Here is a 57092-nt window from a genome sequence, read left to right as displayed (position 1 = left end):
GGACAGCTGCGGCCGCGGCCGCCCCGTCTGCAGGGCCACGACCTCCCGCAGCACCCCCGTCAGCTGCTCCGCCATCTCCTGCGCCGAGGCGAACCGCCGCGCCGGGTCCGGGTCCGTGGCCCGCACCAGCAGCCGGTAGAAGGATTCGTACCGCCGGAACACCTCGATGTGGTCCGGGTCCGGCAGGCTGTCCGCAAAGACGTTGGTGTAGCCCTGGAAGTCGAAGGTCAGCACGGCCAGCGTGCGCGCGACCGTGTACAGGTCGGAGGCCACCGAAGGACCCACCTCGGCCACTTCGGGGGCCTGGTAGCCCACCGTGCCGTAGATGGCCGACTCCTCGTCGCCCATCCTGCGGACCGCGCCCATGTCGATCAGCTTCAGCTGGTCCCGCGTCTGGATAGCGTTGTCGACCTTGAAGTCGCAGTAGAGCAGGTTCCTGCTGTGCAGGTGGCCCAGGGCCTCCAGGGCCTCGATGCCGTACGCGCAGGCCTGCTCCACCGGCAGCGGGTCGCGCCGCCCGTCCGGCCGGCGGCGTTCGTTGGCTATCTCCTTGAGGGACTTGCCGCCGACGTACTCCATGACGATGTAGCCGTCGAGCGAGCCGGTGCGGTGGTCGAGGTGCTCGACGAAGTTGTAGATCCGGACGATGTTGGAATGCTCGATCTCCGCGAGGAAGCGCCGCTCCGAGATGGCCGCGGCCATCGCGTCCTGGTCCCCGGTGTCCAGCAGGCCCTTGAGGACCACCCAGCGGTCCGAGACCGCCCGGTCCACCGCCAGGTACACCCAGCCCAGACCGCCGTGCGCGAGGCAGCCGGCGACCTTGTACTGCCCGTGCACCACGTCGCCCGCCTGGAGCTTGGGCACGAAGGAGTACGGGTGCCCGCACTTGGTGCAGAAGCCCTCGGTCCGTCCCGGCCGGTCGCCGCGCGAGCGGCCCACCGGGGCGCCGCAGTCCGAGCGCGAGCAGAAGCGCTTGCGCTCCGGCACTTCCGGGTTCTCCAGCACCGCCGTCGAAGGATCCGGACGCGGTACTTCCGGTACGGTCACCAGGCCGGCGCCGAGCCGGTTGCGCCCCGACGTCTTGGACGCCGTACCCGTACTGCGCACCGAGACGGAGCGCGTGGAGGCCGAGCCGGACAGCGAGCGCGACAGCCGCCCGGAGACGGAGCGGTGCGAACTCGACGACCGGGACGACTGCGAGGACCGCGCCGAGGCCGAGCCGCGCGAGGACCCGTGCGAGCCGCGGGACTGCTGAGAGCCCTGAGAACCTTGGGACCCCTGTGAGCCGCGTGCCCCGCGGGCCGCGCTGGTCATCCCCGTGGGCGGCGAGACCAGCTCTTCGGCACCGCCGTCCATGCCGCCCGGGCGCGCCCCGGTGAGCGGCGCGAGCCCGCAGGTGTCGCAGTACAGCTCGCCGCCGCCCACGTCTTCGTACGTGCCCGGGCACCCCGGGCGCCGGCACGCGATCCCCGCGCCGGCCGCCGGCATCTCGCTCATGCCCTCTCCTCCGGTTCGCTCACCCGGTCCTGCGGGCCCGCACCGTCCGCACGGGGCCGCGGGACCAGCATCTCGGCGGCCGCGTGCTGGTAGCGCAGCACGGCCTGCTCCGCCGCCCGGAGGTCGCACGGAGCGCTCCACAGCATCCGGCGCGCGGTGTCGTACCGCTCCGCCAGCAGCAGGTCCTCCGCCAGCCCGTGCCGGGCCACCTTCGCCTTGTACGCGTCCAGCCTGCCGCGCAGCTCCGCGCGGACCGCCAGCGGTGCGGTGACCGCCGTCAACGACTCGCGGGCCCGGAGCAGTTCGTCCTCCGCGCGCTCCTCCAGCGACTCCAGCAGCGGCGAAAGCCGGTGCCACTGGGCGTTCCTGCGGTACTCCGCCGCCGCGACCAGCTGCTCCTGGAGGGCCGTGGGCGGCCCGCTCACCGCGGGCACCTCGGACGCGGCGATCTTCGCCAGCACCTCGCCGCGCGCGGTCCGCGCCTCCGCCAGCGTCCGGTCCGCCCGCGACAGCACGTCCCGCAGGCTGACGAGCCGCCGCTCCGCGTCCTGCCGGACCGCGAGCACCGCCTCGATCTCCCGGCGCACGTCCTCCAGGGCGCGGGCCGCGCGGTCGTAGCGGCCGGTGTCGGGGCGGCCGCCGCCCGGCGCCGAACTGCCCGCCGCGGACTGCCAGAACGACAGCGGGTCCGAGATCACCTCGGCGCGCAGCCCGGTCAGTTCCTGCGTGATCGACTCCAGGTCGTCGCCGGAGGGGTGCTCGCCCGGCCGGACGCCGACGGAGTGCGCCAGCGAGCGCGTGCGGTGCAGTTCGGCGGCGAGCAGGTCGATCCGCGCCGGCAGCGCCGACCACACCGCGTCCGCCGCCACCACCATGTCCAGCGAGCTCGCGTACAGCTCGTTCATCCGCGCCACCAGCTCGGCGAGGGTGAACCGCTCGGCCAGGGCCGAGCCCTCCGCCCCGGCGCCCGCGACCGTCACGCTCGCGCCGCGCAGCCGTTCGGTCAGCTCCACCAGGTCGTCGCGGCTGGCCCAGCGGCGCCGCTCGCGGACCTCGCGGACGGCCTTGAGCGCCCCGCTGTACGCGTCGAAGTACGTCCACAGGCGGGTGACGGCCGCCTCCGTGACCGTCCAGCGCTCGCGGGTCCGCCCGGTCAGGGCGGCACCCTCCAGGAGCCGCCGTCCCGCATGGTCCTGGAGCGCGAGCAGCGAAGTCTCGACGGCCTCGTGCTCGGCGTCGAGCCGGGCCAGTGCACGGTCCACTTCGTCCCGGTCCATCACCGGGCCCGCGGGCCCGTCCGCGGAGGCGGGAAAAGGTCCCGTGCCGGCCATCGATGCCCTCTCTGCCGTTCCGAACTTCTGTCTGTGCCCCGGGCGGCGCCGCCGGCGTCAGCTGCGGTACTTCGGCGCCGGCGGCCCCGCTATGCCCGGGAGGTCCTCGGCCAGCCACTTACGGTAGGCCTTCATCCAGGGGCTGCCGTCCCCGCCCTGCCGGTACCCGTCGAGGACCTTGTTGACCCGGCGGACCAGGTCCGTGGCGTGCAGGTTCATGGCGACGCCGTAGAACTCCCTGGTGAACGGCCGCCCGACCACCCGGACCGTGGGGTCCTGCGCGGCCAGGCCCGCCGCGAGGGCGTTGTCCGTGACCATGCCGTCCACCTCGCCCAGTTGCAGGCGCACCAGGCAGTCGAGCTGGTTGGGGACGGTCGGGGAGATGTCCGCCCCGAAGGAGTTGGCCTTCAGCGCCGTCTCGGCGGTCGAGCCCTTGGCCGAGCAGATCCGGCGGCCCTTGAGGGAGCTGTCGTACCCGGTGATCGGCGATCCCTTGGGCACCAGCACCTGGGGCCCGGTCTCGAAGTACGCGGTGGAGAAGGCGACGTCCTCCAGCCGCTTGCAGTTGATCGTCATGGTCCGTACGACCACGTCGACCCGGCCCTCCTGCAGCGCGGGGATCCGCTGACTGGTCGGGATGGCGCGGTAGATGACGGCGTTCTCGTCGCCCAGGATGTCCTTGGCGATGGCCTTGACCAGGTCGATGTCGAAGCCTTCGAGCTGGCCGGTGGCCGGGTTGCGGTAGCCCCACCGGTAGCTGTTCTGGTCGATGCCGGCGATGAGCTTGCCGGCCGCCTTGATCCGGGCGATGGTCGCCCCGCCCGCCCCTGACGGTCGCAGGCTGGCCTCGGGGTCCTTGCAGGTGTCCGCCGGCGCGTGCACCACCGCGGAACCGCCCGGAGCCGCGGCCGCTGCCGTACCGGCCCCGCGCCCCGTCTCCCGCTGCAGCGGCACCAGCACCGCGGCGGCCGTCAGCGCGCACGCCACGGCCATCCCCGTCACACCGCCCCAGCCGCGCAGCCTGCTGGTCCTGGACACCGAGTCCGGTTCACCCCGCCTCATGCGCATGCGCATCTCACCTGTACTCCGAAAGTCGGCGGCCGATGCCGAGCAGTGCGGCCACCGCGCCCAGCACCGCCAGCACGGCGGCGCCCGCCACCAGACCGCCGAAGGCGCCCACACCGCTCCGGGCGGCCCGCGAGAACTCCTGCTGCTCGTGGGCGAGCGCCTGCTGGAGCGCCGCATCCACCTGGTCGAAGGAGGCGCCGGTGCTGTCCTTGCCGCCGATCACCTGGACGAGCGCGCCCTCGTAGTCGCCCTGGACGTCGGTCGCGCGGGCCGCCTGGTGCCGGGCCTGCCACTGCCGTACGGCCGTCATCGCACGCGCCACAGGCTCGGCGCCCGCCGCGTCGTCGGCCAGCCGGCTCGCCTCGGCCAGGCCCGCGTCGAGGGCCGCCATGTCGCTCAGGTAGTCCACGTCGTACTTGTCGGACTTCTTGTCCGGCGCGAGGACGGCACCGCGCGAGACCAGGGTGAGGTTTTCGTTCGCCCGCGCCTGGAGCGAGCTGATCCGGGCGTCGTTGAGGACCTTCAGGGACGCCTGGCCGTCCGAGCGGGACTCCCCGAGGCCGGTGCGGGCGACCGTGTGCCCGACGGCCAGCCACAGCAGTACCACCACCGATGCGGCGGTCGCGGCCAGCAGGCCGTGGTTGAACACCCGGTTCGTCCGGCGGAAGTTGCGCCGCTGCGCCCACACCAGCACGCCGATGGCCAGCAGGCCTGCGCCCAGCGCGGCCGCCGGCCAGCGGTCCGCGTTCTCGTAGTCCCGGTACAGGCGGCCGGTCTCGGCCTCGTACAGCCGCTGGGCCGCGGGCAGCAGCTGCGTGCTCATCTGTTCGTTCGCATACCGGAGGTACGCGCCGCCCAGCGGGAGGCCCTGGCGGTTGTTGGCCCGCGCCTGCTCGATCAGGCCGGTGTAGCGCGGCAGCTGCTCGCCCAGCAGGGCGATCTCGCGCCGCGACTCCTCCGAACCCTCGGTGTTCGCCGCGGCCTTCACCAGCAGCCGCGAGGCGTTGGTGATGTCCTTCAGATACCGGTCCCGCACCTCGCGGGACTCCTGCCCGCCGGCCAGGAAACCGCTGGACGAGGCCGTGTCCGCATCCGCGAGCGAACGGTAGATGCTCGCGGCGTCCGCGCTGAGCGGCTGGCTCCGGTTGACCACGTCGTCGGCCGCGGCCGCGCGGCCCGCGATCTGCCAGGCCGTCACCGCGCCGAACAGCATCACCAGCGCGGCCAGGACCGCGCCGATGATCCGCAGCCGCCCCGGCTCGGTGGTGGCCGCCTTCCGCAGCCGCTCCGAGCCCTCGGACCACGCGGTGCTCCGCCGGGGCGGCGGTGGTGCGCCGGTCCCGGGCGCTGCCGCGGGCGCACTCGATGCGTATGTCACCTGACCTCCCCCTGGGTCGCGGACGGCGGATGTCTGCCCGGCGCGCTCCCGCCGGCGCGGGCGACGGCCGCCCGGCCAGCAGTATGGCCGCACCGGCCGACATCCACAGCATCAATGACTCGATCTTGTTCGAATCGACGGTCCCTGCCCCTCGTCTGCTCACCGGTCTAAACGCGCGGTGCACCGCCCGCGGTTCCAGACCTGCCCACCCGGGCACCGCTTCACCCGAAGTGGGCCCGCAGCTTTCCGTAGGCGTCCCGGTGGGCAGCCGTGGCGTCCAGTCCCAGCAGCGCGGCGCCGAGCACGGGAGGGGCCGTGACCACGGACACCGCGGCCCGCGGGGCCCGTTCGGCCAGGGAGGCGGTGATACGGCCGTTGAGCTGCGGGTGCCGGGCGGCCAGGACGCTGCCCCCGAGCAGCACCGGAATCTCCGCGTCCAGCGAGTCGAGGCGCCCCAGCGCCACCGTCACCATCGCCGTCACCTCGTCCGCCTGCCGGTGCACCAGCGACGCCGCCACCGGATCCCCGGCTTCGGCCACCGCGAAGAGCACCGGCACCAGTTCGTGCGTGCGGTGCTGCCCGAGGGCGCCCAGGTGGAGCGCCTCGATCAGCGCGCCCGTGTCACCGAGGCCGAAGTGGGCCGGCAGGGCCCGCGCGAGCTCCGTCGGCTCGCCCCGGCCGTCCCAGGCGCGCGCCGCGTGCCACAGGGCCTCCGCGGCCAGCCCGCCCCCGCCGCCCCAGTCGCCCGAGAGCCTCCCGAGCGCCGGGAAGCGCGCCGTGCGGCCGTCCGGCAGCATGCCGACGCAGTTGATCCCCGCTCCGCAGACCACGGCCACCCCGCGCGGCTCGTCCACACCGGCCCGCAGGATCGCGAAGGTGTCGTTGCGCACCCCGGTCGCCGCGCCCCAGCCGCGGGCGGCGACCGCCCGGGTCAGCTCGGCCTCCTCGACGGGCAGGTCGGCGTTGGCCAGACACGCGCTGACGTGCGCGGCGTACGGGATCCCGGCGAGCCCCGCCGAGGCGGCCGCCGCCGCGGCCGCCCGCCCCAGCACGTCCACGGCCGCCTCGATCCCGTCCCGGGAGGGCTGGAAGCCGGCGGCCCGGCCGGTGCCCAGCACTTCGCCGTCCGCGCCGATCAGGGCCGCGTCGGTCTTGCTGTTGCCCGCGTCGAGCGCGAGCACGGCGGGCCGCCGCACGGCGCTCACGCCCACGGCAGGTGCTCCTTGTTGTGCGCCAGCAGCCGGTCGGTCAGCGCCTCCGCCTGTTCGAACTGCCCGATCAGAGGATGCGCCAGCAGCGCCCGGAACACCCGGTCCCGGCCGCCGCGCAGGGCCGCGTCCAGTGCCAGGTCCTCGTACGCCGTGACGTTCGCGATCAGTCCGGCGTACAGCGGGTCCAGCCGGGGCACGGCCAGCGGCACCGCGCCCGTGCGGATGCTGCCGTCGATCCGCGCCTGCACCTCGATCACCGCGTCGTCCGGGAGGAACGGCAGGGTGCCGCGGTTGTACGTGTTGACCACCTGCACGGCCGGTCCGCCCGCCCCCAGCAGCGAGGCGGCCAGGTCCACGGCCGCCTCCGAGTAGAACGCCCCGCCCCGCTTCGCCAGCAGCGCCGGCTTCTCGTCCAGGGCCGGGTCCGCGTACATGCGCAGCAGTTCGTGCTCCATCGCGGCGACCTCGGCGGCCCGCGAGGGCTTGGCGCGCAGCTCCCGCACGGCCTCGTCGTGCCCGTAGAAGTAGCGCAGGTAGTACGACGGCACGACGCCGAGCCGGTCCAGCAGGGGCCGCGGCAGGTGCAGGTCGGCGGCGATCGTGTCGCCGTGGGCGGCCAGCAGCCCGGGCAGCAGGTCCTTGCCGCCGGGGCCGCCCGCACGCACGCCCAGCTCCCAGGTGAGGTGGTTGAGCCCCACGTGCTCCAGGTGCACCTCGGAGGGCGCGAGGCCCAGCAGCGCCGCGAACTTCCGCTGGAAGCCGATGGCGACGTTGCACAGCCCGACGGCCTTGTGGCCGGCCTCCAGCAGCGCCCGGGTCACGATGCCCACCGGATTGGTGAAGTCGATGATCCAGGCGTCCGGGTTGGCGCGCCGCACCCGCTCCGCGATGTCGAGGATCACGGGCACGGTGCGCAGGGCCTTGGCCAGCCCGCCGGCGCCGGTGGTCTCCTGCCCGATGCAGCCGCAGTCCAGCGGCCACGTCTCGTCCTTCTCCCGGGCCGCCTGGCCGCCCACGCGCAGCTGGAGCAGGACGGCGTCGGCGTCCGCGACCCCCGCGTCGAGGTCGGCGGTGGTGGTGACCGTCCCCGGGTGCCCCAGCCGGGCGAAGATCCGCCGGGCCAACCCGCCGATCAGTTCCAGCCGTCCGGCGGCCGGGTCGATCAGCACGAGCTCCTCGACGGGCAGCGTGTCCCGCAGCCGTGCGAAGCCGTCGATCAGCTCGGGTGTGTAGGTGGAACCGCCGCCCACCACTGCGAGTTTCATGTCGTCAGCCTTTCACTCCGGTCAGGGTGACGCCCTCGACGAACGCTTTCTGCGCGAAGAAGAAGAGGACGATCACCGGGGCCATGACCAGTACGGTCGCGGCCATCGTGAGGTTCCAGTCGGTGTGGTGCGCGCCCTTGAAGGACTCCAGGCCGTAACTGAGCGTCCAGGCTGCCGGGTTGTCGGAGGCGTAGATCTGCGGGCCGAAGTAGTCGTTCCAGAGGCAGAAGAACTGGAACAGCGCGACCGCGGCGATCGCCGGCCTGGCCATGGGCAGCACCACGCGCAGCAGGGTCCGCAGTTCCCCGCAGCCGTCGACGCGCGCCGCGTCGAGGTACTCGCCGGGGATGGTCAGCAGGAACTGCCGCAGCAGGAAGACCGAGAAGGCGTCGCCGAAGGCCAGCGGGACGATCAGCGGCCACAGCGTCCCGGACAGGTCGAGCTGCTTGGCCCAGAAGAGGTACATCGGGATGACCACCACCTGCGGCGGCAGCATCATCGCGGCGATCACCAGCAGCAGCGAGAGCCTGCGCCCGCGGAAGCGGAAGGTGGCCAGGGCGTACGCCACCGGCAGCGAGGACACCACGGTCAGCAGCGTGCCCAGGCCCGCGTACAGCAGGGTGTTGCGCCACCAGGTCAGGAAGCCCGGGGTGTCCCACACCCGGGCGTAGTTGTCCCACTGCCAGGTGTCCGGCACGAGGTCGCGGGTGAGCGCCTGCTGATCGGACATCAGCGAGGTGAGGAGGACGAAGACGAAGGGGAGTACGAAGAACAGCGCGGCGGCCACGCCCAGGGAGTGGACCCCGATCCAGTGCAGCAGCGCGGTGTGCCGGTTCCGGTGTCTCACCGCTCAGTCACCCGCCCCGACGAGTCCGCCGCGCCGGCGCATCAGCAACGCGGTGAAGGCCATGGAGAGGGCGAACAGCACCAGGGCGAGCACGCACGCGGTGCCGTAGTCGAAGCGCTGGAAGCCGGCGTTGTAGACGACCTGCGGGAGAGTCAGCGTCGACTTGTCGGGGTAGCCCGGCTCGAACTGCTGCCCGGAGCCGCCGATCACCCCCGCCGCCACCTTCCCCGCGACCAGCGGCTGCGTGTAGTACTGCATGGCCTGGATCACCCCGGTGACCACGGCGAACAGCACGATCGGCGAGATGTTCGGCAGGGTGATGTGGCGGAACCGCTGCCACGCTCCGGCGCCGTCCAGCTCCGCGGCCTCGTACTGCTCCCGCGGCACGTCGAGCAGCGCGGCCATGAAGATGACCATCAGGTCGCCGACCCCCCACACCGCGAGCAGCGTGAGCGCGGGCTTGGACCAGTCGGCGTCCGTGAACCACCCGGGGGCGGGCAGGCCCACGGCGTCCAGCACGGTGTTCGCGGGCCCGGTGCCCGGGTTGAGCAGGAAGACGAAGGCAAGCGTCGCGGCGACCGGCGGGGCCAGGTACGGCAGGTAGAACAGCGTCCGGAACACCCCCGCGCCCGTCTTGATCTTCGTGACGAGCAGGCCGACGCCGAGGCCGAACAGCACGCGGCAGCCGACCATCACCACCACCAGCCACAGCGTGTTGCGCATCGCCGGCCAGAACATCGGGGACTGCGTGAAGACGTACGTCCAGTTGTCCAGGCCGTTGAAGACGGGCTGCCGGAACCCGTCGTACTTGGTGAAGGAGAAGTACACGGTGGACAGCAGCGGGTAGGCGAAGAAGACGCCGGAGCCGATCAGCCAGGGCGAGAGGAAGGCCGCGGTCCGCAGGGCCGCTCTGCGGCGCTTGGCCGGCAGGGTGCGGGTGGTCATCGCGGGTCACTCCGCCTTCGCGATGTCCGTGTCGATCTGGGCGTCGGTCCGGGCGAGCGCGGCCCCGAGGTCGCCGACGGCGCCCTTCTCGTGCGCGTAGGCCAGGTCGGTGAAGGTCAGCTGGTACGTGCCGCCGTCGGCCTGCGGGGGAGTGGTCGACGACTTCGGGTGCCGGGCGATGTCGATGAACGTCTTGAACTCCGGCGTGACCCGGAGCTTCGGCGACTCCAGGGCCGCGTGGGTGGAGGGGACGTTGTGGATGGCGTTGGCGAAGGCGACGACCGCGTCGGTGTCGGTGGTCATGTACTTCACCAGCTCCCAGGCGGCGTTCTGCTTCGCGCTGACCGCCGAGATCCCCATGATCGTGCCGGATACGTAGCCCTTGCCGTAGTCGGCGGCCTGCTCGTCGGGGACCGGCAGCGGGGCGGTGCCGATCTCGAAGCCGACACCGGCCTCTTCCGCCATGTTCAGCCGCCACTCGCCGTCGATCTGCATGGCGACCTTGCCCTGGTGGAAGGGGTGCTCGGCGCCCCACTCGTCACCGAAGGTGCTGCGGAAGCGCTCCAGCTTCGCGTACCCGCCGAGCGAGCCGACGAGTTCCTTCTGCACGGTCAGCATGCTCGCGAAGGCCGGGTCCCCGGCCAGGTTCGACTTCCCGTCCGGGCCGAAGTACGCCGGGCTCCACTGGGCCGCCAGCCGCATCGGCGTGGTCTCGTAGCCGTGGAAGGTGGGCATCAGGCCCACCCGCTCGTAGGAGTCGCCCTTCTCCTTGGTCAGCTTCTTCGCCACCGCGGCGAACTCGCTCCAGGTCTTCGGCGGGGCGGTGATGCCGGCGGCCTTGAAGGCGTCCTTGTTGTAGAGGAGGCCGTAGGCGTCGTTCAGCAGGGGCAGGGTGCACTGGTTGCCCTTGAACTGCGTGTAGTCCAGCAGGGGCTGCGGGAACACCTTGGCCTTGTCGATCCCCGACTTCGCGAGGAAGGGGTTCAGGTCGGCGAAGGCGCCCGAGTTGCAGAACTTGCCCACGCTGTCCGTGGTGAAGGAGGAGACCACGTCCGGGGCCTTGGAACCGCCCGCCCGCAGGGCCTGGTTGATCTTGTCGTCGGTCATGTTGCCGGTGACCTTGACCTTGATGTTCGGGTGGGCCTGCGTGAACCGCGCGATGTTCTCCTCGATGGCCTTGACCTCGCCCGGCGCGGACCAGCCGTGCCAGAAGGAGAGGGTGACGTTCTCGGTGGGGTCGTCCGCGGCCTGCGGATCGCTCCGGCCGGTACACGCGGTGGCGAGCACGGATATCGCGGCGACGGTCACGACGGCAGCTCGGCGGTTCCTGGGCATGGCGGTGTCTCTCTCTGCGCGGAGGGGACGGGACGTGCGGAACGGAACGGACGTGCGGAACGGAAGGACTCGCGGGGGACGTGCGGCGCGGGCGGGGCGCTGCGGGTGCTGCGGGCGGTACGGGGCCTCAGCGCGAGGTGTCGAAGACCTCGTCCCGGGTCGCTGCCAGCGCGCTCTCCAGCGCCCCCCGCAGAACCGGCCGCTCCCGCACCTCCCCGGCCACCAGCCGGGGCCGGGAGGGCGCCAGGTCGGCGAGCTCGGACTCGACCAGCGTGCGCAGGGCCTCCCCGCCCGCGGTGATCACGGCGCCGGAGAGCACGACGACCTCGGGGTCGAGGACGGCGACCATCGAGGCCAGACCGGTGGCGAGGCCGGTCGCGAAGGTCTCCAGCAGCTGCCGGTACGGGCCCTCGGGCTGCTCCGCAGCCTGCTCCAGCAGCGCGATCGCGACCGCGACCTGGGATTCGTACGGACCGCCCGGCGCGGCCTCGGGGGGCTCGATCCCCAGTTCGCGGGCGAGCCGCGGCACCACCTGGACGCCGGCGAGCTCCTGGTAGCCGCCGGTATTGGCGCGGGTGACCCCGCGGACCAGCGGGGTGCCGGGTACGGGCATGAAGCCGACCTCGCCCGCGCCGCCGGTCCAGCCGCGGTGCAGCCGGCCGCCGAGCACGAGGGCGGCGCCGATGCCGTCCTCGTTCCACAGCAGGACGAAGTCCTCGTGGCCGCGGGCGGCCCCGAGGCGCTGCTCGGCGATCGCGGCGAGGTTGACGTCGTTCTCGTACTCGACGGGCATCGGCAGCACGGCCGCGAGGTCGTCGAGCAGCGTGGGGGAGTGCCAGCCCGGCAGGTGGCTGGCGTAGCGCAGCCGGCCGGTGTGCGGGTCGAAGGCACCCGGGGTGCCGATGACCACGCGGTGCAGGTCGGCGCGGCGCAGGCCGGCGTCCTTCGCGGCCTCGTCCAGGGCGCCGGTGACCAGGGCCACGGTCCCGGGCCGCCCGGTGGCGGGGACGGCGACCTCGCAGCTGCCGGTCACGGTGCCCGTGATGTCGGCGACGGCCGCGCGGATCCGCTCGGGGGTGACGTCCAGTCCGGCGACGTACGCGGCCGAGGCGTTGAGCGCGTACAGCTGGGCGCTGGGGCCGGGCCGGCCGCCCGACGTGCCGGTGGCCACGACCAGTCCGGCGGCTTCCAGACGGGCCAGCAGCTGCGAGGCGGTGGGCTTGGACAGGCCGGTCAGCCGGCCGATCCGGGTCCGGGACAGCGGTCCGTGGGCCAGCAGCAGGTCCAGGGCAGCGCGGTCGTTCATCGCGCGCAGCACGCGCGGGGTACCCGGGGTGGTTCCGGCCATCTCCGACCTCACTGGCTCGTACTATTAGGAAAGTTTCCTATCGCGCTGCGCAAGCTACGACGCAGGTCAGAGCCGTGTCAATGGGCTGCGCCCCCGCCGTGACCGAAACGGGTCGCGACGGGGGCGCAGAAGGAGCCCGGAGCAGGGGGCGTGCGGCTACTTGGTCATCCGCACGGTGCCGGAGGGCGGCGGGATGGGCGCGGTCGCCAGGGACTGCGGCGAGGCCGGGTTGGCCAGCGCCGACGGCGGCGCGACGGCCGCCGCCGGGTCCGGCGCGGCCGGGCCGTCCTCGTCGTCGCCGGGGACGCCGCCGACGATCCGGATCCCCGCCGCGTCGAAGGCCTCCTTGATCCGCCAGCGCAGCTCGCGCTCCACGGAGAACTGCTGGCCGGGCATGGTCTTCGCGGAGACCTTCACCGTCATCGAGGCGAGCAGCACCTCGGACAGGCCCAGCACCTCCACCGGGCCCCACAGCCGCTCGTCCCACGGGGACTCCTTGGCCATGGACCCGGCGACCTCCTCGATGACCGCCCGCACCTTCGCGAGGTCCTCGGACGGCTTGACCTGTACGTCCACGCCCGCGGTGGCCCAGCCCTGGCTGAGGTTCCCGATCCGCTTGACCTCGCCGTTGCGCACGTACCAGATCTCGCCGTTCTCGCCGCGCAGCTTCGTCACGCGCAGCCCGACCTCGATGACCTCGCCGGACGCCACGCCCGCGTCGACCTTGTCCCCGACGCCGTACTGGTCCTCGAGGATCATGAACACGCCCGACAGGAAGTCCGTTACGAGGTTGCGGGCACCGAAACCGATGGCGACACCGGCGACACCGGCACTCGCGAGCAGCGGGCCCAGATTGATCTGCAGGGCGCCCAGCACCATCAGCCCGGCCGTGCCGAGGATCACGAAGGACGCCACCGAACGGAGCACGGAGCCGATCGCCTCGGAGCGCTGGCGCCGCCGCTCGGCGTTGACCAGCAGCCCGCCGAGCGCGGTGCCCTCGACGGCCTCCGCACTGCGGTTCATCCGGTTTATGAGCTTGGTGATGGCCTTGCGGACCACCGAGCGCAGGACCCCGGCTATCACCAGGATCAGCAGGATCTTCAGGCCGACGTTCAGCCAGCTGGCCCAGTTCTCCTCGACGAAGCTCGCGGCGTTCGTGGCGCTTTCGTGAGCCTCCTGGAGAGTGTTGGGAGCCTCGGGGGTGATGGCAGCCAGGGCCGGCAGTGGGGCGGGCCAGGACACGACGGGAACCTCCAGGTGCAACGGTCTGCCCGCCGGAAGGGGTGTGCGGGACAGGCCAACCACACTAACGGGGCATTCCCCTTGACCCGGTGGCCGTGTTCGAGGGAGAGACCAGACTCACCTGGATAGGAATCACGTGTGGTTGAAAACACCCCCGACCCGTTACGGGCGCGTGGTGGCGCTTCGACCAGCGCTAAGGAGAGACTGAGAGCAGATCGTCCCGGCGCGAGCCACGCGCCGCCGGCGTACAAGGAGGCACCCGTGCCGCACGTCCTGGTCCTCAATGCGTCGTACGAGCCCCTCGGCGTCGTACCGCTCCGCCGCGCGCTCGTCCTCGTCCTGGAGAACAAGGCGATCTCCCTGGAGGAATCCGGCGCCTACATGCACAGCGCGACCAGAGCCGTCCCCGCGCCCAGCGTGGTACGGCTCAAGCGTTTCGTGCGGGTCCCCTACCGGGGGCCCGTTCCTCTCACCCGCCGCGCCCTCTTCGCCCGCGACGGCGGTCGCTGCATGTACTGCGGCGGGGTCGCCACCAGCGTCGACCACGTCATCCCGCGCAGCCGCGGAGGACAGCACGTCTGGGACAACGTGGTCGCGGCCTGCCGCCGCTGCAACCACGTCAAGGCCGACCGCCACCTGGTCGACCTCGGCTGGCGGCTGCGCCACCCGCCCGCGCCGCCCTCCGGCCTGGCCTGGCGGATCATCGGCACGGGTCATCGCGACCCGCGCTGGATGCCGTACCTGCAACCGTACGGCGCCGAGGACGCGATGGCCCGGATCGACGGCGTTTCCGCCTGAGACCGGGCCCTTCTCGTACCCGGGCCCCCGCGCCGCGCCCGCCCCGCCCGCCCGTCACGGTCGCGGCCGTCCGCCAGGACACCCCGTCCGCCGAGGTCTCGATCCGGTACCCCGAGGCGTACGCGTCCTGCCAGGTCAGCACCACCTGGCCGAGCCGCACCGGCGCCGCCAGCTCCAGCTGCCACCAGGCGCCGTCCTGGGCCGGGGAGGACCAGCGGGTGGCCGGATCTCCGTCCACCGCCGCCGCGGCCGGGAAGTCCGCCGTCTCGTCGCCCGAGGACGACGCGCGGGCGCCCCGCGCCAGATCCGGGCCGCCCGTACGAGGGAAGGCCCGCACCGTGAGCGTGCGGGACTCGCCGCCGAAGGAGACCGGCACCTCGTACACGCCGGCCGGAGTGCCCGCCGGCACCGTGACCTCGACCGGTACGGACACCTGGGTGCCGCGCGGCACCGTGGTCCGCGGCGGCACCTTCACCTTGATCCCGTGCGGCGCCTTCGCCGTCAGCGCCCCCTCGATCCGGCCCGGCCGCACCGACGACAGCTCCGCGGCCACCTGCTGCGCCCCGCCGCCGATCTCCGCGTCCGTGCGGCCGCCGCCGCCCAGCTCGAAACGGGCCGACGGTTCGTCCGCGAACCACGGCACCACCCGGTGCACCGAAGGAGCCCGGCCGCCCCACAGCAGCCGCACGGCATCCGCCCGCAGCCCGCGGGCCGCCGTCTGCGTCCATCCGCTGGGCGAGATCTCGCCCAGCTTGCGCCAGCCCTCGCCCGGCACGTGCGCCTCGACGACGGTGCCGCGCCCGGCCGCCCCGGCCGGGACCTGCTCCTGCGGCGGGCCCACCGGGTCGGTCATCACCGTGACCGCTTCCACCGGCCGGGGCCGGTCCAGGCGCACGGTGTACGAACCCGAGTCCTGCGCCACCGACCCGGCGACCGCGCGGCTCGCGCCGGTCCAGGCGTCCGCCTCCGCGGCGGCCTTCGCCAGGAACGGCCCGAGCACGCCCTTGCCGACCGTCACGGCAGCGGGGCCCGCGCCGTCCGGGCCGCTCTCCAGGGCGGTGCGTGCGGTGCGCAGCGCCAGCGAGGCCCGCCAGGCCGCCGCGCCGTCCCCGCGCGCCTGGGCGTGCAGCAGGTCCACGGCCAGCTCGCCGGCGGCGCCGTAGCGGGCCAGCCGGTCGATCCACGGCCCGGCCTCCACCGGCAGGGTGCCCGCCGCGGGCCCGGAGAGCCGCAGCCGCGCCTCCCGCATCACGGTGAACGCCCCGCGCAGCCGCCCCGCGGCGCGGTCCTGCGCCGCCCGGTCCGTGCCGCCGCGGGTCTGCCAGAACTCCGCGAGCAGCGGCCGCAGGTACGCGGACTCGTCACCGCCCAGGACCGAGGAGGACGTGTTCCCGGCGAGCGCGCCGAGCGCCTCGCGGGCCCGTGCGTCCCCGCCCGCCAGGTCGTCCAGCGCGGCCTGCCAGGACGCCCCGGCCCGGTACGCGCGGGCGTTCCAGGCGTAGTCGGCCGCCGTGAAGAGCGGGATGCGGGAGACCGCGGCCTGCGGCATGGCGTTGGCCAGCAGGGCCGCCGAGCCGTTCGCGACGGCCGGTTCGCGGCCGGTGTACGGGCCGAGGAAGAGCCGGTCCTGCGCGTAGTCGTTGACGGGGTAGTTGTCCATGGTGACCAGCGGGTGCCGGAACACGTCCCGGGTCCCGGCCAGTTCCCGGCCCGTGATGGTCCGCGGCACGACCCCGATGCCCGTCCAGGCCACCTGCACCCGCGGGTCCAGGGCATCGGCGAGTGCGGTGCGGTACGGCGTCGCGCCGTCCTGGTAGTACTCCGTCGGCACCAGCGACAGCGCGGCCGCGCCCGGATGACGGCGGGCCAGGTGGCCGGCCAGCTCGCCCGCGAGCTCCGCGTGCGCCCGTGCTGCGGCCCCGGGTCCGCGGCCGAACCGCTCGCGGTCCGCCCGGCAGCCCCACTCCGTGTAGCTGACGTCCTGGAACTGCAGCTGGAACGCCCGGAACCCGAGCTCCGCCATGGCGTCCACCTTGCGCAGCAGCGCCGCCCGGTCCCCGGCCGACGACAGGCACATGGTCTGCGCGGGTGCCACGGCCCAGCCGAGCGTGACGTGCGCGGCACGGGCCCGCTCCGCCAGCGCCCGGAACTCCTGCTGCTGGTCCTGCGGGTACTCCTCGCGCCAGCGGGAGGTGCGGTACGGGTCGTCGCCGGGGGCGTACAGATAGCGGTTCTGCTTCGTGCCGGCCATGAAGCCGAGGTGCGCGAGCCGCTGTTCGTGGGTCCAGGGCTGCCCGTAGAACCCCTCGGTGGTGCCGCGCACCGCGGCCGACGGCCAGTCGCGGACCACGACGCCGGGCACGTGGGGGGCGAGGATCAGCTGGCGGAGCGTCTGGGCGGCGTGGAACAGGCCGTCTTCGCCGGTGCCGACGAGCGCGACGGTGTCCCGGCCCGCGTGCCGGCCGACCGCCATCCGGTACCCGCCCGCGGGCAGGTCCCCGGCCTCGGACCCGCCGAGCGCGCGCAACGCCGCCTCGGCGTCGGGCCCCTGGGCCCGTACGACCGTGCCGCGGCCGGGCAGCGGGGCCAGCGGGGACCGCTCGTGGAGGGTGCGGACCCCGGCCGCGCGCAGGATCCCGCGCAGGGCGTCCACGGCGTACGGGTCGGCGTCCGCCGGTACGACGAGCACGGCCTCGGCGCCGAGCCGGACGGCCGCGCCGCGGGCGGTCAGCGACTGGGGGCGGGGCCACACCGCGGGCAGCGCCGCGGACTGCTTCGCCGGGGGCGGGGTCTGACCGGCCGTCGGGGCCGGAGGGGGAGGCGCCGCCAGGGCGCCGGGTGCACCGGCCAGGCCGCCGGCGAGCAGTCCGCCGATGACGGCGACTGCGCTGGCCGTGGCCCGCTTCCTGCCCCTGAACTGCACGAAGCCTCCTCGCTCGGTCGTCCCCCGCCCGTTCGAATCAGCCCTGAGCCCACCACTCGTACGGCTGAAGTGTCAATGCGCGTGGCCTTTGTGACCGCTATGCCCTGAGTTTCGGACGGCTCGAGGTGAGGAATGCTGCAAGACCGGACGGGTAGGCCTGCGCCGTCCGCATGCGGGCGGGCCGGGCCCGCCCCCTCCCGAGGAGACCTCCGTGACCGCACCCGACCCTTCCCGGCCGGCCCCGGCCGCCGTGCCGCCCGCGCGCCGGCCCGTCGCCGCGGTCCGGCTGCCGCGCCCGATACGGCTGACCAGCGAGCCCCCGCTCGCCGCCGTACCGCTGATCAGCGAGCCGCCGCCGTGGGACGCCCCCGCCCTCACCAGCGAACCGGCCACCCTCGCCTCGTCCGAGGCGCCCGCCCTCCTGGGACGTCCGTAAGGTCCCGCCCCGCACTCCAGACGGACAGAGGTGCCGATGAGCCTCGAACGGCTCGCCGCGATGCACGGGGTGGCCACCTCGTACTCGCCCTCGCAGGACGTGACCGTCCAGGTCTCCGACCGGACCGTCCTCGCGGTGCTCGCAGCCCTCGGGGTCGACGCGTCGACCCCGGCTGCGCTGCAGGCCGCGCTCGCGGCCGCCGGGGCCCCGCGGCTGCTCCCGCCCGCGCTGGTGCACTGGGCGGGCTCCGCGCCGCCCCCGGCCCTCGCCGGACTCCCCCCGGACACCCGGCTCCGCGTCCGGCTGGAGGAGGGCGGCGACACGCCCTGGCAGCCGTGGGGACCGGACCCCGCACTGCCCCACGGCGTCCACCGGATCACCGCCGAGACCCCCGACGGACGGCGCGCCGAGTCCACCCTCGTCGTGGCCCCGCAGCGGGCCCCCGCGCCGCCCGGACGGGCCCACGGCCTCCTCGTCCAGCTCTACTCGCTGCTCACGGACCGCTCCTGGGGCATGGGCGACCTCGGGGACCTCGCGGAGCTCGCCGTCTGGGCCGCGGAGACCCACGGCGCCGGTTTCGTCCAGGTCAACCCGCTGCACGCGGCCCTGCCCGGCAGCCCCACCGACCCTTCGCCGTACCGGCCCTCCTCGCGCCGCTTCCCCGACCCGGTCCACCTGCGCATCGAGGACCTGCCGGAGTACGCCGGCTGCGCCGACCGCGCGGTCCGCGACCGGCTGGCCCGGCTGGCCGCCCGCGGCGCGGAACTGCGCCGCGCGGTGCTGGAGAAGGGCGCGCTGATCGACCGCGACGCCGTCTGGGACCTGAAGCGGGCCGCCCTGGAGCTGCTCTACGAGGCCCCGAGCACCACGGAACGCGCAAGCGCCTACCGGGAGTTCCGCGAGGCCCAGGGACCCGCCCTCGACGCCCACGCCGACTGGTGCGCGCGGGCCGCCGGGGAGCCGGAGCGGGCCGACTTCCACCGCTGGCTGGTCTGGCTGACGGACACCCAGCTCGCCGCCGCCCAGCAGGCCGCCCGCAGCGCCGGGATGACCGTCGGCGTCGTCCACGACCTCGCCGTCGGCGTGCACCCCGAGGGCGCGGACGTCCGGGTCCACCCCGAGGCCTACGCCGCGCACATGTCGGTCGGCGCCCCACCGGACGCCTTCAACGCCCGCGGGCAGGACTGGGGGCTGCCGCCCTGGCGGCCCGACACGCTGGCCGCCTCCGGCTACGGGCCGTACCGCGCCCTGCTCCGCGGGCTGCTGCGGCACGCGGGCGCGCTGCGCATCGACCACGTCATGGGCCTGTTCCGGCTCTGGTGGATCCCGCCGGGCGCCGAGCCCACCGAGGGCACGTACGTCGCGTACGACGCCGAGGCGATGCTCGCGATCCTGGTCCTGGAGGCGGACCGGGCCGGTGCCGTGGTGATCGGGGAGGATCTGGGCACGGTCGCGCCGGGCGTGCGGGAGGCCCTGGCCCGGCGCGGGGTGCTCGGCACGTCCGTGCTGTGGTTCGAGCGGGACTGGGAGGGCGGGGGCCGCCCGCTCGCCCCCGCGGAATGGCGGGCTGACTGCCTGGCCACGGTCACCACGCACGACCTGCCGCCCACCGCCGCCAAGCTGACCGGGGAGCACCTCGACCTGCGCGAGCGGCTGGGCCTGCTGGCCCGCCCGCTCGCCGAGGAGAAGGCCGCGGACGCCGCCGAGACGACCGAGTGGCTGCGGACCCTGGCCGGGCTGGGCTTCGACGTCCACGGCGAGGAGGCGGCCGTGCGCGCGCTGTACGGCTTCCTGCTGCGCACCCCGGCCCGGCTGGTCGGGGTGTGGCTCCCGGACGCCGTCGGCGACCGGCGCCCGCAGAACCTGCCCGGCACCTGGGACCAGTACCCCAACTGGCGGCTGCCGGTGGCCGATGCCGCCGGGCGGCCGCTGACCCTGGCGGAGCTGGCCGCGTCGGACCGGCTGAACGCGCTGATGGCGGCCGTACGGGCGGGCCGGGATCCGGCCCCGGACCCCCGTACGGCACCCCCGGGCGCGCGGTCCGATTAGGTGTTCGCTACGTTTGCACCGTGGACAAGAAGAACGCCCTGCGCGCCGGCGCTGTCACGGCCGGATCGACGCTGATGATGATGCTGATGACGTCTCCCGCCCTCGCGCTCACGCGCGACGACGGTGACGACCCGGGCCCGGGCCTGAGCGTGGGCGAGACCCTCGGTCTGTTCGTCGCCGCGCCGATCGTGCTGTTCCTGGTGATCGCGGGCCTCGTGATGGTCGGCGACAAGTCCCGCAAGCAGCCCGGCCAGGGCTGATCCGGGGCCGGCCTTTCCCTTTTCTCCGTCAGGGCGCCGGGGACCGTACCGCGCGTACGGCCCCCGGCGCCCTGACGCATGCTGTGCTCAGACCCCGGCCAGCAGCTTGCGCAGCAGCCCGGTGAGCGCCTCGATCTCGGCCCCGCTGAGGTCCTTCATGGCCGCGTGCTGCACCTCCAGGCCCGCCCCGACGGCCTCGTCTACGACGGCCAGCCCCTGCTCGGTCAGCGTGACCTGGAGCGCCCGCCGGTCGTGCGGATCGGGCGTACGGCGCAGCAGTCCGGCCCGCTCCAGCTTGTCCAGCCGCCCGGTCATGCCGCCCGTCGTGAGCATCAGCGTCGCCGACAGCTGCCGCGGCGAGAGCGTGTACGGCTCGCCGGACCTGCGCAGCGTGGCGACGACGTCGAACTCCCCGCGCGAGATGCCGAAGCGCGCATAGGTCCGCTCCATTTCGTCCCCCATGGTCCGGGTGATCCGGTAGATACGACCGAAGACGCCCATGGGGGCGACGTCCAGATCCGGCCGCACCGCGTTCCACTGCGCCGTGATCGCGTCCACGGCGTCCTCCTGCTCGCTCATGGCCGCAGTATCGGCCAGCAACCCGATCGATGCCAAGAAAGTTACTTGACGGAAAGTAGCTTAGCGCTAAGCTACTTATCGGCAATCTACTTTGGGGGGAGCAGCGATGACGGGGGCAGACGGACGACCGGACGCCGTGCAGGGCGGCCGGCGGATCGCGGGAGAGCGGGCCCTGCTGGCCGGGGTCGGGATCAGCGCCGTCGGCATCGGCATGTACATACCGTTCACGCTGGTCTTCTTCCACCACGTCACCGGGCTCTCCTTCGCCGCCGTCGGCGTGGTGCTCACCGTCACCGGCCTGGCCGGACTGGCCTTCATGCCGCTCGCCGGCTCGGCCGTCGACCGGTTCGGCGCCCGGCGGGTCAACGTGGCCCTCTACGGCGTCCGCGTCCTCGGCTTCGCCCTCTTCCCACTGGCCGGGTCGCTGCCGGCGTTCGCAGCCGTCGCCCTGGTCACCGCCCTCGCCGACCGGTCCTTCCCGGTCGTGCAGCAGGCGCTGATCGGGGAGGTGGCCCGGGGCTCCGCCCGGGACAGGCTCCAGGCCTCCGTCCGCGCCCTCCAGAACGCCGGAATGGGCGCGGGCGCCCTCCTGGTGTCCGCGGTGCTGGCCCTCGCGGGCAGCGGCGGCTACACGTACACGGCCTGGGGCAACTCCCTGGCCTTCGCGGCCGCCGGACTGCTCGTCAGCCGGGTCCGCCCGGTGCGGGGCGGGGAGGCGGCCGCCGCCCGGCGGCCCGCGGCCGGCTACCGGACGGTGCTGCGCGACCGCCCCTTCCTGGGGCTGACCGCAGCCAACTTCCTCACCGCGCTCGGCTACGCCGCCCTGTCCGTCCTCTTCCCCCTCTACATCGCCACCTGGCTGCGCGGCCCCGCCTCGCTGACCGGCGCCGCCTTCACCCTCAACACCGTGCTGTGCGCCGGGGCCGGCGTGCTGGTCGCCGGCCGGGTCCGCCGGTCCGGTGCCCGCCGCACCCGCTCCGCGGCCCTCGGCTCCCTGCTCTTCGCCGCCGCCTTCGCCGGCCAGATCGTGCTCGGCACCCTGCTCCCGGGGCCGGCCGTTCTGATGGCCGCACTGCTGGTCATCGTGGTCGTCTACACCCTGGGCGAGCTCGTCCACAGCCCCTCGGGCGGCGCCCTGTCGGTCTCCGCCGCCCCGGAGGCCGTGCGCGGCCGCTACCTGGCCACCTACCAGCTGTCCTACTCGCTGGCCACCGCGCTGGCCCCGTCCCTGTTCACCGCCCTGCTGGCCGTCGACGGCCGGCTCCCCTGGGCGCTGCTCACCGTGGCCGCACTCGGCGCCGCCCTGGCGCTGGTCCGGCTGGAGCGGCACCTGCCCCCCGAGGCCGTGCACCCCGAGCCGCCGGTCCGTGCTGCCGCCCCGAGCAGCCCGGCCCCGGCGGCCGCCTGAGCCCGTACCGCCGCCCGGCCTTCCTCACCCGTCGGAGGAACCACGCCATGAAGCGCCTCGCCGTCGTCGCCGTCACCGCGCTCGCGCCCGTCTCCTGGGGCTCGACGTACGCCGTCACCACCGAACTGCTCCCGCCCGACCGGCCGTTGTTCACCGGGGTCATGAGGGCCCTGCCCGCCGGGCTGTTACTGATCGCCGCCGGCCGCACCCTGCCCAGGGGGGAGTGGTGGTGGAAGTCCGCCGTCCTGGGCGCACTGAACATCGGCGCCTTCTTCCCCCTGCTGTTCCTCTCCGCATACCGGCTGCCCGGCGGTCTCGCGGCCGTGCTCGGCGCGTTCGGCCCGCTGGCCGTCATCGGACTCGCCGCGATGCTGCTCGGCGAGAAGGCGAGCGCCCGCGCGCTGCTCGCCGCGATCGCCGGGGCGTTCGGCGTGTCCATGGTGGTGCTCAAGGCCGGGGCCGCCCTCGACCTGATCGGCGTCCTGGCCGGTGCCACCGCCGCCGCGTCGATGGCCGCGGGCACCGTGATGACCAAGCGCTGGGGCCGCCCCGAGGGCGTCGGCCCGCTGGTACTGACCGGCTGGCAGCTCGCCGCCGGCGGCCTGCTGATCCTCCCGGTCGCCGCGGTGGCCGAGGGGGCGCCGCCCGCGCTCGACGGGCAGGCCTGGCTCGGCTACGGCTACATGATGCTGCTCAACACCGGGGCCGCGTACTGGCTCTGGTTCCGCGGCATCGGCCGGCTCGGCGCCACCTCGGTGACCCTGCTGAGCCCGCTCTCCCCGCTCACCGCCGCCGTCATCGGGTGGGCCGCGCTCGGCCAGTCGCTCTCGCCCGTGCAGGTCGTGGGCATGGTGATCGCGGTCGCCGCCACCGCCTTGGGGCAGCTGCCTCCCAGGACCAAGAAAACGTTCAGTAAAACTGAACAGATCGATCGAAAGTTTTCGATAGACCTGAGCGATGACGAGGTGCGACGGTAGTCCGCACGACACCGACACCAAGCACCCCAGGGGGAGACCACCGTGCCCGTCATGGCCCGCGTCCGCAGCGCTTCCAGCCTCCCGCAGCGAGGCCCGCAGCGCCGCCCGCCCACCGCCGGCGTGACGGCAGCGAAGGGCGCCGTCGGGCTGGGCGTGCTCCTCGCCCTCGTGGCGACGGTCGTGTGGTCCGGGAGCTTCGTGGCCACCCGCGGCATGGCCGACACCGTCCCGCCCGTGCAGGCCGTCTTCTGGCGCTGGATCATCGCCCTGCTCGCCGTCGCCCCGCTCGCGGCCCGCGAGACCTGGCGGCAGCGCGCCCTGATCCGCCGCCACTTCGGGTACGTCGCCCTGGCCTCGTTCTTCGGCATCGCCCTCTACAACACCCTGGTCCATCAGGCCGGACTGACCACCTCGGCCTCCAACATGGGCATGATCATGGCCGCCTCGCCGGTGGTCATGGCCGTCTTCTCCCGCCTCGGCGGCGAGCGGCTCGGGGCCGTGCGCACCTTCGGCATGCTGCTCGCCGCCTGCGGAGTGCTGCTGCTCGTCGGCAAGGGCTCCGCGGCCCCGGACTTCGCCGCCGGCGACCTGTGGATGTTCGGCGCGGCCCTGTCCTTCGCCTCGTACAGCGCGCTGCTCAAGCGCAAGCCCGCCGAGATCACCGGGCTCGCCTTCCTCTTCACCACCTTCCTGCTGGGCGCGCTGATGCTCGCCCCCGCGTACGCGCTGTCCCTGTCGCTCCAGGGCGGGTTCGCCGTCACCCCGGGCACCGCCGGACCGCTCCTGTACGTCGGCGTCCTCTCCTCCGCGGTGGCCTTCTTCGCCTGGAACAAGGCCATCTCCCTGATCGGCGCGGCCCGCGCCGGGGTCGTCTACTACCTCCAGCCCGTCTGCGTCGCGCTCCTCTCCTTCGCCCTGCTCGGCGAGCGGACCGGTCCCGCCCAGCTCCTGTGCATGGCCCTGATCCTGGGCGGCGTGGCGCTGGGGGCCCGCCGGTAGGTTCGGGCCCATGACCGGAACGACCGAGTGGGACATCAAGAAGCTGCGGATCCTGCGGACCCTGGCCGAACGGGGCACCGTGACCGCGACGGCCGAGGCGCTCCTCATGACGCCCTCGGCCGTGTCGCAGCAGCTGACCAACCTCTCCAGGCAGCTCGGCGTCCCCCTGCTGGAGGCCCAGGGCCGCCGGGTCCGCCTCACGGGCGCCGCCCACCTGGTACTCCGTCACGCCGAGGCGGTGTTCGCCCAGCTGGAGCGGGCCGACGCCGAGCTCACCGGCTACCGGGCGGGCGAGGCGGGCGAGGTCCGGGTCGGCGCGTTCTCCACCGCCGTCCCCGCCCTGGTGGTCCCCGCGGTCGCCGCCCTGCGCCGCTCCCACCCCTCCGTCGAGGTCCGCGTACGCGAGACCGAGGCCGCCGAGTCGTACGACCTCCTGTCCGCGGGAGCGGTGGACCTGGCGCTGTCCCTCGCGGCCCACGCACCCACCGCCCGCGACCCGCGCTTCACCCGGACCCCGCTGCTCGCCGACCCCCTCGACGTGGCCCTGCCGCCCGGTCACCCGCTGGCCGGCGCAGCGGACCTGCACCTCGCCGACCTCTCCGGCGAACGCTGGATCTTCGGCGGCTCCGGCCCCTGGTCCGAGATCACCCGCACCGCCTGCGAGGCCGCGGGCTTCGTTCCCGAACAGGCCCACTCCGCGGCCGGCTGGACCGCGATCCTCGCCATGGTCGAGGCCGGCATGGGCGTGGCCCTGATCCCCCGGATGGCCACCGCCCGCGCCGCCGGCGTCGTCGTCCGGGCCCTGCCCCACGACCGCCCCACCCGGCACGTCGTCGCGGCCACCCGCCGCGGCGCGGACTGCGCCCCGGCCGTGGCCCGCGTCCTGGCCGCCCTGTGCGACGCGGCCCGCCCGCGCACTCCGTCCCCCTGACCTCGCCGCCCGCGAACGCCGCGGCCCGCGAACGCCGGTGCCCCGGCCCGCCGAAGCGGACCGGGGCACCGGTGGTTCACCGACCCGGGGTCAGGACGCGGCTGCCGCGTCCGCCGCCTGGGCCTTCAGGGCGCGCTCGACGCCCGCGCGGGACTCCGAGACCAGCCGGCGCAGGGCGGCGTTCGGCTCGGCCGAGGCGAGCCAGGCGTCCGTCGCGTCCAGGGTCTCCTGCGAGACCAGCAGCGCGGGGTACAGGCCCACCGCGATCTGCTGTGCGATCTCGTGGCTGCGGTTCTCCCAGATCTCCTTGATCACGGCGAAGTACTTCGGCGAGTACGGCGCCAGCAGCTCGCGCTGGTCGGTCTGCACGAACCCGCCGATCACCGCCTCCTGCACCGCGTTCGGCAGGTCCGCGGACTCCACCACCGAGGCCCAGGCCGCCGCCTTCGCCTCCGCCGTCGGGCGGGCCGCACGGGCCGTGGCCGCGTGCCGCTCGCCCGCCGCCGTCTTGTCCTGCTCCAGCTCCGCCGCGATCCGCGCCTCGTCGGCGCGGCCGGTGGCGGCCAGGCGCTCCAGGAACGCCCAGCGCAGCTCGGTGTCGACGACCAGGCCCTCGACCGTGGCCGAGCCGTCGAGCAGCGCGGCCAGGAAGTCCAGCTGCTCGTCCGTACGGGCGGTCGCCGCGAACGCCCTCGCCCACGCCAGCTGGTGGTCGCCGCCCGGCGCCGCGGCGCGCAGGTGCTCCAGGGTGGCCTCGGTCCAGACGGCCAGGCCCGTCGCCCGCCACGCCGGGTCGGCGTACTGGTCGACCGCCAGCTTCACCTGGCGGTGCAGCGACTGGACCACGCCGATGTCCGACTCCTTGCCGATGCCGGAGAGCACCAGCGACAGGTAGTCGCGGGCGGCCAGCTCGCCGTCGCGCGTCATGTCCCAGGCCGAGGCCCAGCACAGCGCACGCGGCAGCGAGGCCTCGAAGTCGCCCAGGTGCGCGGTGACCTTGGCCAGCGAGTGCTCGTCGAGGCGGACCTTCGCGTACGACAGGTCGTCGTCGTTGAGCAGCACGACGTCCGGACGGCGGTGGCCCACCAGCTCCGCCACGTCGGTCAGCTCGGCCGCCGCGACGTCCAGCTCCACCCGGCGCTCGCGCAGCAGCTTCCCGCTCGCGTCGTCGAGCGTGTAGAAGCCGACGGCGATGCGGTGCGGCCGCAGCACCGGCTCGCCCTTGGCGCCCGCAGGCAGGGCCGGGGCCTCCTGGCGGACCTTGAACGAGGTGATGACCCCGTGCTCGTCCGTCTCGATCTCCGGGCGCAGGATGTTGATGCCCGCGGTCTCCAGCCACGCCTTCGACCAAGCGGTGAGGTCACGGCCGGAGGTCTCCTCCAGCGCGCCCAGAAGGTCGGACAGGCGGGTGTTGCCGAACGCGTGCGCCTTGAAGTACGCCTGCACGCCCGTGAAGAACTCGTCCATGCCCACGTACGCGACGAGCTGCTTGAGCACCGAGGCGCCCTTGGCGTACGTGATCCCGTCGAAGTTGACCAGGACGTCGTCCAGGTCCCGGATCTCCGCCATGATCGGGTGGGTGGACGGCAGCTGGTCCTGCCGGTACGCCCAGGTCTTCATGGAGTTGGCGAAGGTGGTCCAGGCGTGCGGCCACTTCGACTCGGGGTGGTACGCCTGGCAGGCGATCGACGTGTACGTCGCGAAGGACTCGTTCAGCCAGAGGTCGTTCCACCACTCCATGGTGACGAGGTCGCCGAACCACATGTGCGCCAGCTCGTGCAGGATGGTCTCGGCGCGCGTCTCGTACGCCGCGTCCGTCACCTTCGAGCGGAAGACGTACTGGTCGCGGATGGTCACCGCGCCCGCGTTCTCCATCGCGCCCGCGTTGAACTCCGGCACGAAGAGCTGGTCGTACTTCGCGAACGGGTAGTCGTAGGCGAACTTCTCCTGGAACCAGTCGAAGCCCTGCCGGGTGACCTCGAAGATCGCGTCCGAGTCGAGGAACTCGGCCAGCGACGGACGGCAGTAGATGCCCAGAGGGACGGTCCGGCCGTCCTTCTCGTACGAGCTGTGCACCGAGTGGTACGGGCCAACGATCAGCGCGGTGATGTACGTCGAGATCCGCGGGGTCGGCTCGAAGGTCCAGACGTTGTCCTTGACCTCCGAGGCCTCCGGCGTCGGGGAGTTCGAGATGACCGTCCAGCCCTCGGGGGCCTTCACGGTGAACTGGAAGGTCGCCTTCAGGTCCGGCTGCTCGAAGGACGCGAACACCCGGCGGGCGTCCGGCACCTCGAACTGCGTGTACAGGTACGCCTGCTCGTCCACCGGGTCGACGAAGCGGTGCAGGCCCTCGCCGGTGTTGGTGTAGGCGCAGTCCGCGACGACCTTGAGCTCGTTCGGCCCGGCGTCCAGGTGCTTCAGCGCGATCCGCGAGTCACGGAAGACCGCCGCCACGTCCAGCGACCGGCCGTTGAGCACGACCTCGTGGACCGCCGGTGCGACCAGGTCGATGAAGGTCTCGGCGTTCGCCTCCGCGGAGTCGAAGCGCACCGTGGTCACCGACCGGTAGGTGCCCCCCTCCTGGGCGCCGCTCAGATCGAGATCGATCTCGTACGACTCGACGGTGAGCAGCTTTGCCCGCTGCTGAGCCTCTTCACGGGTCAGATTCGTGCCTGGCACGCGTTCATCTCCTTCGATGGTGACGTTCCCGCCCATCCTTCCACGACGGGTCCGTCACCCGCCTGCGGTAATCGGGCGGCGCCGGACGGCGAGCCGCCGGAGGTCTCTTCTCACCCAGTTTCGAACGCGACGTCGGATTCCTGCCGGACATGCCCGGCGCCGTGGCGGACGCTGGAGCCCATGAACCCGTACACGGCCCGACCCGTCGAACCGGCGACCCTGCGGCAGCTGCGCGAGCGTGACGACGCAGGCCGGCCCTGCGCCCCGTACCCCGATCCCGAGGGCGGAGCGCCGCTGCGCTGCTGCCTGCGCCGGAGCCGCCCCGGAGAGTGGATCGCGCTCGTCTCGTACGCACCCCTGCGCCGCTGGGCGGCCGGCACCGGCGCCGAGCCGGGCGCCTACGACGAACAGGGGCCCGTCTTCATCCACGCCGACGACTGCGGCGGACCCGCCGGGGAGGGGGGCGCGTACCCCTTCGGGCAGCCGGGCGCGCTGCGCACCGTGCGCCGGTACAGCGCCGCCGGGCGCATCCTCGGCGGCCGGGTCCTGGAGCTCCCGGACCGGCCCGCCGAGGGTTTCGAGGCCGCCTTCGCGGAGGCGTTCGCCGATCCCGCCGTCGCGCTGGTCCACGTCCGGGCCGCGGAGTACGGCTGCTTCCAGTTCGAGGTCCGCCGGCCCTGACCCGGCCCTGACCGGACCGGGGACGGCAGAGGGGCGGGTGCCGGCCGGCACCCGCCCCTCGCTCACGTCACCGGGCTCAGCCCTGCTGGAGCTCCTCGGCCACCAGCTCCGCGATCTGCACGGCGTTCAGGGCCGCGCCCTTGCGGAGGTTGTCGTTGGAGAGGAACAGCGCGAGGCCGTTCTCGACCGTCTCGTCCACGCGGATGCGGCCGACGTACGAGACGTCCTTGCCCGCCGCCTGGAGCGGGGTCGGGATCTCCGAGAGCTCGACGCCCGGGGCGCCCGACAGCAGCTCGTACGCGCGCTCCACGCTGATCGGGCGGCGGAAGCGGGCGTTGACCTGGAGCGAGTGGCCGGAGAAGACCGGGACGCGCACGCAGGTGCCGGAGACCTTCAGCTCGGGGATCTCCAGGATCTTGCGGGACTCGTTGCGGAGCTTCTGCTCCTCGTCGGTCTCGAAGGAGCCGTCGTCCACGATGGAGCCGGCCAGCGGGACGACGTTGTACGCGATCGGGCGCTTGTAGACGGCGGGCTCCGGGAACTCCACCGCCTCGCCGTCGAAGGTCAGCTGGTCGGCCGCCTCGGACACCGCACAGGCCTGGCCCTTGAGCTCGGCGACGCCCGCGAGGCCCGAGCCGGACACGGCCTGGTAGGTGGTGGCGACCAGGGAGGTCAGGCCGGCCTCGTCGTGGAGGGGGCGCAGCACCGGCATCGCGGCCATCGTGGTGCAGTTCGGGTTGGCGATGATGCCCTTGGGGCGGTTCTTGATCGCGTGCGGGTTGACCTCGGAGACGACCAGCGGAACGTCGGGGTCGCGGCGCCAGGCGGAGGAGTTGTCGATCACCACGGCGCCCTGGGAGGCCACCTTCTCGGCCAGGGCCCTGGAGGTGGCGCCGCCGGCGGAGAACAGCACGATGTCGAGACCGGAGTAGTCCGCGGTGGACGCGTCCTCGATGGTGATCTCCCGGCCCTCCCACTCGATCGTCGAGCCGGCCGACCGGGCCGAGGCGAACAGCCGCAGCTCGGCCACGGGGAACTTCCGCTCGGCGAGGATGCGGCGCATCACGCCGCCGACCTGTCCGGTGGCTCCGACGATTCCGACCCTCACGGTGACTCCTTCTGGTACGTACAGCTAGGTCAAGCCTGCTCCATCATGCGGGCGACCCCGGCAGGCTTGTCCAATCAGTTGTCCGCAGTACGGACGCGCCGCGGGCCGCCGGCGGTTGCGCCCCCCTCGGCGGCGGACCACGAGGGTCCGTTTTCCGCCGGTCCGCACCGGCAGGATCCCGGGCGGCAGCCGGTGCGGCCCGCTGCCCGGAGTGAGCCGTTGCACACGCAGCATCTCCTCGTCGGGGGTCCGGACGGCTCAGCCGCGGTTGCCGCGCGCCCGCTGCGCTCCAGGAGGACGTCCGCGGCGGGGGCCCGTACGGGCTGCGGGGCGGGAGCCGGGGCCGGGGCCTGGACGCGTGCGGGCACGGGCACGGCCGGTGCGGACGCGGACACGGCAGCCGGGGCCGGGGCCGGCTTCGGGTGCGTCAGGGGCAGGGCCGCAGCGGATGCCGGGCCCGGTACGGTCGCCGCCGGTGCCGTCACGGCCGCCGCGCCGGGCACGGCCGCCCCGGGCGCCTTCGAGACCCTGATGGGCTCGGGCCCCCGGGGAACAGGAGCCCCCGGGACCCGGGTACCCGCGGAGACGTCCGCGACCGCGATCCCGAAGTCCGCCGCCAGGCCCGCCGGCCCCGAGTCGTAGCCCTGGCCGACCGCCCGGAACCTCCACTCCGCGCCGGTACAGCTCGCCGAGGACGAACGCCGTCTCCGTGGACGCGTCCTCGACCCGGTACGTGGCGACCGTCGCGTCGCCCGCCGTCACCTGCACGTACGGTCCGGGCACCGCCCCGAACGTCCCGCCGTCCGCCGAGCCCGCGATCACCACCCGCTCCACTTCCGGCTCCAGCCGCGGCAGGTCCGCTTCCAGCCACTGCGCCCGCCGGCCGCCGCCCTCGCTCGCGCCGAGGTGCCGCGCCGCGCCCGAGGGGTGCTGCGGCCGACCGTGGAGGACGAGGTCGGCGTCGCCGCGCACGGTGCCCTGCGCGTCGAGCAGCAGGAGGGAGGCGTCGAGGCCCGGTGGTCCGGGCTGCTCCAGGCGGCAGACGGCTATCCGGACCGGCTGGGCGGGGGCGGCGGTGTTGCCCCCCTGAGTGACAACCGATGTCAGGCGATGTCAGCGGAGTTGACGCTTCGAGTACGGATATGACGACGTATGACAAGTATGTGGCGGCTGTGTTGCCGGGGGCCGAAAAGGGCGGTCCGGGCGGGGGGCAGTGGTTACGGTCCGGTCTGGCGTGACCGATATACGGACACGCGTTCCGCAGACCGAACTCGGGGAGATACCACCGTGCGCGCCCACCGCCACCGCAACCGGACCATAGCGGCCCTCGTCACCGCCGCCGTCGCCACGCCCGTCCTGCTCAGCTCCACCCCGGCCGTCGCCCACGAGCGCCCCGGCAAGCTCGCGAAGCAGCTGGTCAAGCAGGCCTCGGGCAAGAGCGCCTACCGCCACCTGGCCGCGTTCCAGAAGATCGCCGACGCCAACGGCGGCAACCGCGCCGCCGGCACCCCGGGCTACGACGCCTCCGCCGCCTACGTGCACGACCGCCTGAAGAAGGCCGGGTACAAGGTCGGGTACCAGGAGTTCGAGATCTACGAGGCGAAGACCCGCACCGAGAAGCTCTCCGTGCTCACCCCGGAGGCCCGCGAACTGGCCACGGCCGCCTTCACCTTCACCCCCTCCACCCCGAAGCAGGGGCTGACCGCCCCGATCGCGCTCGCCCGCGTGGACGAGACCCCGGGCTGCGACGCCGCCGACTACCCGGCCGGCGCCTTCACCGGGAAGATCGCCCTGGTCAAGCGCGGCAGCTGCACCTTCGTGGAGAAGCAGAAGGCCGCCGCCGCGGCCGGCGCCCTCGGCGTGATCGTCTACAACCACAGCGGCACCACCCCGGTCCGCGGCGGCTTCGGCTCGCCGTCCGAGGGCGTCATCCCCAGCGCGGGCATCACGCTGGCCGACGGCGAGGCCCTGACGGCCGCCGCGGGCAAGGGCGAGGTGAAGGTCAAGCTCGACCTGGACCAGCAGCACATCAAGCGCAAGACCCGCAACGTGATCGCCGAGACCCGCGGCGGCCGCGCCGACCGCGTGGTCGCCGTGGGCAGCCACCTCGACTCGGTGAAGGAGGGCCCGGGCATCAACGACAACGGCTCGGGCTCCGCCGGTCTCCTGGAGGTCGCGCTCAAGCTGGCCGAGCAGACCCGCAAGACGGGCGAGCAGCCCGCCAACAAGGTCCGCTTCGCCTGGTGGTCCGCCGAGGAGCTGGGCCTGCTCGGCTCCGAGCACTACGTGTCGAAGCTGACGGAGAAGCAGAAGAAGAACATCGCGCTCTACCTGAACTTCGACATGATCGCCTCGCCCAACCCCGCGCAGTTCGTGTACGACGGCGACGACTCGGACAAGAAGGGCGCGGGTGCCGGCCCGGCGGGCTCGGCGCAGATCGAGAAGCTCATCAACCGCTTCCTCGACAAGAAGGGCAAGGCCCACGAGGGCAGCGACTTCGACGGCCGCTCGGACTACGGCCCGTTCATCGCGAACGGCATCCCCGCGGGCGGCACCTTCACGGGCGCCGAGGGCATCAAGACCCCGGAGCAGGCCGCCCGTTACGGCGGCACGGCCGGCGTCGCGTACGACCCGAACTACCACGGCGCGGGCGACAACCTGAAGAACATCGACCGGAAGGTCTTCGACACGAACGTGGACGTCATCGCCCACGCGGTCGGCACGTACGCCCAGGACCTGCGCGGCCTGAAGGGCTGACGCCCGAGGGGGACCCGGGCAGCACCCGGGGGGTACGAGGGGGAAGAACGGAGCGGGGGGGGGGGGGGGGGGGGGGGGGGGGGGGGCCGCGCCCCCCCCCCCCCCCCCCCCCCCCCCCCCCCCCCCGCCCTGTCGTTCACGTCATCCGGTTACGGGGTGACGCTCTGGATCTGCACGCTGCCGGTGCCGGCGGCGGTGCCGCGGGCGTTGAGCAGCTGGACCTGGCCGAAGAACTGACGGCCCTCGGGGGCCGCGGCCTTCACCAGGACGTTCGCGTTCACCGGGGCGGACGCGCCGTTGGCGAGGTTCACCGTGGCGGCCTCGTCGACCTGGACGGAGCCCAGCGAGTCGGCGAAGAAGACGTCACGGTAGTCGTACGTGGTGGTCCCGGCCGGGATCGCGTAGCCGATGACCTGGACCGAGTAGGTGCCGGCGGCCGGCTTGAGCAGGGTGACGGCCTCCTCGGAGTCGCCGTCCGCGGCGGAGCCGACCTTCATGCCGTCCTTGTAGACCTCGAGGTCGAGGTCCGCACCCGCATCGGAGACGTTGCCGATCGCGATGTCGAGGCGCTCGACGCCCTCACCGATGGTGACCTCGGTGGTCTGGGTCTCGTGCTCGGCGATGGTCGGCTTGGCGACCTTCGCGGAGCCGAGCGGGCCGCCCTTGAGCTTGCCCTGCAGGCCCGCCCAGTCGTTGGTGACGGTCCACTGGACCGGCGCCGGGGTGCCGACCTTGGCCTCCGGCAGCACCTTGACGGCCGGGTCGAAGGAGGCGCCGAGGACGGTGACGTCCAGCTTGTACGGGTTGTCGAGCAGCGGCGACGTGCGGCGCGACTCGACCTCGATCTCCCAGACGCCCGGCTGCGGGTCGGTGACCGACCGCAGGTCGGGGCGGCACGTGTTGGCCGGGTTGGCGTAGTTCGGGTAGCAGTTGACCGTGGAGGTCGGGTCGACGGCCACACCGTACGGGTGGATCGAGATGAAGCGGGTCTGGCTGCCGGCCGCGAGCCCGCCGAGGGCGACCTCGAGGGACTTGGCGCCCGCCGGGACGTTCACGAAGTACGACTTGTGGCTGTTGCGCTGCACCGAGGAGGTCTCGGAGAAGCCGAAGGCGGGCTTGGTCAGCTGCTTGGCGACGACGACCGTGGTGAGGACCTGCTTGTCGATGCCCTCGGTGGTCGCGTCGTCCAGCTGCAGGATGCCGCTGAAGACGCCCGCGCCGGAGGCCTTCGCCTGGACCTTGACGGTGACCGGCTTGTTCAGGGGCAGGGTGACGTAGTCGTAGTCACCGAGCACCTTGAAGGTGCCGTCGTTGTTGCGCCACGACACGTCGTGACGGACGCCGTACTTCGGACCCGTGGTGCGGGTGACGACGACGTCGTAGACCTTCTTCTGGCCGGCCTTGAGGCCGCCCTCGCGGTCGTACAGGCCGGTGCCGAAGCCCGGGGTCTTCAGGAACTGGTCGAGCGCGGTGTCGACCGGGGCCTTGACGGTGTAGTCGTGGGCCTTCGCGCCGCGCTGGATCGAGTCCCACGCCGCGACGACGTTGATGAGGCCCGCGCCCTGCTCGTGCGCCTTGTAGCCCGAGATCTTCTTGGCGGTGCTGGTCAGCGCGGTGCGCAGACCGGCCGGGGCCAGGGAGATCTTCGCCTGCTTGGCGGCCGAGATCAGCAGCGCGCTCGCGCCCGCGGCCTGCGGCGAGGACATCGAGGTGCCCTGCAGCATGCCGTAGCCGGCCGGGAGGGCGTAGCCCGCCTCGGCGACCGGAGCGCCCGGCAGCCAGGTCTGGATGGTGTTGACGGAGGCACCGGGGGCGGTGATGCTCGGCGTGAAGCCGCCGTCCTCGCGCGGACCGCGCGAGGAGAACGGGAACATCGCGTACTTCTTCTCCACACCGGAGCCGTAGTTGGCGGCCCAGGTGTCCTTGGAGACCGCGGCGCCCACGCTCAGGACCTTGTCGGCCAGCGACGGGTCGCCGATGGTGTTGACGCCCGGGCCCGAGTTGCCGGCCGAGATGACCAGCTGGACGCCGTAGGTGTCGATGAGGCGGGTGTAGAGCTCGGCGCGCGCGTTGTTGCCGTCGTTGAGCGCCGGCAGGCCGCCGATGGACATGTTGACGATGTCCACGCCGCGGTTGACGACGAGGTCGATCATGCCCTCGGTCAGCGCGACGTTGGTGCAGCCGCCGCTCCAGGAGCAGGCGCGGGAGGAGACGAGCTTGGCACCGGGCGCGGCACCGTTCATCTTGCCGCCGAACAGGCTGTTGGCGGCGGTGATGCCGGCCACGTGCGTGCCGTGCTCGGACTCGATGATGCCGACGTTGACGAAGTCGGCCTTCTTGCCGACCCAGTCCCCGCCCAGCGGGTCCATCGGGACGTCCTTGCGGATCTCGATGACGAACGGGATCCGCTCGGCGATCTCGGTGGACGGGTTGTCCGTACCGAAGTAGCCGATCTGGAAACCGTCCTTGTACGGCTTCATCGGCTCGTTGTCCGTGAAGTCGTTGTTCTGGTCGGTGTCCACGCGGACGGTGCCCGCAACCGGGTCGTAGAGCAGGCCGAACCGGTCGGAGGTGTCTCCGTCGCGGTTGACGTCGCCCTTCATGTCGCCGTTGGCGGTGATCGACTCGGTGAAGCGGCTCCACTGGTAGCTGCCCGCGGGGGCCTTCCAGGTGGTGCCGGACACCGTGAACTCGGTGCCGGAAACCGGGGTGATCTGGGCGCGCCAGGTGCCGTCGCTGTCGGTGATCGGGTCGGTCGCGGTGACCCAGTCGACGACCTTGCGCTCGCCGGTGGTGGTCTTCTGCAGCGCCGGGTGCCCGAGGTCGACACCGGAGTCCATGATGCCGATGGTCACGCCACGGCCGTCGGCCTTCGGGTTCGCCTTGACGAAGTCGACCGCGCCCGTCTCGAAGGACGGGTTGTACGGGTTCTTCGCCGGCGTGTTCTTGTCCGGGGCCGGGAAGGACGCGGCGGCCGTGCGCTTGACCGTGCCGGTCTCGCGGCTGGAGCCGGGACGCGGGTCCTCGCGCTTGATCTCGTGCTTGAGGTCGATCCCGTGCACGGAGGAAAGCTTCGCCGCGGCGGCGAGCGCGGCCCCGGCCTTGGCCGTGGGCAGCGTGGCGCGGACGTAGCCGAGCTTGTCGTACGTCTTGCCGACGGACGCGCCCGGGACGGCGTCGAGCTGCGCGGCCACCTGCTCGGTGGCGCCGGGTGCGGTCGCGACCATCGCGGTGACGGTCTTCTCGCCCTTCGACTCGGCCTCGGCGAGCAGCTTGGCGTCTTCCGAGCCGAGCTTCTCCTCGGCCGACTTGACGGGTGCGGAGGCGGCCGGGTCGTCGGCGTTGAACGCCGCGAACGCGGGCACCGGCCCTGCGGCCGCGAGGGCGGCCACCAGGCCTGCCGCGGCGGCGACGCGGGCAGCGCGTCTCGCCCCGGATATCGAACTGGGGGATTCGAGGGTCATCAGCATCCCTGATAAGTGAAAGAAACGGTCCGGATTTCGGTGCCGGATGACCGGTCAGCTTTGCGCAAGTGACAGGGCTTTGGGGAGGGATGCCGGGGACGGGTGTCCGTCATGGCGGACACCCGCCAGCGCGTGCGATGCGTCAGCGAGGCCGTACCGGGACAGACCCGTACGAGCCGAAGGGGCTCAGAAGTAGATTTGTCGACTCAGTGGTCTTCGCGTGAACGTGCGTAGTGGCGGGATGCTTTGGCCCGGTTTCCGCAGGCGGCCATGGAGCACCAGCGGCGGGTGCCGTTCCGCGAGGTGTCGAAGAAGTGCAGGACACAGGCCTCGTGGGCGCACGCGCGGATCCGGTCCGGCGCGGTGCGCAGCAGGGCGAGGTAGTCGTGCGCCGCGGTCCACGCGGGCCCCCAGGTGCGGTCCTCGAACTCCGCGGTCTCGCCCGGCCCGTCGGCGGTCAGGGTCGGCCGGATCCGGCCGTGCCCGAGCACGGCGTCGACGAGGGAGCGGGCGCCGGGGTCGGACGGGGTGTCCACGATGCGGGCGAGGGCCTCGCGCGCGGTGAGCAGGTGGACCAGGGTCGCCGCGTCCGCACGGAAGCGGCCCGCAAGGCCGGCGCCCTCCAGCCAGAGGGCGAGCCCCTCCAGCCGGGTCAGGCCCGCGGCTCCGGCGAACAGGTCCTGCCGCTCCCCCTCCTGCATCCAGCGGGTGTTCAGCAGGTCCAGGCAGACCGGCTCGCCGGTCAGCGGGCGCGGATCGTTCGCGGCGGTCATCCCATGCTCCTTCTCGACTAACCACTCAAGAGTACGTGGACGGTTGACGTGATCTTGCCTAACCCTTAAAGTCGAATTGAAAGGTTAGCCAGAACGGCGCGACACGTCGAAGAGGGGAAACAGTCATGACGGCTGCCGGCACGCTCACCACCGGCCACGTGGGCCTGAACGTCACCGATCTCGCCCGGTCGCTCGGCTTCTACCGGGACGCGCTCGGCTTCGAGGTCCTCGGCGAAGGCAAGGAGGCGGACCGCCGGTTCGCCTTCCTCGGACAGGACGGCACGCTCGTCCTCACGCTCTGGGAACAGGCCGGGGGTGCGTTCGCCCCGTCCGCCGCGGGCCTGCACCACCTGGCCTTCTCGGCCGGGTCGATCGACGAGGTGCGCGACTTCGAATCCCGCCTGCGCGCCCTGGACGTCGCGTTCGCCTACGACGGCGTCGTCGCCCACGGCGAGGGTGCTGCCTCGGGCGGGATCTTCTTCCACGACCCCGACGGCACCCGCCTGGAGATCTCGGTGCCGACCGGCGCCGAAGGCGCCCCGGCTCCCAGCTCCACCGCACCCACCTGCGGCTTCTTCTAGAAGACCCTCTGGAGAAGCGGCTTCCCGAGGAGGAGTCCGTCATGACAGCAGCCGCTGCGCAGCCCTACCACCCGGGCTCGCGCGCCGTACAGGACCGGGTCGGGGTCCGCGAGCTCGCCGACCACGTCGGCCGCTCCATCGGCCCCGGCATCCGCGACGTCGCGGCGGCCTTCCTCGGGCTCCAGCCCATCCTCGTCCTCGGCGCCGCCGACGCCCCGGACCCCGGCGGCCGCCTCTGGGCCTCCGTCCTGACCGGTGAGCCCGGATTCGTCCGGGCCACCGGGCCGGACCGGATCGCCGTCCGCGGCGGCGTGCCCGCCGGCGACCCGCTCGCCGAGGCCCTCGCCAGGCCCGGCACCGCCGTCGGCACGATCGCCCTCGACCCCCGCACCCGCCGCCGGATGAGACTCAACGGCACGGCGGACCCCACCCCGAACGGCTTCGCCGTCCAGGCCCGGCAGGTCTTCTCCAACTGCCCCAAGTACCTCCAGAAGCGGCAGCCGCTCGCCGTCGAGGAGACCGGCACCGGTGTCGTGCGGCGCGGCCGCACCCTCACCCCCGGCCAGCAGCGGACCGTACGCGCCGCCGATACCTTCTTCATCGCGACCACCGCCGGGGGCGCAGTGGACGCGAGCCACCGCGGCGGGAACCCCGGTTTCGTCGAAGTCCGCTCCCCGGCCGAACTCGCCTGGCCGGACTACCCGGGCAACGCCATGTTCCTGACCCTCGGCAACCTCACCGCCGACCCCCGGGCCGGACTCCTCTTCCCCGACTGGGAGACGGGTGCGGTCCTCCAGCTCACGGGCCGCGCGCGCACCGACTTCGGCCCCGACGGCTCCCGTACCGTCCGCTTCACCGTCGAAGAGGCCGTCGAAAGCCTCCATCCGGGCCGGCTGCGGTGGAGCACCCCCGAGTACTCCCCGGCCAACCCCCCGGTCCCCGGGGCGCCTCACCGGGGCAGCACCACCAGGTAGGCCGCCGGGTCGCGGTCGCCGGACGCGGTCAGCGCGGTACGGATGACCGCGGCCTGCTGCTCGGCGTGGTCCCGGAGCTTGCGCGGGGTGATGTGGACGACGGTCAGGCCCAGCCGCTCCAGGTGCTCCCGTTTGCGCGCGTACTCGGACCACTGGTCGTCCTCGCCCTGCCGCGGAGCCCGGGTGTCCAGCTCCACCGCCACCGCTTGGTCGGGCCAGTAGGCGTCCACGCCGCCCAGGTGCGGGCCGCCCGGCAGCCGCAGGTCGACGTTCCACAGCGGGTCCGGCAGGTCGAAGGACCGCACGAGCCGGTACAGCCGGTCCTCCGCGATGGCACGGCCCTCGGCGAGCAGCGAGTCCACCGCGTCCACCACGTGCGGCCGGTTCAGCAGCCGCGCCTGCGTCAGCTCGCGCACCACCGCGGCCGGTTCGCAGTGCCCGCCGCGCACCGCCTCGCTCAGCAGCCGCCGTACCGTCCCCGCGTCGGCCAGCTCCGCCACGGCGTCCGCGAGGGCCCGCGCCACCGGCGCCACCGGCAGCCCGGTCACCTGCTGCGCCCCGGGCTGGGCGTGCGCCCGCACCACCCGCACCCAGCCCGTGGACCGCAGCCGCCGGGTGCCGGGGACCAGGACGTCGATCCGGTCGAGCGCGGGCAGCGGGGGAGCCGAGGCGAACTGGTACAGGGCCAGCGCCGCCAGCCCGGTGATCATGACGTCGCCGCCGCGCTTCCCCGCGTACAGCAGGGCCGCGTGCAGCCGCTCCTCGCTGGTGGGCAGGCCCGGGTGGAGCAGGAACACCCCCGGCAGGACCTGCTGCCAGGGCCCTCCGGGGCGGCACCGCTCGGACGTGTCGGAGGGGGTGATCCCGTGCTCGCGCAGCTGCGTGACGCTGAGCACGCGGGGCCGCGAACCGCTGAGGTGGTGGAGCGGGCGGGGAGCGGAAACACCGTGGAAGGTGGGGGAGTTGTGGTTCATGACGCGGAGATTCCCGCCCCCGGCACCCCCGCTAACCGCTGTTACACGCCCGTCGACAAATCCGGACAAGCCCGCACTAAAGTACGGGCGTTCGACTGCCGACACTGCGCAGCGCCGACCGGCCGCGACCTGCTGCGATCCGGGCGCACCAGTGGCAAACACGGCCGGAACGGCGAACGGGCGGGGCGGCGGCCGCCAAGGCCCCCGCCCCGCCCGTCCCCACCGATCAGACTCAGCCCGCCGCCGCGTCGCAGGCCTGCGCGCGCAGCGCCCGCGCCAGGTCGTCCCGGGACTCGAGCACCAGGCGGCGCAGCGCCGGCGCCGCGTCCTCGTGGTCCGTCAGCCACGCGTCCGTCGCGTCCAGCGTGGCCCGGTCGTCCTGGAGCGACGGGAACAGCCCGCGCACCACGTCCATGCCGATCTGGATGGACCGCTGCTCCCACACCCGCTCGATCGCCTCGAAGTACTTCGGGGCGTACGGCGCCAGCAGCTCGCGCTGCGTCGGCTGGGCGAAGCCCGAGATCGTGGCCTCCACCAGCGCGTTCGACAGCGCGTCGGACTCCACGACGGCCGCCCACGCCTGCGCCTTCACCGCCGCCGAGGGCCGCGCGGCCAGGCAGCGCACCGAGTGCCGCTTGCCGGACGCCGTGTCGTCACGCGCCAGCTCGGCCGCGATCCGCGCCTCGTCGGCGAGCCCGTGGGCCGCCAGCGGCTCCAGCAGGTCCCAGCGCAGCTCCTGGTCCACGTCCAGCCCGTCGATCCGGGCGCTGCCGTCCAGCAGCCCCTGGAGCAGCTGGAAGTCCGCGTCCGTGGTCGCGGACGCCGCGAAGAAGCGGGCCCAGGTCAGCTGGTGCTCCGAGCCCGGCTCGGCGAGCCGCAGCTCGTGCAGCGCGCCCGCGGCCAGCTCGGCGGCACCCTGCTCGCGCCACTGCGGGGCGGCGTAGTGGGTGACCGCGCCGGCCGCCTGCGAGTGCAGCATCTGGAGCACGCCGACATCGCTCTCGCGCCCGGCGAAGGCCAGGACCAGCGAGACGAAGTCGCGGGCGGGCATCAGCCCGTCGCGGGTCAGGTTCCACAGCGCCGACCAGCACAGCGCCCGCGCCAGGGGGTCCGTCAGGTCGCCCAGGTGCTTGCGCAGCGACGCGAGCGAGCTCTCGTCGAAGCGGATCTTGCAGTACGTCAGGTCGTCGTCGTTGACGAGCACCAGGTCGGGCCGCTCGGCCCCGGCCAGCTCGGCGACGACCGTGCGCGGCCCGGCCACGTCCGCCTCGGCCCGCGCGTACCGGACGAGTGCGCCCTCCGCGTGCCGGTACAGGCCGACCGCCACCCGGTGCGGGCGCAGCTCCTCGCCGTCCTGGAGCACCGCCAGCTCCGTGATCCGGCCCTCGGAGTCGTACGTCAGCACGGGGGTCAGGGCGTTCACGCCGGCCGTCTGGAGCCAGGCCCGCGACCACTCGCCCATGTCCCGGCCGGACACCTCGGCGAGCACGGTCAGCAGGTCGTCCAGGGTGGTGTTCCCGTAGGCGTTCGCCTTGAAGTAGCGGCGCGCGCCCTCCAGGAACGCGTCCCGGCCCACGTACGCGACCAGCTGCTTGAGGACGGCCGCGCCCTTGGCGTAGGTGATCCCGTCGAAGTTGAGCTTGGCGTCCTCCAGGTCACGGATGTCGGCCGTGATCGGGTGGGTGGACGGCAGCTGGTCGGCGCGGTAGGCCCAGGACTTGCGGTTGTTGGCGAAGGTGACCCAGCTGTTGGTGAACCGGGTCGCCTCGGCCAGCGAGAAGGAGCCCATGAAGTCGGCGAAGGACTCCTTGAGCCACAGGTCGTCCCACCACTTCATGGTGACCAGGTCGCCGAACCACATGTGCGCCATCTCGTGCAGGATGACGTTGGCCCGCCGCTCGTACGACGCCTGCGTGACCTTGCCGCGGAAGATGTACTCCTCGCGGAAGGTGACCATGCCGGGGTTCTCCATCGCGCCGAGGTTGTACTCGGGGACGAAGGCCTGGTCGTACTTCCCGAACGGGTACGGGAAGTCGAAGTGCTCGTGGAAGAAGTCGAAGCCCTGCTTGGTGAGGAGGAAGACGTCGTCCGCGTCGAAGTGCTTCGCGAGCCCCTTGCGGCACATCGCGCCGAGCGGGATCGTCAGGTCCCCGCGGGTGTAGGTGTCCGTCACGTAGTGGTACGGGCCCGCCACCACGCAGGTGATGTACGTGGAGATCGGCTCGGTGGCGGCGAAGCGCCGCGTCTGCCCCTCGCGGGACTCCTCGGTGCCGTTGCTCCACACCTGCCAGCCGTCGGGAGCCGTCACCTCGAACCGGTAGGGCGCCTTGAGGTCGGGCTGTTCGAAGTTGGCGTAGACGCGGCGCGCGTCGGCCGGCTCGTACTGCGTGTACAGGTAGACCTCGCCGTCCTCCGGGTCGACGAAGCGGTGCATGCCCTCGCCGGTGCGGCTGTAGGCGCAGTTCGCGTCCACGACGAGGGTGTTCTCGGCCGCCAGGCCGTCGAGGCGGATGCGGGAGCCGTCGAAGACGGCGGCCGGGTCCAGCGCGTGCCCGTTGAGGGTCACGGAGTTCACCGAGGGCGCGATCAGGTCCGCGAAGGTGGCGGCCCCGGGGACCGCGGAGCGGAAGCGGATCGTGGTCACCGAGCGGAACGTGCGTGGCCCGTCCGCCGGCTCGGCCTCGTCCACCGCCGAGCGGAGGTCGAGCACGACCTCGTACGCGTCGACGGAGAGCAGGTCGGCCCGCTCGCGGGCCTCCTCGCGGGACAGATTCTCACCAGGCACGGGCACTCCTTCGTGCGAGTTCGCCTTCAACGGTCGAATCCTCCCATGGGGAATGCACGGACCTTCCGGCCGGTTGGCGAGGGGGATCCCTTTACGTCGTACAGGGGTCCGAGCGCGGTCGGTGCGACCGCTGCCGACGGCAGGATCACGAGGAGAGAGATGTCCGACACGCAGGTGCGCGAGAAGACCCCCGTCGACTTCTGGTTCGATCCGCTCTGCCCGTGGGCCTGGATGACCTCCCGCTGGATGCTGGAGGTCGAGAAGGTCCGCGACGTCGAGGTGCGCTGGCACGTGATGAGCCTGGCGGTCCTCAACGAGCACAAGCTCGACGAGCTCCCCGAGGTCTACCGGGAGCTGCTCGGCCCCAAGGGCTGGGCCCCTGTCCGCGTCGTCATAGCCGCCCAGCAGAAGCACGGCGACGAGGTCACCGGCAAGCTCTACACCGCGCTCGGCACCCGCATCCACAACGACGGCCTCGGCCCGACCCGCGAGGTCATCGCCGCCGCCCTCGACGAGGTCGGCCTGCCGGCCGAGCTGATCCGGTACGCCGACTCCGACGAGTACGACACGGTGCTGCGCGCCTCCCACAAGGAGGGCATCGACCGGGTCGGCCAGGACGTCGGCACCCCGGTCATCTCGGTCCCCGGCGCGGACGGCGACGACGTGGCCTTCTTCGGCCCGGTGGTCACCCCGACCCCGAAGGGCGACGCGGCGGCCCGGCTGTGGGACGGCACCCTGCTGGTCGCCTCCACCCCGGGCTTCTACGAGATCAAGCGGACCCGCACCGCGCAGCCGAGCTTCGGCTAGCCGCGGCGCGAGGCGTGCGGAAGGCCCTTGCGAGTCACGTCCTCGCAAGGGCCTTCCGGTTGACACGCCCGCCGGTGAAGGTTGAGAAGACGATCACGAGGCGGACGGTTCAGGGGCTGATCAGCCGTTCTTGGCGGGGATCAGCAGCGGGGTGTTCGCCTTGGCGTCGGTGTAGCGCTTGGCCACGTCCTGCCAGTTGACGACGTTCCACATCGCCTCGATGAAGTCGACCTTCTGGTTCTTGTACTGCAGGTAGAAGGCGTGCTCCCAGGCGTCGAAGACGAGGATCGGCACGGAGGCCTGGCCGACGTTGCCCTGGTGGTCGTAGATCTGCTCGACGATCAGACGGCCGCTGATCGGCTCGTACGCCAGCACGCCCCAGCCGGAGCCCTGCGTCGCGGAGGACGCGAAGGTCAGCTGCTTCTTGAACTTGGCGAAGGAGCCGAAGGATTCGGTGATCGCGTCGGCGAGGTCGCCGAGGCCGTCCGCCGCCGTCGGCTCGCCGCCGCCCTCGCCGGTCTTCGGGCTGGCCATGTTGTGCCAGTAGATGCTGTGCAGGATGTGGCCGGACAGGTGGAAGGCCAGGTTCTTCTCCAGGCCGTTCAGCGCCGCCCAGTTCTCCTTGTCGCGGGCCTCTTCCAGCGCCTCGACGGTGTCGTTGGCGCCCTTGACGTACGCAGCGTGGTGCTTGTCGTGGTGCAGCTCGATGATCTGCGGGTTGATCACGGGCTCGAGTGCCGAGTACTCGTACGGCAGCTCGGGAAGCGTGTAGATGGCCATGCGTCAGTCCGGTCCCCTCGGCGGTCTTATTGCAACTCACTCGCAACTGCACGCTAGCAGTAACTATTCCTCTGATCATCTAAGGGTTACCTCACCCCGGGCCGGGTGCGGACACGCCGAAGGCCCCCGGCGCGGGTGCGCCGGGGGCCTTCGGGCGGCGGGGTGAACGGGCGGGCGTCAGTCCGCCGCGGGCGCTGCCGCCTCGCGGGCCGCGCCCCTGCGCTGGAGCACGTAGCCGGTGGCCGCCAGAGCGGCCGTCAGACCGCCGGTGAAGATCACCTGGAGCCGGGTGTCGGCGTCCCACACCATCAGGCCCAGCACCCCGGCCACACCGGCCAGCGCCACCCAGGTCAGGTACGGGAAGCCCCACATCTTCACGACGAGCTTCCCGGGGGCCTCGCGCTCCAGCCGGCGGCGCAGCACGAACTGCGAGACCGCGATGAAGCCCCAGACCACCAGGATCACGCCGCCGACCATGTTCAGCAGCCAGGCGAAGAGGGTGTCCGGGTACCAGTACGACAGCAGGACGGTGACGAAGCCGAAGCCGGAGGACGCGAGCACCGCGCGGCGCGGCACCCGGCCGGTGACCTTGCCCAGGGCGCGCGGCCCCTGGCCGCGCGCGACCAGCGAGTACGCCATCCGCGAGGAGCCGTAGATGTTGGCGTTCATCGCGGACAGCAGGGCGATGAGGATGACGACGTTCATGACCTGGCCGGCGCCGGGGATGCCCAGGTGGTCCAGAGCGGTGGCGTACGGCGCCCTGGCCGCGCCCTCGGAGTTCCACGGGATCAGCGTGACGATCACCAGCATCGAGCCGACGTACACGATGGCGATCCGCCACATGGTCGTCTTCACGGCCCGCGCGACTCCGCGCACCGGGTCCTCGGACTCGGCCGCCGCGATGGTCACGGTCTCCAGTCCGCCGTACGCGACGACGGAGGCGAGCAGGCCCACCAGCAGGCCCTCCACGCCGTTGGGCAGGAAGCCGCCGTCGTGGAGCAGGTTGGCGGTGCCGGGGGCGTCGGTTCCGGGCAGCACGCCCAGGATGGCCAGGGTGCCCAGGGTCAGGAAGAGGGCGATCGCGCCGATCTTCAGGGTGGCGAACCAGAACTCGAACTCGCCGAACCGGGACACCGCGGCGAGGTTGCTGCCGCAGAACACCGCCATGAAGACGAGGACCCACATCCAGGACGGGGTGCCGGGGAACCAGCCGACCATGATCTGGGCCGCGCCGATCGCCTCGATGGCCACGCCCACGCACAGCAGGGTCCAGAACATCCAGCCCGCGGTGAAACCGGCCCACTTGCCGATGGCCCGCTCCGCGTGCACCGAGAAGGAGCCCGAGGCGGGGTTGGCGGCCGACATCTCGCCGAGCATCCGCATCACGAACATCACGAGCAGGCCGGAGGCGGCGTACGCCAGCACGATCGACGGGCCGGCGGCGGCGATTCCGGCGCCCGAGCCGACGAACAGTCCGGCGCCGATGACCCCGCCGAGGGCGATCATCGAAAGGTGGCGCTGCTTGAGGCCGTTCGACAGCGGGGACCCGGCCGCGGGGCCGGCTGCTCGTTCCTGCCTGGGGGGCGTGACGGTCTGGCTCATGGGGACGATTTGCCTTGCCTGTCCGGTTGGTGTGGGCGACGGGTGAGTTGGCTCAGTCTGCCCTCCGTCCGCTCAACGGACGGATCGCGTCCGATATGCGGACGCCCGGAGAACTGGACGTGATCACCCCGGCACGCGTCCGGCCCGGGTGATCATGGAGGAGCCCCGGGGCGAGGCCGCCCGGGCGACCGAGCCGAAGGAGCGTCGCATGACCCGCCAGACCGCACCGCCGCCCGCCACCGGCCGGGGCGTGCTCGTCACCGGAGCCTCCCGCGGCATCGGACGCGCCGTCGCCGCCGCGTTCGCCCGGCAGGGCGACCGGGTCGCGGTGCACGCCTCCGCCCGGCACGCCGACGCCGAGGAGACCCTCGCGGCCCTCGACGGAACCGGGCACGTCCTGGTCACCGGTGACCTCGCCGACCCGGCGCGCGTCGAAGCGCTGGCCGCCGAGGCCGCCGACGCGCTCGGGGGCGTGGACGTCCTGGTGAACAACGCCGCGGTGATGGTCCGGCACCCGCTGCCCGAGACCCCGTACGGCCAGTGGCAGGAGGCCTGGCAGCGGACCGTGGCCGTGAACCTCTTCGGCGCCGCGAACCTCAGCCACTGCGTCGCCCGCCGCATGATCGACGACGGGCGCGAGGGCCGCATCGTCAACGTCGGCTCGCGCGGCGCCTTCCGCGGCGAGCCCGACCACCCGGCGTACGGCGCCACCAAGGCGGCGCTGCACGCCCTCGGCCAGTCGCTGGCCGTCTCCCTCGCCCCCCACCGCATCGCGGTGGCGTCCGTCGCGCCCGGGTTCACGGCCACCGAGCGCGTCGCCGGGCGGCTCGACGGCGCGGAGGGCGAGCAGATCCGCGCGCAGAGCCCCTTCGGCCGGGTCGCCGCCCCGCAGGAGATCGCCTCCGCGGTGCTCTACCTGGCCTCGCCGGAAGCGCTCTGGAGCTCGGGCACCGTCCTCGACGTCAACGGCGCCTCCTACCTGCGCACCTGACCGCCCGCCCTGCCCGGGAACGCGCCGGGGCCCCGCGCACACCGCGCGGGGCCCCGGCTCTCGCCCGGTTCGAACGCCGGGTCAGCCGGCGGCGCGGCGTCCGCGCAGCTCCCGGATGCCCGCCACCGCCAGGACGGCCGCGGCCGCGCCCGTGGACCACAGGAGCTGCGGGCGCGCGGAGTCGTCGAAGAGCATCAGCACCAGCACGGCCGCCATGCCGGCCAGCGCCGCCCAGGTCAGGTACGGGAAGGCCCACATCCGCAGGGTCAGCCGCTCCGGGGTCTCCCGCTCGATCCGGCGCCGCAGCTTCAGCTGCGAGACCGCGATCAGGGCCCACACGAACAGCAGCACCGCGCCGACGGCGTTGAGCATGTAGAGGAACACCGTCTCCGGCCACAGCAGGTTCAGCACCACCGAGCAGAAGCCGAAGGCCACCGACGCGAACACCGCGCGCCGCGGCACCCCGCCGCCGGACACCTTCAGCAGGGCCTTGGGCGCCTCGCCGCGCTCGGCCAGCGAGAAGACCATGCGCGAGGAGCCGTACAGGTTCGCGTTGAGCGCCGACAGCAGCGCCACGAACACCACGATGTTCATGATCTGGCCGGCCGACGGGATGCCGATCGAGTCCAGCACCGCGACGTACGGGCTCTGGCCGGGCGTCAGCTCGTCCCAGGGCAGCAGCGTGACGATCACCAGCATCGAGCCGACGTAGAAGAAGAGGATGCGCCACACGGCGCTGCGCACCGCACGCGCCACCGACCGGGCCGGGTCGTCGGACTCGGCGGCCGCGATCGTGACGACCTCCAGGCCGCCGAAGGCGAAGACCACCGCGAGCACCCCGGAGATCACCCCCGACCAGCCGTTGGGCAGGAAGCCGCCCTGGCCGGTCAGGTTGGCCGTGCCGATCGGGTCGGTGTCGGGCAGCCAGCCGACGACCGCCAGCGTCGACAGGATCAGGAACAGCACGATCGCGCCGACCTTGAGGGCGGCGAACCAGAACTCGAACTCGCCGAAGTTCCGCACGGCCGCCAGATTGCTCACGGTGAAGACCACCATGAAGATCAGCACCCAGGTCCACTGCGGGACGCCCGGCAGCCAGCCGTTGGCGATCTTCGCGGCGCCGGTGGCCTCCACGGCGAGCACCACGACCAGCAGGAACCAGTACAGCCACCCCACCGAGAACCCGGCCCAGCGGCCCATGGCCCGCTCCGCGTGCACGGAGAAGGAGCCGGAGGCGGGCATCGCGGCGGACATCTCGCCGAGCATCCGCATCACCAGCATCGCGAGCGCGCCCGCGAGCAGGTACGACACGACGATGCCGGGCCCGGCCAGCGCAATGCCGGCGCCGGATCCGACGAAGAGGCCCGCGCCGATGACGCCGCCGAGCCCCAGCATGGTCAGATGGCGCTGCTTGAGGCCGTGACCGAGGGGTTCCTCGGCGAGTTCCGGCAGAGGTGCTTGTGACATCCGGACAGTGTCTCCGAGCGGAGAGCTGCCGTGCAAAACGGACGGGACACAATCAATGGCTGCGTGATCCGTGTCACTTCGGACGTTCCGCTTGCGGCGCGGAACCCCGCTCTTTGTGCACTCCCCACCAACGGGGGGATCAACGCTTTGTGTCCGTGTGACGGTGGGACCGGCCCGGCGGCAGGACTAACGTCGCGGTGTCCCTCCCCGAGCCCCCGATTCCCGGAGCCCTCATGAGCACCGCTTCCCTCTCCTTCCGGCCCGGCGCCGTCCTCGCCGACCTGCTCCCGGCGAGCCGCACCCGCGACGTCGCGCTGGTCGCCGGCGGAGCCGCCCTCATGGGTCTCGCCGCCCAGGTGTCGGTGCACGTCCCCGGCCTGATCGTGCCGGTCACCGGCCAGACCTTCGCCGCGCTGCTCGTCGGCACCTCGCTCGGCGCCCGCCGCGGCTTCCTCTCGCTCGCGCTCTACGCGCTGGTCGGCATGGCCGGCGTGCCGTGGTTCGCGGGCGGCACCGCCGGTGCGGGCGGCGCCACCTTCGGCTACGTCCTGGGCATGCTGCTGGCCTCGACGGTGGTCGGCGCCCTGGCCCGGCGGGGCGCGGGCCGCTCGGTGCTGCGTACCGCGGGCGCGATGGCGGTGGGCTCCCTCGTCGTCTACGCCGTCGGCGTGCCGTACCTCGCGCTGGCCACCGGGATGCCCTTCTCCACCGCCGTCGCCGAGGGCATGCTGCCCTTTCTGATCGGCGACGCGCTCAAGGCGGCCCTCGCCATGGGCCTGCTGCCGACCGTGTGGAAGCTGCTCGGCCGACGCGGCTGACGGTCCCCGGACGGCGCGGCCGCCCGAAGCCCGGCGCACATGCGAGAACCCCCCGGACGCCGTTGTCCGGGGGGTTCTCGCATGTGCCGCGGGCGGTGTCGCCCCGGCGTGCGCACTCAGGGGGTGAGCGCCGTCTTGCGCCTGCGGTCCACGATCAGGCCGATGACCACGACGACCGCCGCGACCAGCGTCGACAGCAGCACGACCTCGCGGTTCGCGTCGTCGAAGAACATGTAGCCGATGACGAAGACGATCATCGCGGCCGTCGCCCAGGTCAGGTACGGGAAGAGCCACATCTTGACGGTGACCTTCTCCGGCGCCTCGCGGAGCAGGATGCCGCGCATCTTCAGCTGGGTGAAGCAGATCACCAGCCAGACGAAGAGCGCGATGGCACCCGAGGAGTTCAGGAGGAAGTTGAAGACCGTGTCCTTGAACGCGTAGTTGAAGTACACGGCGACGAAGCCGAAGACGACCGAGCCCCAGATCGCGATGGTGGGCACGCCCTTGGCGCTGACCTTCGCGAAGGCCTTCGGCGCGTCACCGCGCTGGCCGAGCGAGAAGGCCATGCGGGAGGCGGTGTACAGGCCCGAGTTCAGGCAGGACAGCACGGCCGTGAGCACGATGAAGTTCATGATCTGGCCGGCGGCCGGGATGCCGATCGAGTCCAGGGCGGCGACGTACGAGCCCTTCTCGGTGATCGACTTGTCGTTCCACGGCAGCAGGGTCAGGACGACGAAGATCGAGCCCAGGTAGAAGACGCCGATGCGCCAGATCACCGAGTTGGTGGCCTTGGTGACCGCGCGGCGCGGGTCCTCGGACTCGCCGGCGGCCAGCGTGACGATCTCGCTGCCCATGAAGGAGAAGACGACCATCAGTACGCCGGTGAGGATCGCGCCCGCGCCGTTGGGCAGGAAGCCCCCAGTGTCGGTCAGGTGGGCGAAGCCGGCACCCGGGTTGTCGGACCCCGGCAGGACGCCGAAGACGGCCAGCATGCCGACGACCACGAACGCGCCGATGGCGACGACCTTGATGCCCGCGAACCAGAACTCGAACTCGCCGTACGACGAGACCGAGGCCAGGTTGGTGACGGTCAGGACGACCATGACGATCAGGGCCCAGGCCCACTGCGGGACGGCCGGGATCCAGCCCTCCAGGATCACCGCGCCGGCCGTGGCCTCGACGGCCAGCACGACCACCCAGAAGAACCAGTACAGCCAGCCGATGGAGAAGCCGGCCCAGCGGCCCAGCGCGCGGTCGGCGTACGCGGAGAAGGAGCCCGAGTTCGGGCTGGCGGCGGCCATCTCGCCCAGCATCCGCATCACGAAGACCACCATCGCGCCGACGAGCGCGTAGGAGATCAGGATGGCGGGGCCGGCCTTGGCGATACCGCCGCCGGAGCCGACGAACAGGCCGGCGCCGATGACACCGCCAATGGCGATCATGGAAAGGTGGCGGTTCTTGAGACCGGCCTTCAGACCGTCGGAGGGCGTCGGACCACTGGGGTCACCAGCGGGTCCGCCTGCCTTCTGAAGGGTCGTCGTGGAGCTCATGGACGGATCCTTAGGTTCTCGGGTTGCGAGCCCGGGCATTCAAACCGGGATGAACGCAGGACGGAAGGCCTGAATCCGGATCGTTGCCATAGGGCAAATGGCCTGGACCAAAGTCCCGACCCTCCCCAACTGCGAACTTTGGCATTACTTGAGCTTTCCGCGTGACCCACGCGACACCCCCTGCACCCCGGCGGGGGTGCTCGTGCCACACTCGGTGCCATGCGCGTCTACCTCGGATCCGACCATGCCGGCTTTGAGCTCAAGAACCACCTCGTGGACTGGCTCAAGAACAACGGCCACGAGCCCGTCGACTGCGGGCCCCACATCTACGACGCCGTCGACGACTACCCGCCGTTCTGCCTGCGTGCCGCGGAGAAGACCGCCGCGGACCCGGACGCCCTGGGCGTCGTGATCGGCGGCTCCGGCAACGGCGAGCAGATCGCCGCCAACAAGGTCAAGGGCGTCCGCGCGGTCCTCGCCTGGAGCGTCGAGACCGCCAAGCTCGGCCGCGAGCACAACAACGCCAACGTCATCTCCGTCGGCGGCCGGATGCACACCGAGGAAGAGGCCACCAGCTTCATCGAGGCCTTCCTGGCGACCCCGTACTCCAACGAGGAGCGCCACACCCGCCGCATCGAGATGCTCGCCGCCTACGAGCAGACCGGCGAGCTCCCCCCGATCCCGGCCCACCACCCGCAGGACCAGTAGGACGCACGTGCCGCCGGACCCCTGCGCGGGGCCCGGCGGCACGGCCATGCCCACGCCGAGGAGAACAGCCGTGCCCGAGGGGCATACGATCCACCGCCTCGCCCAGGACCACGCAGAGCGCTTCGCCGCCCGCCCGGTCCGGGTCGGCAGCCCCCAGGGCCGCTTCGCGGAGAGCGCGGCCCTGCTCGACGGCCGCGAGCTCGACACCGCCGAGGCCCACGGCAAGCACCTCTTCCTCGGCTTCGGCGAGGACTGGATCCACATCCACCTCGGACTCTTCGGGAAGTACGGCTTCGGGCCCGCGCCCGCCCCGCCCGCGACCGACACCGTCCGGCTGCGGCTGCGCAACGACGACCACTACGCCGACCTGCGCGGCCCGACCGCCTGCGCGCTGGTCACCGGGGCCGAGAAGAAGGCGATACACGACCGGCTCGGCCCGGACCCGCTGCGCGCCGACGACGACCCCGGCCGCGCCTGGGACCGGATCTCCCGCAGCCGCACCACCGTCGCCGCCCTCCTCATGGACCAGAAGGTCGTCGCGGGCGTGGGCAACGTCTACCGCGCCGAGGTCCTCTTCCGGCACGGCATCGACCCGTACCGGGCCGGCCGCGACCTCACCCGCGCCGAGTGGGACGCGATCTGGGCCGACCTCGCCTGCCTGATGCGCGAAGGCGTGCGCAACAACCGCATCGACACCGTCCGCCCCGAGCACATGCCCGAGGCGATGGGCCGCCCGCCGCGCGTGGACGACCACGGCGGAGAGGTGTACGTCTACCGCAGGGCCGACCAGCCCTGCCACATCTGTGGCGGCGAGATCCGCACCGCCGGTCTCGCCGCCCGCAACCTCTTCTGGTGCCCCGCCTGCCAGCAGCGCCAGGCGGCCTAGAAGCCGTGCGGCAGCCAGGGTGCCGCATCGGCGGCGAAGGCCCGCGAGGCCTCCGCCAGCGCGCCCTGGCGCAGCTCCCCGACCCGGCCCGCGGCCGCCAGCGCCGCCAGGCCGATGCCGCCCAGATACGCCGAACCCAGTTCGCGCACCGTCAGCTCCAGGTCCGCCGGGTCATCCGTACGGGTGCAGCTCGCGCCCTTCGCGTCACCCGTGAGCCGCCAGCGCCCGTCATTCCACGGGCAGAACGCGTCCCGCACCTCGAGGACCACGTCCAGCGGCGCCGCGTACGTCCGCGCCTCCAGCGCCGCGCCCACGTCCACCAGCCGTACGAACAGTGCCTCCCGCAGCCCCACCCGGCAGCGCCGCACGTCGTCCACCAGGTACTGCCAGGCGTCGTCGGCCGGGCGGCCGCGCACCTCCACCGAGCTGGTCAGGTCGATCTCGAACAAGAACCGCCACAGCGCCGCGTACGCCGCCGGGTCCAGCGCGTCCAGGTCCCGTACGGACACCACGCCGTCCGCGCCCGCCGCCGTCCACCGCGGCCTGTTGTGGAAGCGCGCGTAGCCCACGACCTGCCCGTCCCGCTCGGCGAGGACGCACTGCAGCGGCGACCCGCCGTCCCGCGACTGCTCCGGGTCCGCCAGCACCATCCGCTCCCAGCCTGGCTGCCGCGCCAGCATGCCAGCACGCCGCTCCACCAGCCGCGCGTACACCGCCTCGCACCGCTCCAGCGCGTCCGCCGGCCTCACCAGCCGCAGCCGTACGCCGTCCGTGCCCTCCGGAACCGCCAGCCGCACGCGGCGGGTGTCGATCTCGGCGGACAGCGCCATCGTCGCGACCCCGTAACCGAAGCGCCCGTAGATCGCCGCCTCCGAGGCCGTCAGCACCGCCACCGGCTCGCCCGCGGCCCGTACGTCGTCCAGCTGGCGGCGCATCATCGAGGTCAGCACCCCGCGCCGCCGGTGCGTGGGGGACACCCCGACCATCGTCACGCCGGCCGCCGGCACCAGCGCGCCGCCCGGCACCGACAGCCGGAAGCCGAACGCGCTCGCACTGCCGACCCAGTCCTCGCCCTCCCAGACCCCGAGGGAACGCCCGTACTCGGTCAGCGAGCGGTACAGCTCCCGCTGCTCGGACGGCTCCGCGACCCCGCCGAACGCCAGCTCCAGACCCTCGAACCAGGCGTCCCACTCACCGGTCCGCAGCACCCGCATCTCGATCGTCATATGCCATCCCTATCAGGGCAAACCTGTCTGGTCGATCTGATTTCGGACCCGATCGCGGAGCTTCGGCCACCGCTTGTAAGGGTCTTGTCGGGGGCACTGCTGCGCGCGCACAGCCAGGATGGATAGGGTCCCGAAGCAATGGCCGGAGCTCGCGTGGAATCGTTCCCGGCCCGGATGCGCAAGGTCGCGCACCGGGCCCGCACCGCCCTGCGCAAATCCGCGGTGGACTACTTCCGCGGTGACGCCTCCGACTGGCTCGCCCTCACCGGACTGCTGCTGACCATCCCCGCCATCGCCTGCGGGACGATCACGATGCCCGTCTGGTTCTCGCCCTCCGCCCTCGTCCTGCCGATCGTCGCGGGCGGCCTGCTGCTGCGCCCGGCCAGCCTCCTCGGCCTCTACGCCGCCGCGGCCGGCGCCCTGATCGTCGAGTCCGTGGTCCTCGGCCCGTACACCCAGGGACCCGCCCGGGTCACCCCGGGCACCGTGCTGGTCGTCGCAGCCTGCGGATTCTTCGGACTGGTCATCGCGCAGTTCCGCAGCCGCGTCGGCGTGCCCTGGCGGCGCGGCGGCACCATGCTCTTCGACCTCCGCGAACGCATCCGGGTCCAGAGCAAGCTGCCCGCGCTGCCCCGCGGCTGGCACCGCGAAATGGCCCTGCGCCCGGCCGGCGGGCAGTCCTTCTCCGGGGACTTCGTCGTCGCCGCCCGCACCAACGGCGGCCGCACCCTGGAAGCCGTCCTCACCGACGTCTCCGGCAAGGGCATGGACGCCGGATCCCGCGCCCTCCTCCTGTCCGGTGCCTTCGGCGGCCTGCTCGGCTCGCTGCCCCCGCAGGACTTCCTCCCCGCCGCCAACGGCTACCTGCTCCGCCAGGACTGGGACGAGGGCTTCGCCACCTCCGTCCACCTCGTCCTCGACCTGGCCACCGGCGACTACGAACTCCTCTCCGCCGGCCACCTGCCCGCACTCCAGCTCTCCGCGGGAACCGGCCGCTGGGAGGAGAAGTCCGGCGAGGGCCCGCTGCTCGGCGTCTACGACGGCGCCGAGTTCAAGCCCGCCCGCGGCAACCTCCGGCGCGGCGACGTCCTCATGCTCTTCACCGACGGCCTCGTCGAGACCGCCGACCGCGACATCAGCGAAGGCATCGACCGCCTCACCGGCGAGGCCGACCGCCACGTCTCCTCCGGCTTCGAAGGCGCCGCCTGGCACCTGATCGAAAAGGTCGCCAAGGACGTCAACGACGACCGCGCCCTGCTCCTGATCCGCCGCTCCGCCTGACCCGCCCCGCCCGCCGGCCGCAGGTCAGGGGTGGGGGTAGCCCCACCTCCGACCGGCCGGGTTCCGTCATGGCCGCCGCCGCCCCGCGCTCCGTACGTTCGAGGGGACGGGTTACACGAGGCACGGAACGGAAGGCGGCACCCCATGGGGCTGCGGCGGAACAAGCGGTTCGAGAACACGGCCCCCACGGCCCCGACGGCGCCCGGCGCGCCCCACGGACCCGCGGCGGCGGTCGAACTGCGCGGCGTGCGGCGGCAGTACGGCAAGCGCGGCGCGACCGTCCACGCCCTGCGCGGCATCGACCTCAGCCTCCCGCACGGCTCCTTCACCGCGGTGATGGGCCCCTCCGGCTCCGGCAAGTCCACCTTCCTCCAGTGCGCCGCCGGACTCGACCGCCCCACCGAGGGCTCCGTACGCCTCGGCGGAACCGAGATCACCGGCATGAACGAGAACAAGCTCACCGAGCTGCGCCGCAGCCGCCTCGGATTCGTCTTCCAGGCCTTCAACCTGCTGCCCTCGCTCACCGTCGAGCAGAACGTCCTGCTCCCCATGCGCCTCGCCGGCGGACGCCAGGACCACCGGCGCGCCGCCGAACTGCTCGCCCGCGTCGGCCTGGAGGGCAAGGGCCACCGCCGCCCCGCCGAGCTCTCCGGCGGCCAGCAGCAGCGCGTGGCCCTCGCCCGCGCGCTGGTCACCCGCCCCGACGTGATCTTCGCCGACGAGCCCACCGGCGCCCTCGACACCACCACCGCCGCCGAGGTGCTCGGCCTGCTGCGCAGCGCCGTCGACTCGCTCGGCGCCACCGTGGTCATGGTCACCCACGACCCGGCCGCAGCCGCCCACGCCGACCAGGTGCTCTTCCTCGCCGACGGGCAGCTCGCGGAACGGCTGCCGCGCAGCCGCCCCGAGCTGATCGCGGCCCGCATGACCGCCCTGACCGCCCCCGCGCTCCAGGGAGCGGCAGCCTGATGCGCATGCCCAACGGCCTCGCGCGGGCCTCCCTGCGGTTCCGCCCCGCGGCCTTCGCCGGCACCTTCCTCGCCCTCCTCATGACGGTCGCGATCGTCTCCGCCTGCGGAATCCTGCTGGAAACCGGACTGCGCGCCTCCGCCCCGCCCACCCGCTACGCGGAAGCCCCCGTGGTCATCGCCGCCGACCAGCAGCTGCGCGTACGGGCCGGCAGCGGGGACGGCGAGTACGAGGTCACCGCACCCGTCCCCGACCGGGCGCGCCTCGACACGGCCCTGCTCGACCGGCTCGCCCCGCTCGGCGTCACCGTCGTCGGCGACACCTCCTTCCCCGTCCACGCAGGCCCGTCGGCCCGCACCGCCGCAGGCTGGGGCTCCACCGCCTTCACCGGTACGGAACTGACCGCCGGACGCGCCCCCGCCGCCGGCGAGGTCGTCCTCGGCGCCCCGGCGGCCCTGGGCAGCACCGTCACCCTCGACACCCCCGTCGGCAAAAGGGACTTCCGCGTCTCCGGACTGGCCGCCGCCCGCACGCCCTCCCCCTCCGACGGCGTCTGGTTCGCCGACGCCGAGGCCCGCGCCCTGTCCGGCCACCCCGGCCGGCTCGACGCCATCGCCCTGCTGCCGAAGCCCGGCGGGCCCGCCTGGTCCGACCGCACGAGGGACGCCGTCGCCGCCCGCGCCGAGGCCGCCGTCGGCGGCTCCGCGCAGGTCCTCACCGGCCCGGACCGCGCCCTCGACCCGCAGCTCGCCGGCGCCCGGGAGCTCCTCACCGGCCTCGGCGGCTCCTTCGGCGGGGTCGCCGCCCTGGTGGCCGTCTTCACCGCCGCCGGCACCGTCGCCCTCTCCATCGGACAGCGCGCCCGCGACTTCGCCCTGCTCCGCGCCATCGGCACCACCCCCCGCCAGATCCGCCGCACCATCGCCACCGAAGCCCTGCTGACCGCCCCCGTGGCCGGCGCCCTCGGCTGCCTCCCCGGCATCGCCCTGGCCCGCTGGTGGTTCGGACAGCTCCAGGACAAGGGCGCCGTCCCCCGGGCCGTCGAGCTGACCGTCTCCTGGCTCCCCCTGGTCGTCGCCGCCGCCACCGCACTCCTGACCGCCCTGCTCGCCGGGTACCTGGCCGCCCGCCGGCCCTCCCGGACCAAGCCCGGCCAGGCCCTGACCGAGGCCGCCGTGGAACGGCTGCGGCCCGGCTGGATCCGCACCCCGCTCGGGCTCGCGGCCCTCGCCGGCGGCGTCGTCTGCGCCGGTCTCGCCGCGAGCGGGACCGGCGACGACGCCGCCAACGCCGCACTCGGCGTCGTCATGCTCTTCATGCTCGCCGTGGCCCTGCTCGGCCCGCTCATCGCCCGCTCCTGCGCGGGGCTCCTCGGCCTCCCGCTGCGCGCGGCCGGCCCCGCCGCGTCGCTCGCCGCCGCCAACTCCCGCGCCAACGCCCGCCGCCTCGCCTCCGCCATCACCCCGATCGTGCTCGCCACGGCCTTCTCCTCGACCCTGCTCTTCCTCCACAGCAGCGAGGACCGGGCCACCCGAGACCAGCAGAGCGCGGGCGTCCTCGCGGACCACGTCGTCACCGCGCCCGGTGGCCTCGCCTCCGACGCGGCGGCCCGCGCGGCGGCCCTGCCCGGGGTGACGGCCGCCGTCCCCGTGCTGCGCACCTCCCTCGTCGTACCGACCGGCTCGGGTGAGGGCCGCAGCCTCCTGACCGTCGCCGCGCAGGGCGTCACCGGGGACCTCACCGCGGTCCAGGACCTGGACGTACGCTCCGGCTCCCTCGCCCGCCTGCGGCCGGGCACGGTCGCCGTGGACCGCACGCTCGCCGGCTCCGCGGGCGTCGGGGTCGGCGACCGGATCGCCCTGCGGCTGCCCGACGGAAGCCCCGCCGAGCCCGTCGTGACCGCCGTCTACGCCCGCGGCCTCGGCCTCGGGCAGGTCACCCTCCCGGCCGCCGACCTGGCCGGGCACGTCACCTCCACCGCCCCCACCGAGCTGTTCGTACAGGGCTCCTCACCCGCCCTCGCCGGGCTCGGCCTGGTCACCGACGCGGCGGGCTGGACCACCGCCCGGGGCACGGACCGGGAGGTGAACGCCTGGGCGAACACCACCATGGCGGCCGTCCTCGGCGGCTTCGCGGCCATCGCCGCCGCCAACACGCTCGTGATGACCGTCCTGGACCGCCGCCGCGAGCTGACCACCCTCCGCCTGGTGGGCTCCACCCGCCGACAGGTCCTGCGGATGATCCGCTGGGAGGCCCTGCTCGTCACCTGCACGGGCCTCGGCCTCGGCGCGGCGATCGCGCTGGCGACCCTGGTGCCCCTGGTGGACGCCGTCACCGGCGGCGCCCCGTACCTCCCGCCCGCCCTCTGCGCCGCCCTGGTGGCCACGGCCTTCGCCCTGACCCT

General features: G+C 73.2%; 46 protein-coding genes and 1 pseudogene (2 of these 47 running past the window's edge). 22 read left to right on the top strand and 25 right to left on the bottom strand.

The features are described from left to right. The 11 genes from ACZ7H1_RS09570 to ACZ7H1_RS09520 all read right to left on the bottom strand — a co-directional run. A protein-coding gene (locus ACZ7H1_RS09570) for a tetratricopeptide repeat protein (protein WP_470785140.1) crosses the window boundary here: on the bottom strand, positions 1 to 1497 show its 5' portion. 1437 nt of this gene lie to the left of the window's left edge; only the first 1497 of its 2934 coding nucleotides appear in the window; its start codon is at positions 1495 to 1497; its stop codon lies beyond the left edge, outside the window. Beyond that, a complete protein-coding gene (locus ACZ7H1_RS09565) occupies positions 1494 to 2828 on the bottom strand; it encodes a coiled-coil domain-containing protein (protein ID WP_470785139.1) in 1335 nt (444 codons plus the stop codon). Before ACZ7H1_RS09565 ends, ACZ7H1_RS09570 begins: the two co-directional genes overlap by 4 nt. 57 nt (positions 2829 to 2885) lie before the next feature. Then, a complete protein-coding gene (locus ACZ7H1_RS09560) occupies positions 2886 to 3896 on the bottom strand; it encodes a glutamate ABC transporter substrate-binding protein (protein WP_470785137.1) in 1011 nt (336 codons plus the stop codon). A gap of 7 nt (positions 3897 to 3903) precedes the next feature. Then, entirely contained in the window at positions 3904 to 5274 is a 1371-nt protein-coding gene (locus tag ACZ7H1_RS09555; RefSeq protein ID WP_470785135.1) for a hypothetical protein, read from the bottom strand. A gap of 221 nt (positions 5275 to 5495) precedes the next feature. After that, entirely contained in the window at positions 5496 to 6485 is a 990-nt protein-coding gene (locus ACZ7H1_RS09550) for an N-acetylglucosamine kinase (RefSeq protein WP_470785133.1), read from the bottom strand. Continuing rightward, positions 6476 to 7750 carry a 6-phospho-beta-glucosidase gene (locus tag ACZ7H1_RS09545; RefSeq protein ID WP_470785131.1) on the bottom strand — a complete coding sequence of 425 codons (1275 nt, stop codon included), beginning with the start codon at positions 7748 to 7750 and terminating at the stop codon, positions 6476 to 6478. Before ACZ7H1_RS09545 ends, ACZ7H1_RS09550 begins: the two co-directional genes overlap by 10 nt. A 4-nt stretch (positions 7751 to 7754) precedes the next feature. Continuing rightward, entirely contained in the window at positions 7755 to 8597 is an 843-nt protein-coding gene (locus ACZ7H1_RS09540) for a carbohydrate ABC transporter permease (RefSeq protein ID WP_470785129.1), read from the bottom strand. 3 nt (positions 8598 to 8600) lie between these two features. Next, a complete protein-coding gene (locus ACZ7H1_RS09535) occupies positions 8601 to 9542 on the bottom strand; it encodes a carbohydrate ABC transporter permease (protein ID WP_470785127.1) in 942 nt (313 codons plus the stop codon). 6 nt (positions 9543 to 9548) lie between these two features. After that, positions 9549 to 10877, bottom strand: a complete 1329-nt coding sequence (locus tag ACZ7H1_RS09530) for an ABC transporter substrate-binding protein (RefSeq protein ID WP_470785125.1) — start codon at positions 10875 to 10877, stop codon at positions 9549 to 9551. A 127-nt stretch (positions 10878 to 11004) separates the two neighbouring features. After that, positions 11005 to 12225 carry an ROK family transcriptional regulator gene (locus ACZ7H1_RS09525; protein WP_470785123.1) on the bottom strand — a complete coding sequence of 407 codons (1221 nt, stop codon included), beginning with the start codon at positions 12223 to 12225 and terminating at the stop codon, positions 11005 to 11007. A 156-nt stretch (positions 12226 to 12381) separates the two neighbouring features. Next, on the bottom strand, positions 12382 to 13467 hold the full coding sequence (locus tag ACZ7H1_RS09520; protein WP_470785121.1) for a mechanosensitive ion channel family protein: 1086 nt from the start codon (positions 13465 to 13467) through the stop codon (positions 12382 to 12384). Between the two features lie 261 nt (positions 13468 to 13728). Between ACZ7H1_RS09520 and ACZ7H1_RS09515 the strand changes: the two genes are divergently transcribed. Then, the gene (locus tag ACZ7H1_RS09515) at positions 13729 to 14265 is read left to right on the top strand and encodes an HNH endonuclease (RefSeq protein WP_470785120.1); all 537 of its coding nucleotides are present in this window, start codon (positions 13729 to 13731) and stop codon (positions 14263 to 14265) included. Here the strand turns inward: ACZ7H1_RS09515 and ACZ7H1_RS09510 are convergent. After that, complete coding sequence (locus ACZ7H1_RS09510) at positions 14168 to 17188, bottom strand: beta-N-acetylglucosaminidase domain-containing protein (protein WP_470785119.1); 3021 nt, start codon at positions 17186 to 17188, stop codon at positions 14168 to 14170. The two genes, ACZ7H1_RS09515 and ACZ7H1_RS09510, sit on opposite strands and share 98 nt — an antisense overlap. A gap of 211 nt (positions 17189 to 17399) precedes the next feature. Here ACZ7H1_RS09510 and ACZ7H1_RS09505 point away from each other — a divergent pair, with 211 nt between their 5' ends. Genes ACZ7H1_RS09505 through ACZ7H1_RS09495 form a run of 3 tightly spaced genes read left to right on the top strand, consistent with a single transcriptional unit; the run spans position 17400 to position 19933 of the window. Beyond that, positions 17400 to 17624 carry a hypothetical protein gene (locus ACZ7H1_RS09505; RefSeq protein WP_470785118.1) on the top strand — a complete coding sequence of 75 codons (225 nt, stop codon included), beginning with the start codon at positions 17400 to 17402 and terminating at the stop codon, positions 17622 to 17624. A gap of 36 nt (positions 17625 to 17660) precedes the next feature. Then, positions 17661 to 19673, top strand: coding sequence for a 4-alpha-glucanotransferase (locus tag ACZ7H1_RS09500; RefSeq protein WP_470785117.1), 2013 nt, complete (start codon positions 17661 to 17663; stop codon positions 19671 to 19673). 20 nt (positions 19674 to 19693) lie between these two features. Further along, on the top strand, positions 19694 to 19933 hold the full coding sequence (locus ACZ7H1_RS09495) for a hypothetical protein (RefSeq protein WP_470785116.1): 240 nt from the start codon (positions 19694 to 19696) through the stop codon (positions 19931 to 19933). 87 nt (positions 19934 to 20020) lie between these two features. On the opposite strand, the gene ACZ7H1_RS09490 is transcribed toward ACZ7H1_RS09495, so the two are convergent. Further along, entirely contained in the window at positions 20021 to 20512 is a 492-nt protein-coding gene (locus tag ACZ7H1_RS09490; RefSeq protein WP_470785114.1) for a MarR family winged helix-turn-helix transcriptional regulator, read from the bottom strand. Positions 20513 to 20618: 106 nt separating this feature from the next. Between ACZ7H1_RS09490 and ACZ7H1_RS09485 the strand changes: the two genes are divergently transcribed. Genes ACZ7H1_RS09485 through ACZ7H1_RS09470 form a run of 4 tightly spaced genes read left to right on the top strand, consistent with a single transcriptional unit; the run spans position 20619 to position 24827 of the window. Then, positions 20619 to 21920 carry an MFS transporter gene (locus ACZ7H1_RS09485; protein WP_470785112.1) on the top strand — a complete coding sequence of 434 codons (1302 nt, stop codon included), beginning with the start codon at positions 20619 to 20621 and terminating at the stop codon, positions 21918 to 21920. Between the two features lie 47 nt (positions 21921 to 21967). Then, complete coding sequence (locus ACZ7H1_RS09480; RefSeq protein WP_470785110.1) at positions 21968 to 22897, top strand: EamA family transporter; 930 nt, start codon at positions 21968 to 21970, stop codon at positions 22895 to 22897. Between the two features lie 51 nt (positions 22898 to 22948). Then, positions 22949 to 23896, top strand: coding sequence for a DMT family transporter (locus ACZ7H1_RS09475; protein ID WP_470785108.1), 948 nt, complete (start codon positions 22949 to 22951; stop codon positions 23894 to 23896). A 10-nt stretch (positions 23897 to 23906) separates the two neighbouring features. Then, on the top strand, positions 23907 to 24827 hold the full coding sequence (locus ACZ7H1_RS09470) for a LysR family transcriptional regulator (RefSeq protein WP_470785107.1): 921 nt from the start codon (positions 23907 to 23909) through the stop codon (positions 24825 to 24827). A gap of 90 nt (positions 24828 to 24917) precedes the next feature. On the opposite strand, the gene pepN (ACZ7H1_RS09465) is transcribed toward ACZ7H1_RS09470, so the two are convergent. Then, entirely contained in the window at positions 24918 to 27506 is a 2589-nt protein-coding gene (gene pepN / locus ACZ7H1_RS09465) for an aminopeptidase N (RefSeq protein ID WP_470785105.1), read from the bottom strand. 180 nt (positions 27507 to 27686) lie between these two features. On the opposite strand from pepN (ACZ7H1_RS09465), the gene ACZ7H1_RS09460 reads away from it, so the two are divergent. After that, the gene (locus ACZ7H1_RS09460) at positions 27687 to 28187 is read left to right on the top strand and encodes a DUF1203 domain-containing protein (protein ID WP_470785103.1); all 501 of its coding nucleotides are present in this window, start codon (positions 27687 to 27689) and stop codon (positions 28185 to 28187) included. A gap of 76 nt (positions 28188 to 28263) precedes the next feature. On the opposite strand, the gene ACZ7H1_RS09455 is transcribed toward ACZ7H1_RS09460, so the two are convergent. After that, positions 28264 to 29295, bottom strand: a complete 1032-nt coding sequence (locus tag ACZ7H1_RS09455) for an aspartate-semialdehyde dehydrogenase (protein WP_470785101.1) — start codon at positions 29293 to 29295, stop codon at positions 28264 to 28266. 219 nt (positions 29296 to 29514) lie between these two features. Here ACZ7H1_RS09455 and ACZ7H1_RS09450 point away from each other — a divergent pair, with 219 nt between their 5' ends. Further along, positions 29515 to 29937, top strand: a complete 423-nt coding sequence (locus ACZ7H1_RS09450) for a hypothetical protein (protein WP_470785169.1) — start codon at positions 29515 to 29517, stop codon at positions 29935 to 29937. A gap of 84 nt (positions 29938 to 30021) precedes the next feature. On the opposite strand, the pseudogene ACZ7H1_RS09445 reads toward ACZ7H1_RS09450, so the two are convergent. Continuing rightward, positions 30022 to 30267 (bottom strand): annotated as a pseudogene (locus ACZ7H1_RS09445) (TerD family protein); the annotation flags it as partial. Between ACZ7H1_RS09445 and ACZ7H1_RS09440 the strand changes: the two are divergent. Next, positions 30238 to 30441 carry a hypothetical protein gene (locus ACZ7H1_RS09440; protein WP_470785167.1) on the top strand — a complete coding sequence of 68 codons (204 nt, stop codon included), beginning with the start codon at positions 30238 to 30240 and terminating at the stop codon, positions 30439 to 30441. The pseudogene ACZ7H1_RS09445 and the gene ACZ7H1_RS09440 overlap by 30 nt on opposite strands. Before the next feature lie 141 nt (positions 30442 to 30582). Next, positions 30583 to 32052, top strand: a complete 1470-nt coding sequence (locus ACZ7H1_RS09435; protein ID WP_470785099.1) for a M28 family metallopeptidase — start codon at positions 30583 to 30585, stop codon at positions 32050 to 32052. 149 nt (positions 32053 to 32201) lie between these two features. Here ACZ7H1_RS09435 and ACZ7H1_RS09430 read toward each other — a convergent pair whose 3' ends face one another. Continuing rightward, complete coding sequence (locus tag ACZ7H1_RS09430; protein ID WP_470785097.1) at positions 32202 to 35516, bottom strand: S8 family serine peptidase; 3315 nt, start codon at positions 35514 to 35516, stop codon at positions 32202 to 32204. Positions 35517 to 35722: 206 nt separating this feature from the next. Beyond that, positions 35723 to 36289, bottom strand: coding sequence for a CGNR zinc finger domain-containing protein (locus ACZ7H1_RS09425; protein WP_470785095.1), 567 nt, complete (start codon positions 36287 to 36289; stop codon positions 35723 to 35725). Between the two features lie 125 nt (positions 36290 to 36414). Here ACZ7H1_RS09425 and ACZ7H1_RS09420 point away from each other — a divergent pair, with 125 nt between their 5' ends. Further along, positions 36415 to 36870, top strand: a complete 456-nt coding sequence (locus ACZ7H1_RS09420; protein ID WP_470785094.1) for a VOC family protein — start codon at positions 36415 to 36417, stop codon at positions 36868 to 36870. Positions 36871 to 36911: 41 nt separating this feature from the next. Further along, positions 36912 to 37844 carry a pyridoxamine 5'-phosphate oxidase family protein gene (locus ACZ7H1_RS09415; protein ID WP_470785093.1) on the top strand — a complete coding sequence of 311 codons (933 nt, stop codon included), beginning with the start codon at positions 36912 to 36914 and terminating at the stop codon, positions 37842 to 37844. Here the strand turns inward: ACZ7H1_RS09415 and ACZ7H1_RS09410 are convergent. Continuing rightward, on the bottom strand, positions 37820 to 38818 hold the full coding sequence (locus ACZ7H1_RS09410; RefSeq protein ID WP_470785092.1) for a hypothetical protein: 999 nt from the start codon (positions 38816 to 38818) through the stop codon (positions 37820 to 37822). The two genes, ACZ7H1_RS09415 and ACZ7H1_RS09410, sit on opposite strands and share 25 nt — an antisense overlap. A gap of 232 nt (positions 38819 to 39050) precedes the next feature. Further along, entirely contained in the window at positions 39051 to 41603 is a 2553-nt protein-coding gene (gene pepN, locus ACZ7H1_RS09405) for an aminopeptidase N (RefSeq protein ID WP_470785090.1), read from the bottom strand. Positions 41604 to 41762: 159 nt separating this feature from the next. Between pepN (ACZ7H1_RS09405) and ACZ7H1_RS09400 the strand changes: the two genes are divergently transcribed. Then, positions 41763 to 42410 (top strand): mycothiol-dependent nitroreductase Rv2466c family protein, encoded by a 648-nt coding sequence (locus ACZ7H1_RS09400; RefSeq protein ID WP_470785088.1) that lies wholly within the window; start codon positions 41763 to 41765, stop codon positions 42408 to 42410. 120 nt (positions 42411 to 42530) lie between these two features. On the opposite strand, the gene ACZ7H1_RS09395 is transcribed toward ACZ7H1_RS09400, so the two are convergent. Next, positions 42531 to 43190 (bottom strand): superoxide dismutase, encoded by a 660-nt coding sequence (locus tag ACZ7H1_RS09395; protein ID WP_470785086.1) that lies wholly within the window; start codon positions 43188 to 43190, stop codon positions 42531 to 42533. 177 nt (positions 43191 to 43367) lie between these two features. After that, positions 43368 to 44792 (bottom strand): amino acid permease, encoded by a 1425-nt coding sequence (locus ACZ7H1_RS09390; protein WP_470785084.1) that lies wholly within the window; start codon positions 44790 to 44792, stop codon positions 43368 to 43370. A 208-nt stretch (positions 44793 to 45000) separates the two neighbouring features. Here ACZ7H1_RS09390 and ACZ7H1_RS09385 point away from each other — a divergent pair, with 208 nt between their 5' ends. Continuing rightward, positions 45001 to 45783, top strand: coding sequence for an SDR family NAD(P)-dependent oxidoreductase (locus tag ACZ7H1_RS09385; protein WP_470785082.1), 783 nt, complete (start codon positions 45001 to 45003; stop codon positions 45781 to 45783). Positions 45784 to 45864: 81 nt separating this feature from the next. Here ACZ7H1_RS09385 and ACZ7H1_RS09380 read toward each other — a convergent pair whose 3' ends face one another. Then, entirely contained in the window at positions 45865 to 47250 is a 1386-nt protein-coding gene (locus tag ACZ7H1_RS09380) for an amino acid permease (RefSeq protein ID WP_470785080.1), read from the bottom strand. A 233-nt stretch (positions 47251 to 47483) separates the two neighbouring features. On the opposite strand from ACZ7H1_RS09380, the gene ACZ7H1_RS09375 reads away from it, so the two are divergent. After that, positions 47484 to 48068 (top strand): biotin transporter BioY, encoded by a 585-nt coding sequence (locus ACZ7H1_RS09375; protein WP_470785078.1) that lies wholly within the window; start codon positions 47484 to 47486, stop codon positions 48066 to 48068. A gap of 116 nt (positions 48069 to 48184) precedes the next feature. Here ACZ7H1_RS09375 and ACZ7H1_RS09370 read toward each other — a convergent pair whose 3' ends face one another. Next, positions 48185 to 49618, bottom strand: coding sequence for an amino acid permease (locus ACZ7H1_RS09370; protein WP_470785076.1), 1434 nt, complete (start codon positions 49616 to 49618; stop codon positions 48185 to 48187). A gap of 219 nt (positions 49619 to 49837) precedes the next feature. Here ACZ7H1_RS09370 and ACZ7H1_RS09365 point away from each other — a divergent pair, with 219 nt between their 5' ends. Both ACZ7H1_RS09365 and ACZ7H1_RS09360 read left to right on the top strand, forming a co-directional pair. Continuing rightward, complete coding sequence (locus tag ACZ7H1_RS09365; RefSeq protein WP_470785074.1) at positions 49838 to 50326, top strand: ribose-5-phosphate isomerase; 489 nt, start codon at positions 49838 to 49840, stop codon at positions 50324 to 50326. 70 nt (positions 50327 to 50396) lie between these two features. After that, positions 50397 to 51212 carry an Fpg/Nei family DNA glycosylase gene (locus ACZ7H1_RS09360; protein WP_470785072.1) on the top strand — a complete coding sequence of 272 codons (816 nt, stop codon included), beginning with the start codon at positions 50397 to 50399 and terminating at the stop codon, positions 51210 to 51212. Here ACZ7H1_RS09360 and ACZ7H1_RS09355 read toward each other — a convergent pair. Continuing rightward, entirely contained in the window at positions 51209 to 52438 is a 1230-nt protein-coding gene (locus ACZ7H1_RS09355) for a GNAT family N-acetyltransferase (protein WP_470785071.1), read from the bottom strand. The genes ACZ7H1_RS09360 and ACZ7H1_RS09355 overlap by 4 nt on opposite strands. 138 nt (positions 52439 to 52576) lie before the next feature. On the opposite strand from ACZ7H1_RS09355, the gene ACZ7H1_RS09350 reads away from it, so the two are divergent. The 3 genes from ACZ7H1_RS09350 to ACZ7H1_RS09340 all read left to right on the top strand — a co-directional run. Then, entirely contained in the window at positions 52577 to 53719 is a 1143-nt protein-coding gene (locus ACZ7H1_RS09350) for a PP2C family protein-serine/threonine phosphatase (protein WP_470785069.1), read from the top strand. A 144-nt stretch (positions 53720 to 53863) separates the two neighbouring features. Beyond that, positions 53864 to 54688 (top strand): ABC transporter ATP-binding protein, encoded by an 825-nt coding sequence (locus ACZ7H1_RS09345; protein WP_470785067.1) that lies wholly within the window; start codon positions 53864 to 53866, stop codon positions 54686 to 54688. Further along, positions 54688 to 57092 carry the 5' portion of an ABC transporter permease gene (locus tag ACZ7H1_RS09340; RefSeq protein ID WP_470785065.1) on the top strand. 52 nt of this gene lie beyond the right edge of the window, so only the first 2405 of its 2457 coding nucleotides appear in the window; its start codon is at positions 54688 to 54690; the stop codon falls past the right edge of the window. The genes ACZ7H1_RS09345 and ACZ7H1_RS09340 overlap by 1 nt, the downstream gene beginning before the upstream one ends.

The organism is Streptomyces sp. NPDC037401 (assembly GCF_055602345.1).
This window is presented reverse-complemented; position numbering and strand designations above follow the sequence as displayed.

What these genes read in the sequence shown, in the direction of transcription:
- ACZ7H1_RS09400 (WP_470785088.1), top strand. Translation starts at nt 41,763, where the DNA reads ATGTCCGACACGCAGGTGCGCGAGAAGACCCCCGTCGACTTCTGGTTC.
- ACZ7H1_RS09365 (WP_470785074.1), top strand. Translation starts at nt 49,838, where the DNA reads ATGCGCGTCTACCTCGGATCCGACCATGCCGGCTTTGAGCTCAAGAAC.
- ACZ7H1_RS09480 (WP_470785110.1), top strand. Translation starts at nt 21,968, where the DNA reads ATGAAGCGCCTCGCCGTCGTCGCCGTCACCGCGCTCGCGCCCGTCTCC.
- ACZ7H1_RS09375 (WP_470785078.1), top strand. Translation starts at nt 47,484, where the DNA reads ATGAGCACCGCTTCCCTCTCCTTCCGGCCCGGCGCCGTCCTCGCCGAC.
- ACZ7H1_RS09535 (WP_470785127.1), bottom strand. Translation starts at nt 9,542, where the DNA reads ATGACCACCCGCACCCTGCCGGCCAAGCGCCGCAGAGCGGCCCTGCGG.
- ACZ7H1_RS09560 (WP_470785137.1), bottom strand. Translation starts at nt 3,896, where the DNA reads ATGCGCATGAGGCGGGGTGAACCGGACTCGGTGTCCAGGACCAGCAGG.
- ACZ7H1_RS09380 (WP_470785080.1), bottom strand. Translation starts at nt 47,250, where the DNA reads ATGTCACAAGCACCTCTGCCGGAACTCGCCGAGGAACCCCTCGGTCAC.
- ACZ7H1_RS09415 (WP_470785093.1), top strand. Translation starts at nt 36,912, where the DNA reads ATGACAGCAGCCGCTGCGCAGCCCTACCACCCGGGCTCGCGCGCCGTA.
- ACZ7H1_RS09565 (WP_470785139.1), bottom strand. Translation starts at nt 2,828, where the DNA reads ATGGCCGGCACGGGACCTTTTCCCGCCTCCGCGGACGGGCCCGCGGGC.
- ACZ7H1_RS09485 (WP_470785112.1), top strand. Translation starts at nt 20,619, where the DNA reads ATGACGGGGGCAGACGGACGACCGGACGCCGTGCAGGGCGGCCGGCGG.
- ACZ7H1_RS09345 (WP_470785067.1), top strand. Translation starts at nt 53,864, where the DNA reads ATGGGGCTGCGGCGGAACAAGCGGTTCGAGAACACGGCCCCCACGGCC.
- ACZ7H1_RS09530 (WP_470785125.1), bottom strand. Translation starts at nt 10,877, where the DNA reads ATGCCCAGGAACCGCCGAGCTGCCGTCGTGACCGTCGCCGCGATATCC.
- ACZ7H1_RS09525 (WP_470785123.1), bottom strand. Translation starts at nt 12,225, where the DNA reads ATGGCCGGAACCACCCCGGGTACCCCGCGCGTGCTGCGCGCGATGAAC.
- ACZ7H1_RS09385 (WP_470785082.1), top strand. Translation starts at nt 45,001, where the DNA reads ATGACCCGCCAGACCGCACCGCCGCCCGCCACCGGCCGGGGCGTGCTC.
- ACZ7H1_RS09350 (WP_470785069.1), top strand. Translation starts at nt 52,577, where the DNA reads ATGGCCGGAGCTCGCGTGGAATCGTTCCCGGCCCGGATGCGCAAGGTC.
- ACZ7H1_RS09490 (WP_470785114.1), bottom strand. Translation starts at nt 20,512, where the DNA reads ATGAGCGAGCAGGAGGACGCCGTGGACGCGATCACGGCGCAGTGGAAC.
- ACZ7H1_RS09355 (WP_470785071.1), bottom strand. Translation starts at nt 52,438, where the DNA reads ATGACGATCGAGATGCGGGTGCTGCGGACCGGTGAGTGGGACGCCTGG.
- ACZ7H1_RS09395 (WP_470785086.1), bottom strand. Translation starts at nt 43,190, where the DNA reads ATGGCCATCTACACGCTTCCCGAGCTGCCGTACGAGTACTCGGCACTC.
- ACZ7H1_RS09370 (WP_470785076.1), bottom strand. Translation starts at nt 49,618, where the DNA reads ATGAGCTCCACGACGACCCTTCAGAAGGCAGGCGGACCCGCTGGTGAC.
- ACZ7H1_RS09545 (WP_470785131.1), bottom strand. Translation starts at nt 7,750, where the DNA reads ATGAAACTCGCAGTGGTGGGCGGCGGTTCCACCTACACACCCGAGCTG.
- ACZ7H1_RS09410 (WP_470785092.1), bottom strand. Translation starts at nt 38,818, where the DNA reads ATGAACCACAACTCCCCCACCTTCCACGGTGTTTCCGCTCCCCGCCCG.
- ACZ7H1_RS09470 (WP_470785107.1), top strand. Translation starts at nt 23,907, where the DNA reads ATGACCGGAACGACCGAGTGGGACATCAAGAAGCTGCGGATCCTGCGG.
- ACZ7H1_RS09425 (WP_470785095.1), bottom strand. Translation starts at nt 36,289, where the DNA reads ATGACCGCCGCGAACGATCCGCGCCCGCTGACCGGCGAGCCGGTCTGC.
- ACZ7H1_RS09475 (WP_470785108.1), top strand. Translation starts at nt 22,949, where the DNA reads ATGGCCCGCGTCCGCAGCGCTTCCAGCCTCCCGCAGCGAGGCCCGCAG.
- ACZ7H1_RS09430 (WP_470785097.1), bottom strand. Translation starts at nt 35,516, where the DNA reads ATGACCCTCGAATCCCCCAGTTCGATATCCGGGGCGAGACGCGCTGCC.
- ACZ7H1_RS09500 (WP_470785117.1), top strand. Translation starts at nt 17,661, where the DNA reads ATGAGCCTCGAACGGCTCGCCGCGATGCACGGGGTGGCCACCTCGTAC.
- ACZ7H1_RS09460 (WP_470785103.1), top strand. Translation starts at nt 27,687, where the DNA reads ATGAACCCGTACACGGCCCGACCCGTCGAACCGGCGACCCTGCGGCAG.
- ACZ7H1_RS09420 (WP_470785094.1), top strand. Translation starts at nt 36,415, where the DNA reads ATGACGGCTGCCGGCACGCTCACCACCGGCCACGTGGGCCTGAACGTC.
- ACZ7H1_RS09390 (WP_470785084.1), bottom strand. Translation starts at nt 44,792, where the DNA reads ATGAGCCAGACCGTCACGCCCCCCAGGCAGGAACGAGCAGCCGGCCCC.